At 70.5% G+C, this 57,671-nt stretch carries 43 protein-coding genes and 1 tRNA gene (2 of these 44 running past the window's edge); 22 read left to right on the top strand and 22 right to left on the bottom strand.

Going from position 1 to position 57,671, the window contains the following annotated elements; translation table 11 throughout:
- Positions 1-425 carry the beginning of an ADP-ribosylglycohydrolase family protein gene (locus BCL76_RS39815; protein WP_109780331.1) on the bottom strand. Its footprint begins 682 nt before the window's first position, so 425 of the gene's 1,107 nt are visible here — the first part of the coding sequence; it begins with the start codon at positions 423-425; its stop codon lies off the left edge, out of view.
- Between the two features lie 1,032 nt (positions 426-1,457).
- Between BCL76_RS39815 and BCL76_RS16300 the strand changes: the two genes are divergently transcribed.
- Positions 1,458-2,522: a tyrosine-protein phosphatase gene (locus BCL76_RS16300; protein ID WP_109780195.1), complete on the top strand. Its 1,065-nt coding sequence runs from the start codon at positions 1,458-1,460 to the stop codon at positions 2,520-2,522.
- Positions 2,523-2,590: 68 nt separating this feature from the next.
- On the opposite strand, the gene BCL76_RS16305 is transcribed toward BCL76_RS16300, so the two are convergent.
- The 5 genes from BCL76_RS16305 to BCL76_RS16325 form a co-directional block, all read right to left on the bottom strand.
- Positions 2,591-5,167, bottom strand: a complete 2,577-nt coding sequence (locus tag BCL76_RS16305) for a bifunctional FO biosynthesis protein CofGH (RefSeq protein WP_109780196.1) — start codon at positions 5,165-5,167, stop codon at positions 2,591-2,593.
- A 40-nt stretch (positions 5,168-5,207) separates the two neighbouring features.
- The gene (locus BCL76_RS16310) at positions 5,208-5,990 is read right to left on the bottom strand and encodes an SDR family oxidoreductase (RefSeq protein ID WP_109780197.1); all 783 of its coding nucleotides are present in this window, start codon (positions 5,988-5,990) and stop codon (positions 5,208-5,210) included.
- Between the two features lie 435 nt (positions 5,991-6,425).
- Entirely contained in the window at positions 6,426-6,737 is a 312-nt protein-coding gene (locus tag BCL76_RS16315; protein ID WP_109780198.1) for a hypothetical protein, read from the bottom strand.
- Positions 6,734-7,018: a hypothetical protein gene (locus BCL76_RS16320; protein WP_146228383.1), complete on the bottom strand. Its 285-nt coding sequence runs from the start codon at positions 7,016-7,018 to the stop codon at positions 6,734-6,736. The genes BCL76_RS16315 and BCL76_RS16320 overlap by 4 nt, the downstream gene beginning before the upstream one ends.
- Before the next feature lie 73 nt (positions 7,019-7,091).
- Entirely contained in the window at positions 7,092-7,517 is a 426-nt protein-coding gene (locus BCL76_RS16325; RefSeq protein WP_109780200.1) for a hypothetical protein, read from the bottom strand.
- A 178-nt stretch (positions 7,518-7,695) separates the two neighbouring features.
- Here BCL76_RS16325 and BCL76_RS16330 point away from each other — a divergent pair, with 178 nt between their 5' ends.
- The 3 genes from BCL76_RS16330 to BCL76_RS16340 all read left to right on the top strand — a co-directional run bounded on the left by BCL76_RS16330 (position 7,696) and on the right by BCL76_RS16340 (position 9,929).
- The gene (locus BCL76_RS16330) at positions 7,696-9,033 is read left to right on the top strand and encodes a diacylglycerol/lipid kinase family protein (RefSeq protein WP_109780201.1); all 1,338 of its coding nucleotides are present in this window, start codon (positions 7,696-7,698) and stop codon (positions 9,031-9,033) included.
- A 114-nt stretch (positions 9,034-9,147) separates the two neighbouring features.
- Positions 9,148-9,390, top strand: a complete 243-nt coding sequence (locus BCL76_RS16335; protein ID WP_109780202.1) for an amphi-Trp domain-containing protein — start codon at positions 9,148-9,150, stop codon at positions 9,388-9,390.
- Complete coding sequence (locus BCL76_RS16340) at positions 9,387-9,929, top strand: hypothetical protein (RefSeq protein WP_375137924.1); 543 nt, start codon at positions 9,387-9,389, stop codon at positions 9,927-9,929. The genes BCL76_RS16335 and BCL76_RS16340 overlap by 4 nt, the downstream gene beginning before the upstream one ends.
- A gap of 14 nt (positions 9,930-9,943) precedes the next feature.
- Here the strand turns inward: BCL76_RS16340 and BCL76_RS16345 are convergent, their stop codons facing one another.
- The gene (locus tag BCL76_RS16345) at positions 9,944-11,239 is read right to left on the bottom strand and encodes an aminotransferase-like domain-containing protein (RefSeq protein ID WP_375137925.1); all 1,296 of its coding nucleotides are present in this window, start codon (positions 11,237-11,239) and stop codon (positions 9,944-9,946) included.
- A 139-nt stretch (positions 11,240-11,378) separates the two neighbouring features.
- Between BCL76_RS16345 and BCL76_RS16350 the strand changes: the two genes are divergently transcribed.
- Positions 11,379-12,236, top strand: coding sequence for a hypothetical protein (locus tag BCL76_RS16350; RefSeq protein WP_109780204.1), 858 nt, complete (start codon positions 11,379-11,381; stop codon positions 12,234-12,236).
- A 223-nt stretch (positions 12,237-12,459) separates the two neighbouring features.
- Here the strand turns inward: BCL76_RS16350 and BCL76_RS16355 are convergent, their stop codons facing one another.
- From BCL76_RS16355 to BCL76_RS16365, 3 genes are all read right to left on the bottom strand, one after another.
- Entirely contained in the window at positions 12,460-12,669 is a 210-nt protein-coding gene (locus BCL76_RS16355; protein ID WP_030761589.1) for a DUF397 domain-containing protein, read from the bottom strand.
- Between the two features lie 219 nt (positions 12,670-12,888).
- A complete protein-coding gene (locus BCL76_RS16360) occupies positions 12,889-13,773 on the bottom strand; it encodes a helix-turn-helix domain-containing protein (RefSeq protein ID WP_030761592.1) in 885 nt (294 codons plus the stop codon).
- Positions 13,774-14,067: 294 nt separating this feature from the next.
- Positions 14,068-14,802, bottom strand: coding sequence for a GOLPH3/VPS74 family protein (locus BCL76_RS16365; RefSeq protein ID WP_030390041.1), 735 nt, complete (start codon positions 14,800-14,802; stop codon positions 14,068-14,070).
- 186 nt (positions 14,803-14,988) lie between these two features.
- Here BCL76_RS16365 and BCL76_RS16370 point away from each other — a divergent pair, with 186 nt between their 5' ends.
- From BCL76_RS16370 to BCL76_RS16385, 4 genes are all read left to right on the top strand, one after another.
- Positions 14,989-17,541, top strand: coding sequence for a D-alanyl-D-alanine carboxypeptidase family protein (locus BCL76_RS16370; RefSeq protein WP_258309729.1), 2,553 nt, complete (start codon positions 14,989-14,991; stop codon positions 17,539-17,541).
- Between the two features lie 103 nt (positions 17,542-17,644).
- The gene (locus BCL76_RS16375) at positions 17,645-19,675 is read left to right on the top strand and encodes an MFS transporter (RefSeq protein WP_375137926.1); all 2,031 of its coding nucleotides are present in this window, start codon (positions 17,645-17,647) and stop codon (positions 19,673-19,675) included.
- A gap of 144 nt (positions 19,676-19,819) precedes the next feature.
- Positions 19,820-20,023 carry a hypothetical protein gene (locus tag BCL76_RS16380; RefSeq protein ID WP_258309730.1) on the top strand — a complete coding sequence of 68 codons (204 nt, stop codon included), beginning with the start codon at positions 19,820-19,822 and terminating at the stop codon, positions 20,021-20,023.
- Positions 20,024-20,202: 179 nt separating this feature from the next.
- On the top strand, positions 20,203-21,549 hold the full coding sequence (locus tag BCL76_RS16385; protein WP_109780207.1) for an ATP-binding protein: 1,347 nt from the start codon (positions 20,203-20,205) through the stop codon (positions 21,547-21,549).
- Here BCL76_RS16385 and BCL76_RS16390 read toward each other — a convergent pair.
- The 3 genes from BCL76_RS16390 to BCL76_RS16405 all read right to left on the bottom strand — a co-directional run bounded on the left by BCL76_RS16390 (position 21,452) and on the right by BCL76_RS16405 (position 27,102).
- A complete protein-coding gene (locus tag BCL76_RS16390) occupies positions 21,452-22,294 on the bottom strand; it encodes a nitroreductase/quinone reductase family protein (protein WP_181382577.1) in 843 nt (280 codons plus the stop codon). The two genes, BCL76_RS16385 and BCL76_RS16390, sit on opposite strands and share 98 nt — an antisense overlap.
- Positions 22,295-22,524: 230 nt before the next feature.
- Positions 22,525-22,597: transfer RNA gene (locus BCL76_RS16395), tRNA-Arg, on the bottom strand.
- A 518-nt stretch (positions 22,598-23,115) separates the two neighbouring features.
- Positions 23,116-27,102 (bottom strand): ricin-type beta-trefoil lectin domain protein, encoded by a 3,987-nt coding sequence (locus tag BCL76_RS16405; protein WP_146228385.1) that lies wholly within the window; start codon positions 27,100-27,102, stop codon positions 23,116-23,118.
- Positions 27,103-28,078: 976 nt separating this feature from the next.
- Here BCL76_RS16405 and BCL76_RS16410 point away from each other — a divergent pair.
- A complete protein-coding gene (locus tag BCL76_RS16410) occupies positions 28,079-33,997 on the top strand; it encodes an RHS repeat domain-containing protein (RefSeq protein ID WP_109780211.1) in 5,919 nt (1,972 codons plus the stop codon).
- Between the two features lie 944 nt (positions 33,998-34,941).
- Here BCL76_RS16410 and BCL76_RS16415 read toward each other — a convergent pair.
- From BCL76_RS16415 to BCL76_RS16425, 3 genes are read right to left on the bottom strand one after another with little or no spacing between them, the layout of a single operon-like run.
- Positions 34,942-35,433, bottom strand: a complete 492-nt coding sequence (locus BCL76_RS16415; protein WP_146228386.1) for a hypothetical protein — start codon at positions 35,431-35,433, stop codon at positions 34,942-34,944.
- Positions 35,434-35,471: 38 nt separating this feature from the next.
- On the bottom strand, positions 35,472-36,911 hold the full coding sequence (locus BCL76_RS16420; RefSeq protein ID WP_109780213.1) for a hypothetical protein: 1,440 nt from the start codon (positions 36,909-36,911) through the stop codon (positions 35,472-35,474).
- A gap of 10 nt (positions 36,912-36,921) precedes the next feature.
- Positions 36,922-37,392 carry a hypothetical protein gene (locus tag BCL76_RS16425; protein ID WP_030761660.1) on the bottom strand — a complete coding sequence of 157 codons (471 nt, stop codon included), beginning with the start codon at positions 37,390-37,392 and terminating at the stop codon, positions 36,922-36,924.
- Between the two features lie 60 nt (positions 37,393-37,452).
- On the opposite strand from BCL76_RS16425, the gene BCL76_RS38985 reads away from it, so the two are divergent.
- The gene (locus tag BCL76_RS38985) at positions 37,453-37,629 is read left to right on the top strand and encodes a hypothetical protein (RefSeq protein WP_181382578.1); all 177 of its coding nucleotides are present in this window, start codon (positions 37,453-37,455) and stop codon (positions 37,627-37,629) included.
- Between the two features lie 436 nt (positions 37,630-38,065).
- On the opposite strand, the gene BCL76_RS16430 is transcribed toward BCL76_RS38985, so the two are convergent.
- Positions 38,066-38,290, bottom strand: coding sequence for a hypothetical protein (locus BCL76_RS16430; RefSeq protein ID WP_109780214.1), 225 nt, complete (start codon positions 38,288-38,290; stop codon positions 38,066-38,068).
- 404 nt (positions 38,291-38,694) lie between these two features.
- Between BCL76_RS16430 and BCL76_RS16435 the strand changes: the two genes are divergently transcribed.
- The 9 genes from BCL76_RS16435 (at position 38,695) to BCL76_RS16470 (ending at position 48,904) form a co-directional block, all read left to right on the top strand.
- A complete protein-coding gene (locus tag BCL76_RS16435) occupies positions 38,695-39,060 on the top strand; it encodes a hypothetical protein (protein WP_258309731.1) in 366 nt (121 codons plus the stop codon).
- A complete protein-coding gene (locus BCL76_RS16440) occupies positions 39,057-40,319 on the top strand; it encodes an RNase A-like domain-containing protein (protein ID WP_109780216.1) in 1,263 nt (420 codons plus the stop codon). The genes BCL76_RS16435 and BCL76_RS16440 overlap by 4 nt, the downstream gene beginning before the upstream one ends.
- Positions 40,320-40,341: 22 nt before the next feature.
- Complete coding sequence (locus tag BCL76_RS16445) at positions 40,342-40,998, top strand: contact-dependent growth inhibition system immunity protein (protein ID WP_109780217.1); 657 nt, start codon at positions 40,342-40,344, stop codon at positions 40,996-40,998.
- A gap of 317 nt (positions 40,999-41,315) precedes the next feature.
- Positions 41,316-41,444 carry a hypothetical protein gene (locus BCL76_RS39820; protein ID WP_258309732.1) on the top strand — a complete coding sequence of 43 codons (129 nt, stop codon included), beginning with the start codon at positions 41,316-41,318 and terminating at the stop codon, positions 41,442-41,444.
- Positions 41,445-41,536: 92 nt separating this feature from the next.
- Positions 41,537-44,917: a HelD family protein gene (locus tag BCL76_RS16450; protein ID WP_109780218.1), complete on the top strand. Its 3,381-nt coding sequence runs from the start codon at positions 41,537-41,539 to the stop codon at positions 44,915-44,917.
- Between the two features lie 106 nt (positions 44,918-45,023).
- The gene (locus tag BCL76_RS16455; protein WP_109780219.1) at positions 45,024-46,145 is read left to right on the top strand and encodes an EcsC family protein; all 1,122 of its coding nucleotides are present in this window, start codon (positions 45,024-45,026) and stop codon (positions 46,143-46,145) included.
- Positions 46,146-46,273: 128 nt separating this feature from the next.
- Positions 46,274-47,134: a hypothetical protein gene (locus BCL76_RS16460; RefSeq protein WP_109780220.1), complete on the top strand. Its 861-nt coding sequence runs from the start codon at positions 46,274-46,276 to the stop codon at positions 47,132-47,134.
- Positions 47,135-47,208: 74 nt separating this feature from the next.
- Positions 47,209-47,937, top strand: a complete 729-nt coding sequence (locus BCL76_RS16465; RefSeq protein WP_109780221.1) for a 4'-phosphopantetheinyl transferase family protein — start codon at positions 47,209-47,211, stop codon at positions 47,935-47,937.
- A gap of 85 nt (positions 47,938-48,022) precedes the next feature.
- The gene (locus BCL76_RS16470; protein ID WP_258309733.1) at positions 48,023-48,904 is read left to right on the top strand and encodes a hypothetical protein; all 882 of its coding nucleotides are present in this window, start codon (positions 48,023-48,025) and stop codon (positions 48,902-48,904) included.
- Positions 48,905-48,927: 23 nt separating this feature from the next.
- On the opposite strand, the gene BCL76_RS16475 is transcribed toward BCL76_RS16470, so the two are convergent.
- From BCL76_RS16475 to cseB, 4 genes are all read right to left on the bottom strand, one after another.
- Positions 48,928-51,546, bottom strand: coding sequence for an ABC transporter permease (locus BCL76_RS16475; protein WP_109780222.1), 2,619 nt, complete (start codon positions 51,544-51,546; stop codon positions 48,928-48,930).
- Between the two features lie 59 nt (positions 51,547-51,605).
- Positions 51,606-52,379: an ABC transporter ATP-binding protein gene (locus tag BCL76_RS16480; protein WP_181382579.1), complete on the bottom strand. Its 774-nt coding sequence runs from the start codon at positions 52,377-52,379 to the stop codon at positions 51,606-51,608.
- Positions 52,380-52,441: 62 nt separating this feature from the next.
- Positions 52,442-53,734, bottom strand: coding sequence for a sensor histidine kinase (locus BCL76_RS16485; RefSeq protein WP_109780223.1), 1,293 nt, complete (start codon positions 53,732-53,734; stop codon positions 52,442-52,444).
- Positions 53,735-53,775: 41 nt separating this feature from the next.
- Complete coding sequence (gene cseB / locus BCL76_RS16490; RefSeq protein WP_375137931.1) at positions 53,776-54,459, bottom strand: two-component system response regulator CseB; 684 nt, start codon at positions 54,457-54,459, stop codon at positions 53,776-53,778.
- Between the two features lie 398 nt (positions 54,460-54,857).
- On the opposite strand from cseB, the gene BCL76_RS16495 reads away from it, so the two are divergent.
- Both BCL76_RS16495 and BCL76_RS16500 read left to right on the top strand, forming a co-directional pair.
- Positions 54,858-55,796, top strand: a complete 939-nt coding sequence (locus BCL76_RS16495) for a beta-ketoacyl-ACP synthase III (RefSeq protein WP_109780225.1) — start codon at positions 54,858-54,860, stop codon at positions 55,794-55,796.
- Positions 55,793-56,569, top strand: a complete 777-nt coding sequence (locus BCL76_RS16500) for a thioesterase II family protein (protein WP_181382580.1) — start codon at positions 55,793-55,795, stop codon at positions 56,567-56,569. The genes BCL76_RS16495 and BCL76_RS16500 overlap by 4 nt, the downstream gene beginning before the upstream one ends.
- A 133-nt stretch (positions 56,570-56,702) precedes the next feature.
- On the opposite strand, the gene BCL76_RS16505 is transcribed toward BCL76_RS16500, so the two are convergent.
- Positions 56,703-57,671, bottom strand: the 3' portion of a protein-coding gene (locus BCL76_RS16505; protein WP_109780336.1) for a M6 family metalloprotease domain-containing protein. It continues 309 nt past the right edge of the window; only the last 969 of its 1,278 coding nucleotides appear in the window; its start codon lies off the right edge, out of view — the gene reads right to left on this strand; the stop codon is at positions 56,703-56,705.

Genomic DNA, 57,671 nt, shown 5'->3' on the forward strand with positions numbered 1-57,671 from the left:
TCGTCGGCGAAGCCGGTCAGGCAGGCGCGGTGCGGGGCGCGGCGGGCGTAGAGCCATTCCTCCCGCGCGAGCCAACCGTTGTCCTTGCGGCGCTCGTCGGGGCCCCAGTCGTGCTGGGTGGCGGCCCAGCGCAGGTACGCGCGGTGCAGGTCGGTGGGCGGGTGCCAGGCGCCGGTGTCGCGGCGCACGTGGGCCCGTATCAGCCCGTCCACGGTGAACAGGGTGAGCTGGGTGGCGGCGGTGACCCGGCCGCGGCGGCCGAGGGCGGGGGCCGGACCGGTCAGGCCGTCCGGGCCGTGGGCCTCGCGCAGGGCGGCGAGGGAGAGGCCGGCGGCGGGTGCGCCGAGGGCGTCGCCGAGGGCCGAGCCTAGGAGGGTGCCGCGGACCCGGCTACGGAAGTCCTGCTGCTCGACGCGGCCCCACAGACCGGTGGCGACGCCGCGGCCGAGCGTGCGGTTCGCCCCGGCGGGGGCGGGGGTCCGGCTGCCGGTGCCGGTGCCGTCCCCGGCGGCGGCCGCCCGCCCCGGCCCACCGGCCACCGGGCCGTGCCCGACCGCGCCGGTCGCCTGCCCGTGGCCACCCGTGGGTCCGGTGGCACCCGCAGGGCCTTGGCCGCCTGCAGGGCTGCGGCCGACCGCGCCGGTGGCCCCGGCAGGTCCGAGGCCGCCTGCGGGAGTGGGGGTGCCTGCGAGGCCAAGGCCGCCTGCGGGAGTGGGGGTGCCTGCGAGGCCAAGGCCGCCTGCGGGGCCGTGGCCGACCGCGGCGCTGGCCAACGGGCTGTGGCCGAGCGGGCCGGTCGCCTGACCGTGGCCACCCGAGGGGCCGGTGGCACCCGCAGGGCCTTGGCCGCCTGCAGGGCTGCGGCCGACCGCGCCGGTGGCCCCGGCAGGGCCTAGGCCGGCCAACGGGCCCTGGCCGAGCGGGCCGGTCGGGTGGCCGTGGCCACCCGTGGGGCCCGTGGCAGGCGCAGGGCCTTGGCCGCCTGCTGGGGCTTGGTTGCCTGGCGGGTCCGTGGGGGCGGGGAAGTGGAGGGAGAGGGCCGGGTTCTCGCCCGGGCCGGGGGTGGTCGACGCATCGGCAGCGCCGGCGGAGGTCGCGGGGCCGTGCCCGACCGGGGTGCCCGCCGGGCCGGGGCCCGCGCCGCCGCCGCTCGTGTCGTTCGTCGCGTTCATTGCGTCCATCCCCGGCACCGCGCCCCCCGCTGACCAGTCCACTCGATGCCCGGCGTCCCTACCCGTACCCGCCGCGCACGCGAACCCGCACTGTAGTGGACAGGATCGGTCGAAACCGGAAGTGGTCGGCCACGGGACGCATAAGTGAGCGTAGATCGGCCAGAATCCGAACACTTCCAGCCGTGACCTGGAGCATGGCACGTTTTGCCAGTCGCCTTCGAGCCGGTCGTTTTCGGTCACGCCTCGTTCATCGGACGTTCTCCGTGGCCGCCCAGCCTCGGAGCCATGAAGAAGGCTCTCCTCGCCGCGACCGTCGTCGCCTCCGCAGTCGCCGCCTCCGTGGTCGCGGCCCCGCTCGCCTCCGCCACCGGCTGGGACCGGCACGACCGGTCCGCCGTCCCGTTCACCGAAGCCACCGTCACCGCCGGAGCCGACGGCTCCTTCACCCTCCGGTGGAAGGCCCGCGGCACCGACCGGGTCGAGATCAAGGCGAACGGCAAGGTCGTCGCGAAGGGCGGCTCCCACGGCAGCGCCGTGGTCAAGGGCCTGCCCGCCGCCGACCGCCAGTGGTTCGACTTCAAGCCCGGGCGCGGCCAGGGCCTGCGCCTCGCCGACCGCCTGATCGAGCTGGACGGCACCGCCAACTTCCGCGACGCCGGCGGCTACCGCACCAGCACCGGCCAGTGGGTCAAGATGGGCGAGATCTACCGCTCGGACGCCCTGAACAAGCTGACCGAGAACGACCTCGCCAAGCTCCAGCGCCTGCGCGTCAGGACGGTCTTCGACCTCCGCATGGAGGACGAGCGCACCAAGGACGCCGACAAGGTCCCCGCCGGCACCACCTACGTCGTCGCCGACGTCTTCGCCGGCTCCGGCTCCTTCCAGACCATGCCCCGCACCCCCGACGAGGCCGTCAAGGCCATGGTCGACGCAGAGCGGGCGATGGTCTCCGGCGCCGGCGGCAAGAAGGCGTACACCCAGGTCTTCGAAGGCATCGAGCAGGACCGTGCCCGCTCCGTCCTCTTCCACTGCACCGCGGGCAAGGACCGCACCGGCTGGGCGGGCGCCGCGCTGCTGACGGCCCTGGGCGTGCCCCGCGGGACCGTCGAGGCCGACTACCTGGCCAGCAACGACTACCGCAAGGCCGCCAACGACGCGATCCTCTCCCACCTGCCCGCCCAGCAGGCAGCCGTCTACAAGCCGCTGCTCGACGTGCGCCCCGAGTACCTGAACGCGGGCTACGACGAGGTCGAGGTGAAGTACGGCTCCTTCGACCGCTACCTCAAGGACGGGCTCGGCATCGACGCCCGCGAGCTGAAGGAGCTGAAGAAGGACCTCCTGGTCGGCTGACCCGGGGTCCGCGGTAGCGACGGAAGGGGAGCCCGGCCGGGTGGCGGGGCTCCCCCTTCCGTGCGCGTTCAGTCCAGTACGGGCAACAGCTCCGGCAGGTGCCCGTCCGAGGCGCGGGCCGCCTCCTGCCGCTCCCGCGGCACCTCCCCGTACAGCGTCGTACGGGCCTTCGCGGGGCGCCCGGCCGCCTCGGCCACGGCGATGAGGTCCTGGACCGACTTGTACGAGCCGTAACTCGACCCGGCCATCCGCGAGATGGTCTCCTCCATCAGCGTCCCGCCCAGGTCGTTCGCCCCCGACCGGAGCATCTCGGCCGCGCCCTCCGCCCCCAGCTTCACCCAACTCGTCTGGATGTTGGGGATGTGCGGGTGCAGCAGGATCCGGGCCATCGCCGTCACCGCGCGGTTGTCGCGGACCGTCGGGCCCGGCCGCGCGATGCCCGCCAGGTACACGGGCGCGTTGGTGTGGATGAAGGGGAGCGTGACGAACTCCGTGAAGCCGCCCGTCTGCTGCTGGATCCGGGACAGCGTGCGGAAGTGGCCGAGCCAGTGCCGCGGCTGGTCCACGTGGCCGTACATCATCGTGGACGAGGAGCGGATCCCGAGCTCGTGCGCGGTGGTGACGACGTCGATCCAGTCCGCCGTCGGCAGCTTGCCCTTGGTCAGCACCCAGCGGACCTCGTCGTCCAGGATCTCCGCCGCCGTGCCCGGGATCGAGTCCAGGCCGGCCTCCTTGGCCGCCGTCAGCCAGTCCCGTACGGACATCCCCGTGCGCGTCGCCCCGTTGACCACCTCCATCGGGGAGAAGGCGTGCACGTGCATGCCGGGGACCCGCTGCTTCACCGCGCGCGCGATGTCGAAGTAGGCCGTCCCGGGCAGGTCCGGGTGGATGCCGCCCTGCATGCACACCTCGACCGCGCCCACGTCCCAGGCCTGCGCGGCCCGGTCGGCGACCTGGTCGAGGGAGAGGGTGTAGGCGTCGGCGTCCGTGCGGCGCTGCGCGAAGGCGCAGAAGCGGCAGCCGGTGTAACAGACGTTGGTGAAGTTGATGTTCCGCGTGACGATGTAGGTGACCTCGTCGCCGACCATGGACCTGCGCAGGTCGTCGGCGATGCGGCACAGGGCGTCGAGCGCCGGCCCGTCCGCGTGCAACAGGGCCAGCGCCTGCGCGTCCGTCAGCTTCGTCGGATCGTCGGCGGCCTGCGCGAGGGCGCCCCGCACGTCGGTGTCGATGCGCTCGGCGACCATCCCGGGCGCGGCCGCCTCCCGTAGCGCCTCCCAGTCGCCGTACACCTCGTCGAAGTCGTCGCGGCGGTCGCCGGTGCGGCCCTCGGTGTCGATGGTGGTGTGCAGGTCCGTCCGACCGTACGCGGTGAAGCCCTCGTCCGGCTCCTGCCACGGCCTGCCCTCGACCACGGCGCTCTCGTCGGCCAGCCCGGTCCCGGCGTCGGCCAGCGCCCGTACGTGCGGCAGCAGTCGCGGGTCCAGCCAGGGCTCGCCGCGCTGCAGGAACTCCGGGTAGATGGTCAGCCGTTCGCGCAGCTCGAAGCCGGCGGCGGCGGTCCGCTCGGCCAGCTCCTCGATGTGCGGCCAGGGCCGCTCCGGATTGACGTGGTCCGGGGTCAGCGGGGAGACGCCGCCCCAGTCGTCGATGCCCGCGCCGATGAGGAGCGCGTACTCGGCGTCCACCAGGTTCGGCGGGGCCTGGATGCGGGCGCTCGGGCCCAGGATGTGCCGGGCGACGGCGATGGCGGCGGCCAGCTCCTCCAGCTCCGCGTCCGGCATGCCGCGCATGGCGGTGTCCGGCTTGGCGCGGAAGTTCTGGACGATGACCTCCTGGATGCCGTGGTAGCTGCGCTGGATCCGGCGGAGCTCGAAGAAGGCGTCGGCGCGCTCCTCGTAGGACTCGCCGATGCCGATGAGGACGCCGGTGGTGAAGGGGACGTTGGAGCGCCCCGCGTCCTCCAGCACCCGCAGGCGCACGGCCGGATCCTTGTCGGGGGAGCCGTGGTGGGGGCCGCCCGGCTCGGACCACAGACGGGTGGCGGTGGTCTCCAGCATCATGCCCATGGACGGTGCGACGGGCTTGAGGCGCTGGAGGTCGGACCAGGACAGGACGCCGGGGTTGAGGTGCGGCAGCAGGCCGGTCTCCTCCAGGACCCGGATCGCCATGGCGCGCACGTAGGCGAGGGTGTCGTCGTAGCCGTGCGCGTCGAGCCACTCGCGGGCCTCGGGCCAGCGGTCCTCGGGGCGGTCGCCCAGGGTGAACAGGGCTTCCTTGCAGCCCATCGCCGCACCCTGGCGGGCGATGTCGAGGACCTCGTCGGGGGAGAGGTACATCCCGTGCCCGCTCTTGCGGAGCTTTCCGGGGACGGTGACGAAGGTGCAGTAGTGGCACCGGTCGCGGCAGAGCCGGGTGAGGGGGATGAAGACCTTGCGGGAGTACGTGATGACACCGGGGCGCCCGGCGGCGGCGAGCCCGGCGTCCCTTACCCGTGCGGCGGAAGCGGCGAGGTCCGTCAGGGCCTCGCCGCGCGCCTGGAGGAGTACGGCCGCCTCGGTCGCGTCGAGCGCGACGCCGTCGCGGGCCCGCCGGAGCGCGCGGCGCATCGCGTTGTCGGTCGGTGCGTCACTCGGAGTGGTCATGGGCCGAGCATACGATCCGGTGATCCGGGGGTGGAGTGGGTCACCGCATCAGCTCACCGGCGTTGACCAGCAGAGACTGGCCGGTTACCGCCCGGGCCCGGTCGGAGGCGAGGAAGGCGACGGAGTCGGCGACGTCCCCGTCGGTGGCCAGATCGGGCAGTGCCATCCGCTGGGTGAGGCGGGCGTGCACCTCGGCCTCGGGGACACCCTCGGTGTGGGCGGTGAAGGTGACGAAGGCCTGCACGGGCGGGCCCCACATCCAGCCGGGCAGCACGGTGTTGACGCGGATCCGGTGCGGGCCGAGCTCGCGGGCCATGGAGTACATGGCCGAGGTCAGGGCCCCCTTGGAGGCGGCGTAGGCGGCCTGCTGCACCTCGTTGGGCGCGGCGACCGCCGACTGCGTTCCGATGATCACCACGGAGCCGCCGCGCTCCTTGAGCGCGGGCACGCAGGCGCGGGTCATCTTCAGCGTGCCGAGCAGGTTGACGTCGATGATCTGTTGCCAGGTCCCGAAGTCGGCGTCCTCCAGGCCCCCGAAGTAGGAGTCCCAGGCGGCGACGTGCACGACGGCGTCGATCCGGCCGAAACGCGTGAGCGCGAGCTCGGCGAGGGCCGCGCACTGCGCCTCGTCGGTGATGTCGGTGGCCCGGTAGGCGGTGTGGATCCCGTCGGGGTCGATCTCGGCGGCGGATTTGGCGAGATTCGCCTCGGTCCGCGCCCCGAGCACGGCGTTACCGCCGTCGCGCACGACGGTGGCGGCCACCTGATGCCCGAGCCCGGCCCCGACCCCGGAGACGATGACGGTCTTCCCTTGCAGCAGCATGACGGACCTCCGGGCGCACGGGGTATCTGACGGTGCGTCAGGCTACGGCGCGGGCGCGCCGGTGTGAAGGGGTGCGGATCCGAAGAGTGGCGGGGGCGGAGGCCGCCGAAGGTCCCCGGCCGCGCCGATCCGTGCGAGCGTCCGGTCGACGACGTCGAGGAGTTCCGGCTGCCGGCCGGTTCCCGAACCGGCGGGGACCTCCGCGGCGGTCCTCCACCGCCTCCGGCGTACGGGCGGCCGGGCATCGGGGTCTCCGCCCCTGTACGAGGCCGCGCAGGGAATCGAGGAGCAGGACGATGGAGAGATGGATCATCGTCCCCTGATCGGGCACGTGCCCCACCGAGGACGCCGCCCCCAACTGTCCGCTCCAGAGCATGTCTCCGAGATCGAAACCGTAGGGATCCTCCTGGTCGGGCCGGAGGGTGAACTTCACGATCATGACTCGCGGTTCGCCTCCCGAGAGGGGGCGGTCGGGGAGGTGTGGTCGCGCAGTACGCGGGCGCGCAGTACGCGGGCGATGTCGGCGTCCGTCGTGAGTGCGCTCAACCGGGGCGGGGTCCGCGAGTCGTCCAGCACGACGACGTGGAGGCGGTCTCCGACCTGCGGAGGGGGCACGTCCGACGACCACCAGGACGGATGCTTGGCCTGGTCGACGAACCCGGTGATGCCCTCGGCATCGACCTGCGATCCGTACGGGGCGACGGCGGTGACGACGACGTCGATCTCCTGGTGATTCACCAGCGTCATTCGGAGCTCCTCCACGGTGGACCCACCCGCACTCTCAACTGCCGATCGCGATCGACGCGGTCCGCGACGACCCCTGTGACGAGCTCACCGACCCCCGGAAGCCCGCCACCCGCCGAGGTGCCGCCCGGGTTGTACGAGAGGAGGTCGACGAAGACCCGCGCCTCGGGATCTCCGTCGACTTCCAGGAAGACGCCGTGCTGGAACGCCACTTTCACCCTCCCGGTGACGCGGGCTCCCACGGGATACCGGCTCTTGAGTCGTTCCCAGTGCCCCTCGTTCACGCGGCAACCTCCCCCTGTGCGCACTCGAATCGAACCTACCTCGTGCGAATCGCGGACCTCGGCGGGCGGGAGCTCAGCCTGGGAGGTCGTCGTTGAACGGCACCATGCCGGGGCCCCAGTCGAAGCGGAACTGCCGGTGCGACCGGTCGAAGCTGACCGAGATGCCGCAGGGAGGCGTGTTCAGGCTTTGGTGCACCCACCCGTCGATCGCCAGGGCCGCCACCTCCGACCGGTAGTCGGCACCGGGGTAGGTGAAGGAATCGACGACGACGAGGAGATGTCCTTCGTCAACGGGTGAAAGCTCTGTGGCGTGGAGTGAAAGTCCGTACGACAGCCATGCGGCGTCCTTCCAGTAGATGTGGCCTGTGGGAAGGCGCACGTGCAGGCGCTGGTAGATCTGGACGGCCGTCGACGGCGTGGATTCGGATTCTTCCGTGTGTGCCGAAAGATCGGCGGCGAGGCCGACTCCGCCCTTCATGAACCTGTACTTGTACTGCACCGCACTCCTCGTCCCACTCCTCGGAACCCGCCGAACCGTCCTCGGCGCCCTGCACCGTACGGAATTCATGATCCGGCCAACCGTCCGGCGCGGACCCGTTCGCGTTCGCGTCGACGGTCGATCCGCTTCGGGAGATGATCGGAGGTGACCCCGCGGCACGAGGCGAGGACGTGAGGGCATGGCACTCCCGCATACTTCCGACCCGCCCCGGCGGGCTCGGCCGTGGGCCCTGCTGGCCGTGGTCTGTGCGGTGCTCGCGGCGCTGACCCTGTTGGCGGACGGGGTCGTCGGAGGGCTGTTCGTCCTCGTCGTCGGGATCGCCGGCGCGGCGCTCACTGCCATGGGGACCTGGTGGGTGGTGTCCCATCGTGGGGCCGTCCGGCTGGTCGGCGCCCTGCTGATGCTGGGCGCGCCCGTGGCCATACTGCTCATCTTCGCCCGGGCGGACCTGTGGCCCACCGCGCTGCTCGCCATCGCGCTGTGGGCGGCCGCCGTGGCCTGCGCGCGGACCGCGCTGCGCGCCGCGCGCCGGCCCGACGGGATGCGCGCCGCCGTACGGGCCGACGCCCCGCGGAGCCCGGTGCTGATCATGAATCCGAAGTCCGGCGGCGGGAAGGTCGGCCGCTTCGGCCTCGTCGAGAAGAGCGAGGCGCTCGGCGCCCGGGTGCTGCTGCTGGACCCGGAAGTCGTCACGGACGTCGCCGCCCTCGCCCGGCAGGCGGTGGCCGACGGAGCGGATCTGCTCGGGGTGGCCGGCGGCGACGGCACCCAGGCCCGGGTGGCCGAGGTGGCCGCCGAGTACGACCTGCCGTTCCTCGTGATCTCGGCCGGCACCCGGAACCACTTCGCCATGGACCTCGGGCTGGACCGCGAGGACCCGGCCCGCTGCCTGGACGCGCTGGTCGACGGGGAGGAGCTCAGGGTCGACCTGGGAGTCGTGGGCGGCCAGTGCTTCGTCAACACGGCCTCGTTCGGCGTCTACGCGGAGATCGTGCAGCGACCGGAGTACCGGGACGCCAAGGCCGACTCGGCCCTCGCCGCACTGCCCGACCTCCTCATGGGTTACGCCGGCACCACCCTCGACGCGGCCACCGACGAGAACCGGCTGGAGGCCCAGCAGGCGCTGCTGGTCAGCAACAATCCGTACTCGTCCCCCGAACCGATGGGCGCCCGCAGGTCCCGGCTCGACCTCGGGGTGCTCGGCGTCGTCGGGATCCGGGTGAACAACGCCGCCCAGGCGGCCGACGTCGCGCTGCGCGGGGCGAAGGCGGCCGGCCTGCACCTGCTCACCTCCCGCCAGGTCGTCGTCGGATCGGCCGCGGAACGCGTCGCCGTCGCCGTGGACGGCGAGGCGCTGACCATGCCCACCCCCGTGACCTGCTCCATCCGCCCCGGCGCACTGCGCGTACTGGTGCCCAGGGGGCGCCCCGGAGCCCCACCGGCCGCCCCGCCCATGCAGTGGAGCGAGGTCCTCGCCCTCGCCTTCGACCGGCCGACGCGCCGGAACACCCCCTAGCACCCGAGAACCCCGGAATGCCCGGGATGCCCGACCTCCGGGGCGGCCTCACAATGGGCCTTACCCGGTGCCCGGTGCTCGGTGCCCGGTGCTCGTAGCGGATTGGAGACATCCGTGAAGGACCTCAAGTTCGAGCAGAAGAGTTCCCTTTCCCGCCTCGAGGCCGCCGATCAGCTCGCCGCCCTCGCCGAGGCTCTGCGCCACGGCGGCAACGCCGAACTGGAACTCGGCCCCGGGAAGATGAGCCTGCGCGTTCCCGACGAGCTCCGCACCGAGATCGAGGTCGAGGTCGGCGACGGCGAGATCGAGATGGAGATCGAGCTCAAGTGGCCCACCAGGCAGGCCGGGGCCGCGTGACAGCGCCCCCCGACGGCCCGGAGCCGGCCCCGGAAGGCCCGGCGGCGGTCCCCGGGCGTCCCGAGCGGGAGGTCGGGCGCGGCGACTACAGCGGCGCCGTCTACGGCTCGCTGCTCGCCGCCTCCGTGGTGGTGGGCGCCGGGACGCTCGGCAACTTCCCGCGGCTCGAACTCGTCGCGCTGCTGCTGGGGACCGGTGTGGTGTTCTGGGCGGCGCACGTCTTCGCCCGCCTCTTCGGGGTGCGGATGGTGCACCACCTGAGCTGGAGCGCGGTGCGCAGCACGGCCAGGGAGGAGCGCCCGATCATCAAGGCGGCCGTCCCACCGGCCGTCGCCGCGGCCATCGCCCCCCTGTTCGGGCTCGGGCACCAGGGCATCGTGTGGCTGGCGCTCGTGGTCGCCCTGGTCGGTCAGGTCGGCTGGGCCACCTTGGCCGCCGCCCGCGCCGGGGCCTCGCGCCGGATGATGATGCTGGCCGGCGCGATCAACCTCTTCCTCGGGGTACTCATCGTGCTGCTCAAGGTCGCCCTCCAGCACTGAAGGGCGACCGCGAGCTACTTCCCTCCGTGCCCTCCGTGCCCTCCGTGCCCTCCGTACTCCGCCAGCGCCGCGCGCAGCCGGCCGACACCCTCGGTGATCTCGGCGGGCGTGTGCGTCGTGAAGGAGAGGCGCAGGGTGCGGGGATCCGGGGCGGTGGCGTAGAAGGGGGCGCCCGGGACGAAGGCGACGCCGTGCGTGACGGCCGTCCTGAGCAGGTCCGTCGCGTCGTGGTCCGCCGGCAGACGGGCCCACAGGAACATGCCGCCCGCGGGCAGGTTCCACGCGCAGTCGGCCGGCAGGCTCCGCCCCAGGGCGGCGTGCAGGGCGTCGCGGCGCTCCCGGTAGGCCGTCCGGACCGCGGCTATGTGGGCATCGAGGTCCACGGCCGCGAGGTAGTGCGCCGCGGCCAGCTGGTCGACGGTGGAGGTGTGCAGGTCCGCCGCCTGCTTCGCGACCACCGCGGCCCGCCGCAGCGCCGCCGGGGCCCGGAGCCAGCCCAGGCGCAGCCCGGGGGCCATGACCTTGGAGAAGCTGCCGAGCAGGGCCGTACGGTCCTCCGCCCCCGGGTGCGCGGCCAGCCACGGGACGTCGGGGCCCTCGTAGCGGAGTTCGCCGTACGGGTCGTCCTCCACCAGCCACAGCCCGAGCCGGGCCGCGGTCCGCGCGACCGCCGCGCGGCGGTCGGCCGGGAGGGTGCGTCCGGTCGGGTTCTGGAAGGTGGGGACGGTGTAGAGCAGCTTCGGCCGCTCGCGCGCGACGACGTCCGCCAGCGCGTCCGGGAGGATGCCCTCCGCGTCGCAGGGCACGGCCACGACCCGAGCCCCCGCCAGGCGGAAGCACTGGAGGGCGGCGAGGTAGGTGGGGTTCTCGACCAGCACCACGTCGCCGGGTTCGACGAGGGTGGCGGTGATGAGGGTCAGGGCCTGCTGGGAGCCCGAGGTGATGAGTACGTCGTCCGGGCCGGTCGGCAGCCCGCGCGCGGTCGCCCGGGCGGCGACGGCCTCGCGGAGCTCGGGGGCGCCCTCGGTGGTCGAGTACTGGAGCGCGCGCCGCGCGGACACCGCGAAGGCGGCGTCGTACGCGGCCCGCAGGCCCTCGGTGTCGAAGAGTTCGGGTGCGGGGAGGCCGCCGGCGAGGGAGATGATCCCGGGGCGTTCGGTGAGCGCGAGGATCTCGCGTACGGGGGACCCCTCGACGGAGCCGGCGCGGGCGGCGAACGCGGGCGGCGGCGCGGTGGTGGGCGCGGTGGTGGGGGCGGGGGCGGGGGCGGACAGGGTGGCGGCGGCGGTGGCGGGCACGGCGGCGGGCACGGGCAGCTCCTTCAGGAGGCGGGTGCGCGCATCGTAACGAGGGAAAGTTGTAGATGGCACGTATGTATCAGGGGGTGGACCGGTCACCCGGCAGCCCCGACCCCTCCCCATCTGACGTCGCATCAGCTAGACCGTTTCCATGACGACAGGAGAGCAGGACCCGCAGCAGGACACCCGAGTCGAGGACTACGCCGAGCTCGCGGCCGTCGGCCCCTACGGCGTCCACCCCGGCCATGCGCTGATCACCATGGTGGAACCGCACCCGGGCCACGAGTACGCGTACAACCGCTGGTACGAGGACGACCACTACTACGCCGGCGCCATGGCCATGCCCTGGATGTACGCGGGCCGCCGCTGGGTGGCCACCCGCGAGCTGCAGGAGCTGCGCTACCCCGAGAAGTCCGCCGTCGCCCAGCCCGTCACCGCGGGCTGCTACATATCGACGTACTGGGTCACCCAGGGCCGCTACGACGAGCACATGAAGTGGACCGTCGGCATCAACAAGCGCCTCAACCGCGACGGGCGGGTCTACCAGGACCGCACCCACGTCTTCACGTCCTTCCAGGACCACGCCGCCACCGTCTACCGCGACGGCGCCGCCGGCCCTCGGGACTTCCACGCCCTGGACCACCCGTACGAGGGTCTCGTCGTCCAGGTCGTCGACGCCGACGGCCCCGAGCAGCGGGCCGAGTTGCTGGAGTGGCTGCGCTCGCGCGCCCTGCCGAAGCGGCTGCACGGCGGTCCGGCCGCGATGGTGACGGTCTTCCGTCCCACTCCGCTGCCGGGTGACCGGATGACGTACGTCAAGCAGGTGGAGGGCGTCGACACCCGCCTCACACTGCTGTGGTTCCTCCAGCAGGACCCCCGTACCTGCTGGGACCGCTTCCAGGGGCTGGACACGGAGGTCGCGGAGGCCGGGCTGGGGCGGGTGGAACTGGTGGCGCCGTTCATCCCGACGGTGCCGGGAACCGACCGTTACGTCGACCGACTGCGCTGAGGGAGCCGTCGGCGCCCCGGGCATGGCCGAGCCCCCTCGGCCAAGACGGCGGGTCGGTCGAGAGGGCTCCAGTCAGTGACGCGGGTGCTGCGGGTGGTGCGAGTACTGCGGGTGGTGCAGGTGCTGCGAGTGGTGCAGGTGGTGCGACAGCCGGGCCCGCTGGTGCCGACCGCGGGGACCGAACGGTAGCGACGGCGAGGGCGGTTGGGACGCGCCGTGATGTTCAGGCGAGGCGTCCCAGCCGGCCCTCGGTGACGCCGGCGACGAACGAGGTCCAGGAGTCGGGCGCGAAGGTGAGGGACGGGCCGTCCTGCGCCTTCGAGTCGCGGACGGCGATGGCCTCCATGACAGGGGACTTGACCTCGACGCAGGCGCCGTTGGCGGAGTAGGAGGACTTGATCCAGTTGGCCGTGGCGCCCTGGCGAATAGCCATGTTTCTCTCCGGTGAGCAGTAGTTCCGGTAGTTCCGGTGTCCTGTCGGCCACTTTTCCGGCTGACCTGATCGACGCTACCGGCAGCTCCTGACGGGTGAAGGGACCATTCACCCGACCGGGTGGCATATTCCATTCAAGCCTTCTGTGGCTGGGGAGTGACGGTGTACGGTACCGACCCGCTTGCCACATGCACGGTGGATCTCGGTCGTAACCGTCCCCTATTCGCCCTTGTCGGCATATTGGTTGATGATCCCCGAGATGAAGTCCCGGGTCTGGTCGACATTGAGCGCCTGTGCGCGCAGGTGCTCGTACATCACGCTGTACTTCTGGACGTCGTTGGCCTTCTCCAGGTACAGGTCGCTGGTCACGCCCTCGATGTAGACGACGGTCGAGTCGGACGCGTCCGGGAACTCCAAGATCGCGTACTGGCCGTTCACGCCGGGGTGCGCGCCCAGCTCGAAGGGCATCACCTGCACCGTGACGTGCGGCTGCTCCGATTGCTCTATCAAGTATTCGAGCTGCCGGATCATCAACTGGGCGTCGCCCACGCGCCGGCGCAGCGCCGCCTCGTCGATCACCGCCCACAGCCGCAGCGGGCCGAGGTCCGGGTTGTTGTTCTCCGTCTCGGAGAGCCGCTTCTGGCGGTGCATCCGGACCTGGACGCGCTTGTCGACGTCGGCCGGGGCGGTCTCGGGCCACGCGCCGCGGACGAGCGACTGGGCGTACTCCGTCGTCTGGAGCAGCCCCGGGATCACCAGGGGCTCGTACGTGCGCAGGCTGGCGGCGTCCGTCTCCAGGCCGATGTAGACGCTGTACGGGATGTCACCGAAGGCGTGCCACCAGCCCTGCTGACGGGAGTCCTTGGCCATCTGCATGAGCGAGTCGATGAGGCGGCGGTCCTCGACCTCGTAGACGTCGCACAGGTCGCGGACATCGCGCTGGCTGATGGAACGGCGACCGTTCTCCAGTCGGCTGATCTTCGACTGGGAGACGAGGAGGCGCTCGGCGACCTGTTCGGCCGTCATGCCCTTGTCCTCGCGGAGCTTGCGCAACTCCATGCCCAGTCGGCGGCGTCGGACGGTGGGATTGACATTGGACGCCACGTGAACGGCACCTCCGCCTTCTTCTGTCGTTTGCAGCTGTCTCTCTGCGTATCTGCTGTTGAGCAGACTGCCACCGAAGCGGGCGGCGGCGCTGGGGAACGCCGGGAAACACAGACGCGCGGGGTGGCGGGGTCGGCGAACCGGCCCCGCCACCCCGCGCGCTGGCGGCTCCCGAACCGACCGGGTCCTCGCGGACGTCGGCCTGGGCGGTGGCGTTGCGATGGTGACGATGGTGATGCGATCAAGCGGGTGGAACGAGGTGGAACGAGGTCGTACGAGGCGGAACGGGGTGGATCAGTGCGCGGCCGCGCGGGCCATCGCGCCCGTCCGGCGCGGCTGCAGCGGAACGCTGCTCGCCGTGGCCCGGGCCGGCGGTGCGGGTGCGCGGTCGCGGCGTGGCTGTGCGGCCACACCGTTCTGGACGTCCATCACGGCATGCGCCACGAGTCCGCCCATCGGGTCGTGCCGGATCAGGTCCCGCAGTCGGGATCTGGACGACCGCCCCTCGTTGCCGGGGTACAGGTGCTTGCCGAGTCCGACCGCGTGGGCCAGTGCGGCGAGCGCCGCGGTCCGCGGGTCCGGCGGTACGCCGGTGCGGATCGCACTGTCGAGCCGGGCTCGGATCTCCCGGCTGATCTCCGTGTCCGTCGCCTGGTAGCGAGTCGTCGGAAGCACTCCGCACATCTGTCCCGCGACGGCATGCACCATGCCGCAACGCTCCAGATGAGCGAGGTAAATCTGGCGGAGCCCCAGTCGGGGTCCGCCGATCCAGTGGACGGCCCGTACCGGGCTGCCGCGCCTGCGCAGCAGTTCCAGTGCGGAGTCCAGAGTCGGATCTCCTGTCGGCCGTGGCATCACCACGGCGATACGATCCCCATCAGGGGCTATCCGTCCTGCCAGAGCCAGCTCCACTAGCTGTGCCCCGGCCAGGCCGAGGTCGAGCGACTGCGGCTGCGCCGTGGTACCCGTGGCCGGGTCCAAGGCGAGCAGCAGAAGCTCCTCCGGAATTGTTCTGCGGCTCCTGCCCATCCATGCCTCCCCGCGTGGATGAGTGACAGGGTGACGCCTCTCACATTCATCTGTCGAGAGCGCGTGGCCGCTTTGTGGGGGAACCCGCAGCTATGTCGTTCTCGTCTCGCACGGGGGCGATGCCCCCGAGACGGGACACTGTTAGACATTCGGACAGCCGGACGTGGCGGCGATGGAGGAGGAACGGTGGCGGGCGAGTCCCCCGACAAGTCGGTAGATGCAGGAGCGCCGGGGGCGGCGGAGTCGTCCGCGGAGCGTGATCCGAGGCTGTCGGTGTTCCGGCCGCGGGATCCCGAGAGCGGCGCGGCCGCGGCTGCCGGTGCCGGTGCCGGTGCCGGTGTCGGCGTCGACGTTGACGTCGATGCCGATGTGAAGGCCGAAGCCGAAGTCGAAGCCGAAGGCGCAGCGGAGTCCGAGGTCGAAACGGAAGCCGCAGCGGAGTCCGAGGCCGGAGCCGGCGAGCGGGACCCGCTGCGGGACGCGGTGGCGGCGTGGGTCGCCTCCGCGGACGCCGACGACGCTGCGGACGCCGACGCCGACGCCGACGCCGACGACAACGCCGCGGCGGGCGAAGTCGAGGATTCCGATTCGGTGGTCGACGAGGCGGACGCGGTCGAACCCGAGGTCGACGGGTCCGGCGCGCCGGCTGCCCGTACCGAAGCGGCAGACGCCGACGCCGACTCCGACTCGGATTCCGCTTCGAGTTCCTCCGACGCTCCGACTCCTGCCGTCGAGGCGAAGCCGGCGGCCGATGAGCCGAAGGTCGAGGGGCCCGCGGACAGCGAGCGCACCGCCGTGTTCAGGGCGTTCACGCCCGCCAAGGCGAAGCCCGCGACCGAGGAACCGAAGGCCGAGGAGCCTGCGGACAGTGAGCGCACCGCCGTGTTCCGTGCCGTGAAGTCTGATTCCGCTTCGGCTCCCGCCGTGAAGCGACCCGAGCCCGCGGTCGAGAAGCCGAAGGTGGACGAGTCCCCGGACAGTGAGCGCACCGCGGTCTTCCGCGCCGTGAAGCCCGCTGCCGCTTCGGCCTCCGACGCAGAGGCGAAGCCGGCCGCCGCGGCCGACAAGCCCGTGGACAGCGAGCGCACCGCGGTCTTCCGCGTCCCCAAGGCGGACGCCGCCGAGGCGGACGCCCCGAAGCAGGCTCCGGCCAAGCCGCTGACCCTGGCCAAGCCGAACGAGGCCCGGATCGCCGCCAAGCCGGCCGAGCCGAAGCCCGCCGACCCGAAGCCCGCCGAGCCGAAGCCCGCCGAGTCGAAGCCCGCCGGGGCTGCGCCCGCGGCCAAGCCGACCGCCGCCGAGCCGCCCAAGGGCAGCACCTTCGTCCCGCTGCGCCCGGAGGGCACCGCGCCCGCGCCCACGGCCGGGCAGCGGCCGAAGGCTGCGGTTCCGGCTCCGCCCGCCACCGCGCGGTTCGACCACTCCGAGCGGACCACGCAGCAGCCGCTGCCGCCCAAGCCGCCGCTCGACATGCTGGCGGACCTCACGAACAACCCGCCCCCGCCGCCGAGCCCGATGCGCACCGCCGTCCGGCGGATCAAGATCTACGCGCCGCTCGTCGTGCTCCTGGCGGTCATCCTGGCCGTGGTGCAGCTCGTGCGTCCGCTGCCCGAGCCGACGCTCGTCATGACCGCGAAGTCCTCGTACACCTTCGAGGGCGCCCAGCCCCAGCTGCCGTGGCCCACCGAGGGTCAGGCGTACATGGCGGCCGCCGGCCTCGGCACGCTCGGCCAGTCCGGCGAGCAGAAGCCCGTGCCGATCGCGAGCGTCACCAAGTCGATGACGGCGTACATCATCCTGCGCGACCACCCCGTCAAGAAGGGTGAGCAGGGCGCGATGATCGACGTCGACAAGACGGCCGAGACCGAGGGCAAGAAGAACAACTCGACCGACAACGAGTCCACCCTCGACACGGTCAAGGAGGGCGACAAGATCTCGGAGTACGACGCGATCGCCGCCCTCATGATCCCGTCGGCCAACAACATCGCGCGGCTGCTCGCGCGCTGGGATTCCGGTTCCCAGGAGGCGTTCGTCAAGAAGATGAACGACACCGCCAAGGAACTGGGCATGAAGAACACCACGTACACGGACCCCTCGGGGCTGGACGCGACGACGGTGAGCACCGCCGAGGACCAGGTGAAGCTGGGGCTGAAGCTCGTCGAGATCGAGACGCTGCTCGACATCACGAAGAAGCCCAGCTGGATCGACCCGTCCGGCAAGAAGTGGGACAACTGGAACCGGCTGGTTCCGTACAACGACTCGCTCGGCATCAAGACCGGTACGACGACCAAGGCCGGCGGAAACCTCCTCTTCGCCGCGCAGAAGAAGATCGGCAACACCAACCAGCTGATCGTCGGAGCGGTCCTCGGCCAGCACAAGCCGGCGATCATCGACACCGTCATCGCCGCCAGCAAGCAGCTCATGCTCGCCACCCAGAAGTCCCTCGACGGCGCGACCGTCGTCAAGAAGGGCGATGTCGTGGGCTACGTCGACGACGGGCTCGGCGGCCGCACGCCGGTCGTCGCCACCGCCGACGTGCAGGCGATCGGCTGGGGCTCGCTGACCGTGTCCATCAAGCTCGCGGACGGCGGCGGCAAGCTGCCGCAGACCGCGACGGCCGGTACCGAGGTCGGCCTGCTGACCGTCGGCGAGGGTGCCAGCCAGGTCAAGGTGCCGGTGGCGCTGAAGACCGACCTGGCCGCGCCGGGTATCGGCAGCAAGCTGACGCGCGTCGGCTGACATCCGGTGAGAGCGTGGATCCGGCGCCCCGGGCAACCCCGGGGCGCCGGGTCGCGTCTTGGCCCCCGGGAAGTTCGTGACTCATGGGTTGGGGAGTGCGGCAGTGACCACCGCTGAGCAGCAGGGCCGGCGCCCGGAGGCCATCCCGACGGCCGACGCGCCCGGGGCGCCCGCCGCGGGCGCCGGGTCGGCGGCCGGCGCAGGGTCCGCCGTGGTCGCCCGGTCGGCAGGGTCCGCCGTACGCTCCGCGCCCGCGGAGGCATCGGCGCCCGCTCCCGCCCCCGCTCCCGCGCCCTCTGCCGGACCCGGACCCGGACGTGGACCCGGGCCCGAAGGCATACGGCCGCCCCGCGGCCCGCTCGGGGCCGTCCTCGACCCGGCCCGGCGCCACCCGGTGGTCGTCGCCACCGTCCTGGCCGGGCTGCTGCACGTCGTCTGGTTCTTCTGCTTCGCCAACAGCGGCGGCGACCTGGCCGCGCAGGACGCCTGGGCCGAGTTCGTCGGCCGCCATCCCGACTCGGCGTACAACCTCGCCTGGTACGGCGGCATGCACCCCGTCTCGTACAGCGTGATCTCGCCGTACCTCATGCACATGCTCGGCGTCCGGACCACGATGATGATCGCCGGCACCGTCTCGGCCGGGCTGCTCGCGCTGATCCTCACCCGCTGCCGCGGGGCCGTGCGCGAGCCCCTGTGGCCCGCGCTCGCCGGCGTCTACGGGCTGTTCTGCAACGCCCTCTCGGGCCGCGTCACCTTCGGCCTCGGCGTGGTGTTCGCGCTCGGCGCCGTCGCCGCCGTCTTCTGCTGGCCCCGCAAATGGGCGGAGCGGCGCTGGGCCAAGGCCGCGGTGGCGGCTCCGCTGGCCGGCCTCGCGACGGCCGCCAGCCCCGTCGCCGGGCTCTTCCTCGGGGTGATCGCGGCCGCGCTGTTCCTGAGCGGGCGGCGCCCGGGCGCGTACGCGCTGGGGCTGGCCCCGGTCGCCGTGGTGGGGCTGTCGGCGTGGCTGTTCCCGTTCTCCGGGACACAGCCGATGAAGATCGGCTCGGCCGGGCTGCCGTTCGTGTTCGGGCTGCTGATCGTGTTCCTCGTACCGCGGCGGTGGAAGACCGTCCGGATCGCCGCGGCCGTCTACGCCCTCGGGGTCTTCCTCACCTGGGTGATCGACTCGCAGGTCGGCTCGAACGTCACCCGCATGGTGATGCTGTTCGGCGGGGTCGCGCTGCTCGCGGCCCTCCCGTACGAGCTGCCGCGCTCGCGGCGCTGGTACGCGGTGCTGCTGGCCTTCGTCGGGCTCAACGCCTGGATCACCACCAACAGCGTCACCGACATCGTCCGCACCACCCCGCTGGCCTCCTGGAGCCGGGAGCTGGCCCCGCTCGTCGACCAGCTGCAGAAGGCGTCGGCCGACCGGGGCCGGGTCGAGGTCGTCCCGGCCAGCAGCCACCGCGAGTCCTCCGCCTTCCCCTCGTACGTGAACCTGGCCCGCGGCTGGAACCGGCAGGCCGACCTGGAGCGCAACCCGCTCTTCTACGACGACACCCTCAGCGCGGAGAGCTACCGGGCCTGGCTGGAGCGCTGGGCCGTGCACTACGTGGTGCTGCCCGCCGACGAACCCGACTCGGGCGGGGAGGACGAGGCGAAGCTGGTGCGCGGCGGGCTGCCGTACCTCCAGCAGGTGTGGGGCGACGCGAACTGGCAGCTCTTCAAGGTCGACGGGCCCACCGACCTGGTGGCCGGTCCGGCGACCGTGGTGCGGGCGAGCGCCGACCAGCTGGTCGTCGACGTGAAGCAGCCCGGACGGGTGCTCGTGCGGATCCCGCACTCGCCGTGGCTGGGGCTGGTGGACGCGGCGGGCAAGCCCGTACCGCCGCCGCAGGAGACCTTCGCCTCCAAGGCGCGGGGCGGGAGCGGGGACGGCGGCGCGCTGAGCAAGCAGTACGCGAACACGGGGGGCTGCCTCTTCAAGGCCGCTCCGGACGACACCGGGGACGTGTGGACGGAGCTGCTGGCGCCGGCGCCGGGGGAGTACCGGGTGGCGGCGAAGTACCAGCTGCCGCGGGGGACGCCCTGCCCGGAGGACCTGGTGCACCAGACGCTGGGCCGACCGAAGAGTCCGGCCCCGCCGCGTCCTTGATCGACTCGATCGACTCGATCGACTCGATCGGTTTGATCTGCTTGATCGGAATTCTTTGCACATCGGTCCGGGTGCGTTGGTCCGTATATGTGCATACGATCCCAGTAGTCCGATTGGGTGCTTCCCGAAGGAGTTGACGACGGGATGAACAAAGAGCAGAAGCGGGATGTCCGGGCGGCCATCGCGAAGGCGCAGGAATCGGCGCAACCGCCGCGCGTTCCGGGACACGGCTTCAGCGGTCCGGTACGGAGCAAGGTCAAGGGCGGCCCGCACACGAAGGCCGCGCTCAAGCGAGCCGGCACTCCGCAGGGCGACCGTATCGGCGAACGCAGCAGTGGCCTGAGCTGACCGTGATGGCACAGCCCTTCCGGCCCGCGCCGGAAGGGCTTCGTGCGCTCCGTGCGCTCTGTGCCCTTCATGCCCTCCGTGCCCTTCGCGGACTCCGTCGATATCCGGCCTGAGCCGCCGCGATCCGGCCGGATCCCGCCGCTCACCCGCCGGGGCTCGCGCATTACCGTGACGTGACCATGAACGACACGCAGCGCGACGAGCGGCTGCGGCCGCGCCCGCGGCTGCCTGCCTGGACCTCCACCCTGACCTGGAAGGCCACGGTCTTCATCACCCTCATGTGCTGCGGCCTCGCGGCACTGCTGGGCTGCCTCGTGCACGGCGCCATGACCCACCAGACCGTGGGCGCGGCCCGGGAGAAGGCGCTGACCCGGCTGGAACGGACCATCGAGGCCTACGAGACCGGCGCGCGCATGCCGCGTGGCGAGGGCATCGACCCGGCCGGTCTGCCCCCTGAACTGCGCGCCCTGGCCGTCGGCGGCCGGCGCGGCACGGCCGTCGGCACGTACCGCAGCCGGCCCGTGATGTGGGCGGCCGCGCCCGCCGCCCAGGGCAGCGCGATCGCCGTCTTCGTGGACTTCCGGGCGAGCGAGCGGACCATCGTCGAACTGGACCGGGCCATCCTCGGCTCCTCCGGGCTCGCCATCGGCGGCACCCTCCTCATCGGCGCGTTCGTCGTCACCCGGATCACCCGGCGGCTGCACCTGACCGCACAGGTAGCCCGCCGGATCAGCGCCGGCGACCTGGACGCGCGCGTCGACGACAGCACGCGCAGCAAGGACGAGGTGGCGGCGGTCTCCCGGGCCCTGGACACCATGGCCTCGTCGCTGCAGGGCAAGCTCGAAGCGGAACAGCGGTTCACGGCCGACGTCGCCCATGAGCTCCGTACCCCGCTGACCGGCCTGAACGCGGCCGCCGAGCTCCTGCCGCCGGGCCGCCCGGCCGAACTCGTACGGGACCGGGTGCGGGCGATGCGCTCGCTGACCGAGGACCTGCTGGAGATCTCCCGGCTGGAGACGCGCAGCGAACGTCTGGAACTGGACTCGCACGACCTGGTCGACCTGGCGGCGCGCACCATCCGCGCCTCGGGCACCGACACGGCCCTGGAGGTGCGGGGCGCGCACGGGTTCCTACGGGTCGACACCGACCGGCGGCGCCTGGAGCGGATCCTGGGCAACCTCGTGGCCAACGCGCACCGCCACGGAGCGGCCCCGGTCACGCTCACGGTCGACGGCCGGAGCCTGACCGTCACGGACTCGGGTCCGGGCTATCCGGAGTACCTGCTCACCACCGGCCCGCAGCGGTTCCGTACGGAGGGCACGAACAAGGGCCACGGGCTGGGTCTGACCATCGCCGCCGGTCAGGCCCGGGTCCTCGGCGCCACCCTCACCTTCCGCAACCGGGAGGCGGGCGGCGCCGAGGCCCGCGTCACGCTTCCAGGGCCCGCAGGACCGGGAGCAACTGCGCCTCTTCGACGTCGAGATGAGCTTCCAGTTCCCGGCTCATCCGCTCCACCCGCTCGCTGAACCCGGCGCCGGGCGCGTCCAGGGCGCGTACCAACTCCTCTTGGATCTCGGCGATGACACGGTGCTCGTCGCCCACGCGGCGGAAGAACTCCACCATGTGCGGATGCTGTTGCTCCAGATACGGGAAGAGGCCGGCGTCCTCGCTCCGGTGATGGAACTCCAGCGCGTGGCAGAACGCGAGGCAGTGCTGTCGCAGTTGCAGCCCGAGCGAGGCCGCCCCGGCGCCGCGGGGCTCCTCGCGCGCGAGTTCCCGTACGAGAGCCAGCTGCCTCCGCAGCCAAGCGTGCACGTCGAGCAGCTTCCCGGCGATCCCGCCCTCCTGGGCCGGGGCCTCGTGCGTGCGCTGGAGCGCGACGACGGGGAGCACCCGCCGGGTGCGCGCCTGGTACTCCCCGTACCCGGGCTCCGCGCGGACGATCCACGCGAACAACTCGTCGCGCCGCGCCCCTTGGGCGGGTACGGCAACGGCCTCGTACCGCTCGGACCCGGTCTCGACCTCCACGAGGGGCCGCGCGAGCAGATTGTGATACCAGGCGGGATGCCGGTCGGCCCCGGCGGCGGACGCGACGACGAACAGCTCCCCGGCGCCGCCCTCACGGGCGAGGCCGAGCGGAACGGTGTGCGGCTTTCCGGACCTGGCGCCGGTGGTGGTGAGCAGGATCAGCTCGGAACCTTCGAAGGGCCCGCCGACCTGGCCGGCGTTCGCCCTGAACTCTTCGATGACGGTGTGATTGAACGATGACACGGAGTGTTGATTCCTCACGGTGTGTGTGCGTGCGAGAGCAGCGGAGCACCCGAGGGAGATCACCCGTAGCCGGTGGCGTACACGCCCATGGGCCCGGTCCTTCACGAACAGGTGCCTGCCCGACCACCGCCCGGCCCACATCTCAGTAGGCGGCGTCACGCGACACGTGCGCCATGTAACCACAACGCGAAGAGGCCCCGCGATCGATATCGACCGCGGGACCTCGTCCGTGCCCTCGGCAGGATTCGAACCTGCGACACCGGCTTTAGGAGAGCCGTGCTCTATCCCCTGAGCTACGAAGGCGGGGATCTGTGGGAAAACGTGTAGGAAATCGGGGTGAACCCTGCGATGCCAGACACGTCGTCCCAGGATCTTGCGCGGTGCACAGCCAGGGCTGTGCACCGGCGCCAGTGTAGCGGGTGGGGGCTGTAGGTTGCTGTCGGATTGGGGGCATGTGATCTTGCGGTGGGGCCTGGGGCCCGCAGCGAGCTCCGCTGGCGGGACCGCGTCGGCCGCAGCGCGGTCAGGCGGATGGGCCCGCAGCCGTGGCGAGGGAGATGGAGTTGATCATCCAGGCGAAGCCGAGGTAGACGAGGAGGGCTGCCTGTGCTCCGTACGCGGGGACACGCAGGCTAGGGGCTCGGCCAAGGATGTGTCGGGCGAGTTTGACGAAGGCGGTGCCTTCGTCGTCGCGGTGGGGGTCGCGCTTGGCCGACCTGTGGCGGACGGTGTTTCTCGGCGCATGGTCGCGGGTTTGCGAAACCACCGGCCCGCCTCCTCCGCGGTTGCGGTAAGGCGGGCCGGCAGGTTGGGCTCGGCGGTCAGGCGGCTAGGGGTGTTTCAAGGCCGGGTGCGTACCAGCGTTGGTTGTTGCCACTGTTGCAGTCCCAGATGTGGAGTTGTGTTCCGTTGTCGAGTCGTCCGTATGGCAGGTCGAGGCAGCGGTTGGAGGCCGGGTTGGAAAAACTGCCGGTTGCCGTTGGGAGCCACTGCTGGTTGTAGGCGCCAGTGGCGCACGTCCACAGCAGGACCGGGGTGCCGTTGTCGGTGGCACCTCCTGAGATGTCCACGCACTTTTCGCCGACACGGAGTTCACCGGCCGCAGTGACCTCAAACTTCTGCGCGGTGTCGTCGTCGGTGTCGCTGCAGTCCCAAATCTGGATGCGATTGCCATCGGCGTTGCTGCCGGCGTTGTTGTCCGCGCACTTGGCAGAGTTCAACCCCGAGACGAGTTTGGTACCGGTGCCTGCGGTGGTGGGCACGGTGGAGTGAGGGTAGACCGCGACGTTGCTGATCTTGCCTTCGAAGTATGAGCTGGGCAGTCCCTGGTACTTGTAGCGGCCCAGGACAAGGGGGCCGGTGGTGTTCCAGGTATTGGCCTTGGGGTGATGTCCGGTGCCGGCCAGAGTGCTGTTCACGTAGAGGGCGATCAAGCCGGTGGTGGCGTCGTAGGTCGCGGTCAGCTGGGTCCATACGCCGACCTGCACCTTGGCCGCGTCGTTCATGGTGGCGGTCTGGTCGTAGGCCCAGTTGTCGTCGTCCTTGACCGACATTGCGAAGCGCCAGGTGCCGTCGCCGTCGTGCCAGACCATGAAGCCGCTGGAGCGCTGGCCGTCCTGGCTGAGGAGGACCGACGGCTTGTCCGACTTGGCCCAGGCCGACACCGTGAAGCTGCGGGTGGTGTCGACGCCGGGGCCAGCAGCGGTGACGCTGCCCGACTTGCCGTCAAGGGTGACCACCTTGGTGGCGGTGCCGGCGACGGTGTCGTCGGCCCGGGTGGCGCCGGTGGCACTGAGCGTGGCGGTGTTGCGGCCCCGTAGGTCGATGGCGGTGGTGCCGACTTCGTCGTTCAGCTTCCACTGGGAGGTGGAGATGCGGGCGTCGCCCATGGTGTGAGCGGCGCGGAAGCCGGTGACCTTCCCGGCAGTGGCGGTGCCGTCCCAGGTGCTGAGCCGGTGGAGGCTGTCGAGGGCCCATAGGTCGGGAACACCGTCGGCGCTGGTGTCCCCGGAGGAACCGACGACTGGGTGGGTGGCCGCCGTGACGCCTGATCCGATCTTGGTGCGTTTGGTGTGGTCTCCAAGGGCCGCGGGGTTCCCGGCGGCATTGGCGTACTGGTAGAGGTCACCGGTGGTGTTGTCCCGGGCCCACAGGTCTGGGAGGCCGTCTCCGGTTGCATCACCGGGTGCGATGAGGGTGAGGTTGTCCCAGCCCGTGGGGCTGAGCACGAGCACGAGCGGATCACGCAGCTCACCGGTCGCGCCGGTGCCTTGGAACAGCACCAGTGAGCTGTTCGTGCCGTCGTTCTCCACGGTGAGGAGGTCGTTGCGCGGCGTGGCACCTGCTTCCGGCAGAGCGTCGCCGACGGCGAGGATCTGTTTGACGCGGGTCCAGTTCTCGACGTACTCGATGCCACACTGCTGACCGGTGGCGGCCACCTTGCAGTCCTCCGCGTAGGGCCGCTGCACGGACACGGCCTTGGCCGCGTGGTAATAGAGGCCGCCGTTGGCGGCGAGTCCGCCCTGGGTGAGGGAATTCCGGTAGAGCTTGAGTTGTCCGTCGCGATGGACCCATAGGTCGTCGATGCGGATGCCGTTGCCCCCGCGGTGGGTGGTCAGAGTGCCGGGGCCCCAGCCCTTGCCTCCGGGGCTGTTGGCCACGTTCGAGGCGATGATGCCACCGGCGGCCGGGTCGACGGCCGTCGGGTAGACGATGAGATCGCCGTTGGCCGCGGGTGCGATGAAGTCGACGCGCTCGTCGCCGGTGATGTCGCCGAGAGTGGTCTTGGCGTTCGGGTTGTCGGGGACGTAGAAGGTGTAGGTCTGCTGCTGGGAGCGGTTTCCGGCACGGTCCACCGCCTGGACGCGCAGGACGTTGGTGCCCCACGTCGTCGGAGTCAGCGGGATGGCGGCGCTGCCGTCGGCGGCCGCGTCGACGCGGTTGGCGCCGCCCACAGGGATGGCCGAGTTGAAGGCCCACTCGTAGTACAGGACACCGCTGGTGGCGTCGGTGGACTTCACGGTGAAGGTGCCGGGCTGGCCGATGTGCTTGGTGGAGCCGGGCAGGGTGCCGGACGGCGGGTACTCGGCCGAGGTGACGACTGGGATGGACGGCGGCTGGGTGTCCATGCTGAACATGCAGCCGTTGACCCAGTTGGATGTCATGTCGCCGTCACCGCCCTGGACCTGCCACCAGTAGGTGTGGCCGTCGGAGAGGTTGTTCGGGTAAACGGCGGCCCAGTGGGTGCCGTTGGCCAGGTTCCCCCACCCGCTGTCGTAGGCCACGGCGCCGTTGACGTCGTGGACCAGGAAGCGGGCATCGTTGGGCTGTCCGTCCGGATCACCGATCCACGCGTCGATGCGCAGCCCGGCATAGCCCGTAGCGCCGATCCAGCCGCAGCCGTTGCCGTTCGGGTTCTGTGGTGCGGGGAAGGTGCCGAGCGCCCACGGGTCGTAGGGCGGCCGGTTGTACTCGACGTACAGGAACGGCAGGTCGTTCTTGTTGCGGGTGAACCGCTTGAAGGAGTTGTTGCTGCCGCTCTTGGACTCGTTGGAGGCGAAGAGTCCGTAGGTGAGGTTGCCGCGCCAGTAGTTGGCGGCGAGGTGGTCGCGCACGTCCCACTCGCCGCGTGTCGTGGAGTCGGGGCAGCCGGGGCCGCCCGCGCTGTTGATCGCGGTGGTACGCAGGACCTCCCAGTCGCGGGGCTGGGTGTTCCAGGTGATGTTGGAGAGCAGCTCGGTGGTGGAGTGCAGGTCCACGTCGTAGGTCCGGCTGCACGTCGCGTCCGCCGCGTACGACTGGGTCGCGAAGAAGGAAGCCTTCTTGATGCTCTTGTCGCCCAGGTCGCTGGTGTCGACCTGTACGTAGTAGCGCTCGAGCCCGGTTCTGGCCCGCCAGCGCTGGTATCCGACGCCCGGGTCGTAGGTGTTGCCGGAGTCGTCGTAGTTGACGGCGCCGGGGTAGGCCTCCTGGACCCAGGCCCAGTGCTGCGTGCCGCGGCTGGTGGGCTGCCATGCCGGATCGATGTACACCGGGTAGGCGGTCGCGGGGTCGGTGAGGAAGGTCTGGTCGGGTGTCAGGACGAGGGAGTCCTTGCCCAGGTCGGTCCGGAGCGGGGCGACCTTGGCGAAGTCGCCCGGGCCGTCGGTGTCGGAGACGGGCCGGGCAGGTTCTTCGCCCGCGCTGGTCGGCGCGGACCCTCGGCCCTTGGCCGCTTGGGAGAACGCGGTGGAGCCGGAGGGTTTGGCGAGCGGAGCCTGGATCGGGGCGGTGGAGTCCCACATCGTCGGGGTCGGGGCGCGGAAGACCGTACGGCCCGAGGCGTCGGCCGCCTTGAGGTTGCCGTGGCTGTCGGCGGAGACAGTCACGCCTTCGCCCTTGAGGCCCGTGGTCAGCCTGGCGAGCTTCGGGTGCTTGGCGGCCTCGGCGGACTTGACGACGAGGGTCTGGGAGATTCCGCCGGCCTTGTCGGCCGTCACCTTCAGGTCGGTGCCCGGCACCACTTCGCGGTAGAGGGCGCTGTCGCCCTCCAGCACGGGTGCGGGAAGTGGCTCCGGCCAGCTGAGCACGAGCTGCTTGCCGTCCTGCTCCAGAGCGGCGAGTGGCACGGTGCCGCCGCCGGACAGGGTCAGGCCGTTGACGGTCGCCTTCGGGCGGAGCGTGCCGTCGGCCGCCTTGACGAGGGTGGCGTCGAGGTCGACCCACGTGCCGTCGCGCCGGGTGCGCAAGGGGGCGACGCTGCGGGTCAGGCTGAGGTAGCCGTTCGGGTTGGCCACCACGGTGTCGGTCTCGGTCGTCGATGCCGCCACGGGCACCGGCTTCCCAGTGCGCTTGGCCTCCGCGAGCGCTGCGTCCTCCGCGGCCTCCCGTTCGGTCGTCGGCCGCTTCGGTGGCGCCTGAGCTGCGGGTGCTCCTGGTGCTCCTGGTGCGGCCGGTTTGCTCACCGCCGGTGCCGCTGAAGCGGCCGGTGCTGCGCCGACGGACGTGATGGGCAGGGCCAGTGTGACCAGCCCCGCAATGGCGATCGACCAGCTGGCTGGTCGCCTCTTTCTCAGTGTGCCCCCCACGGCAAACTCCCCGGTTTTGATTGCTGCCTGTCAACTGGGCGTGAACGCTAACAGCCCCTTTGCCGTATCCCTCGTGGGCGCGAATATGGAATGGTGTATTCCTTGGAATTTATTCCCATAATCGTGATCAATTGACTGATGCAAATGAGTCAACCTCTGGGCTTGCGGGCTCTTTTCGGACATATTGTCGAGGTGGGTGTGTCGGTGGGTCACGCCTTGTCTGAATTGCTCTGAATTTTGCGATTTGCTAACGCGCTAGGCTCCCAGGCCAATTGATCCACTCGGCGACCGTGGGGGGAATGCCGTGTCGGTACCAGCGGCTTGGTTTCGGCCAGTAAGAAGAAACGCGAAGATCGAACAGCGCATCGCAGTCTCCGTATTGTTGGCGCTCTCGCTGGTCGTGGGCTCGGGCACCGCCCAGGCCGCGCAGTGGCAGCCCAAAGAGAAAAGCCGCTGGTCGCCAGGGGTATTAAAGAAAACGGAATCGGTCCCCGGAAAGAGCGCACCGAAATCGGACCCAAAGGCTCCGAAAGGGGACGGGGCGAGGGCCTGGAGCCCGAAGGACGTGTATTGGCCACCCGCCTCGCAGGCCGAGGTGGATCTGGGCGCCGCGCGCCCCGTCCCTCCCCGTGGTTCGCTCCTCAGGGCGCCCGCACCCTCCGACGTTCCGGCGGCTCCCGCTGCTGACCCGAGTCGAGCGGGCGCTGCTCCCGTCTGGGTGAGTCCCGCCCCCGCCAAGGGCGCGCCGCGCTCCGGCAAGGCCGCCGTGCAGCTCACGGACCGGTCGGCCGCGGAGAAGGCCGGCGTCCAGGGCCTGCTGCTCGCGGTCCGGCCGGCCGGGGAAACGGTGCAGGGCGGCCCGGTCAAGGTTTCGGTGGACGTCTCGTTCATCGCTGGGGCCTTCGGCGGCGACTGGCTCTCCCGGGCCCGCCTCGTCGCCCTCCCCGAATGTGCGCTGACCACTCCCGAGCGCGCCGAGTGCCGTACGCAGACGCCCCTGCAGACCGCCAGGGACGGTGACCGTGCTGGGCTGCTCAGCGCGGAGGTGGCCTTCGGCGGAGCCTCCGCACAGGGCGGTGCACGTGCGAGCGGCGCCTCGGGCGGCCCGGGCGGGGCGACCGTGATCGCCGCGTCGGCGGCACCGGGCGGCCCCGCGGGTACGTACGCGGCCACCAGCCTGGCACCTTCGGGCAAGTGGGCCAGCGGTGGGAGCGCGGGAGGGTTCTCCTGGTCGTACCCGATCGCGGTGCCCGACGGACTGGGTGGCGCCAAGCCCACCGTCTCCCTCGCCTACAACTCCCAGTCCGTTGACGGCCGTACCGCTGCCACCAACAACCAGGCCTCGTGGATCGGTGAGGGCTGGGACTACTCGCCCGGCTTCGTCGAACGGGCCTTCAAGCCGTGCGCCAAGGACGGTCAGGCCGAATCGAGCGAGCAGTGCCTGGCGGGCCACAACGCCGTCCTCTCCTTGAACGGCAAGTCCTCGGCCCTGGTACGGAACGACGCGACCGGCGACTGGCGACTTGAGGACGACGACGCGTCGAAGGTCGAACGGCTCACCGGCGCGGCCAACGGTGACAACAACGGCGAGTACTGGAAGGTAATCACTGCGGACGGCACCCAGTACTACTTCGGCGCCGGCCGCAAGCCGGGCAGCACCACCGCCCCGCCGACCAACTCCGCCTGGACTACACCGGTCTACGGCAACAATGCCGGCGAGGAGTGCCACCAGTCCACCTTCGCCGCGTCCTGGTGCCAGCAGGCCTGGCGCTGGAACCTCGACTTCGTTGTTGACCCGCGCGGTGGGGTGATCACCCACTGGTACGACACGGAAACCAATCACTACAAGCGCGGAGCGTCGGAGGCGACGCCCAAGGGCGATCTCACCCCGTACATCCGTGGCGGCAACCTCGCCAAGATCACCTATGGTTCGAAGCTGACCGACGCGGACACCGTCAAGCCGACCGCCCAGGTGGTCTTCGGTACGTCCGAGCGCTGCCTTCCGGAAAAGGACGTCTTCGACTGCGCCCCGGCCAAACTGACCAAGGCCAACGCCACGAAGTGGCCCGATGTCCCCTTCGACCAGAACTGCGCGAGCTCCGGCACCTGTGAGAACTATTCCGCCACGTTCTGGACCACCAAACGCCTCACCAAGATCACGACGCAGGTTCTGAACACCAGCGGCGGTTACGTCGACGTCGACCTCTACGAGCTCAAGCACGAGTTCCCCAACCCGGAAGACCACACGGCGCCCGCCTTGTGGCTCGCCTCGCTGAACCGCACCGGTTTCGACGGCGAGGAAAAGTTCGAGACCAAGCCCGTCACCTTCACCGGCGCATTGAAGAACAACCGCGTCGATTCCAGTTCCGACAACAGGCCCGCGATGAACCGACGCCGCATCGTCGCCATCACGTCCGAAACGGGCCAGGTCATCGACGTCGGATACGCGGACCCGGACTGCGCGCCGGGCGCTGGCCTGCCGTCCTCGAAGGACGCCAACACCACCCGCTGTTACCCGGTCTACTGGAACCCGGACGACAAGAGCCCAAACGATCCGACCCTGGACTGGTTCCACAAGTACGTCGTCACCCGCGTCACCGAACTCGACCCCTTCGGCGGCTCCCGCCCTCAGGAGACGCGGTACGAGTACGTCGGCGGCGCCGCGTGGCACCGGGACGACGAGGAACTGACCGAGGACAAGCGCCGCACCTGGAACCAGTTCCGCGGCTACGAGCAGGTCATCACCCGCGCCGGTACCGCCCCCGACGCCGTCTCCAAGACCGCGACGTTCTACCTGCGCGGCATGGACGGTGACGTCAAGGCCGACGGCACCAAGCGCACCGCCACCTTCACCGGCCTCACGGGGAACGCGGTCAAGGACAGCAACCCGTTCGTCGGCACCGTCCGCGAAACCCAAACCTACGCATCCGACGGCGGCGAACTCGTCACCGTGTCCAAGAAGGAGCCGTGGCTCTCCGCCACTACCGCAACGCACAGCCGCGGTTCGAAACTTCCCGCGCTCACCGCACAGATGCAGCGGGAGGGCTCTTCCCAGGAGAAGAAGCTGCGCGCCGACAAGACATGGCAGACCACCTCGGAGACCGCGAAGTACGACGACACCTACGGCATGGAGCTCTGGAACCTGGACCGGGTGGACGACCTCCCGGACACCTGCACCATGACGTCCTACGCCCGGAACACCGCAGCCTGGATGCTCGATCGCGTGTCCGAAACCGTCGAATGGCGGGGCAGTGACTGCACGGCCACCGCGACCGAGGCGAACACCCTCAGCCGCAAGCGCACGTACTACGACGGCCAGCCCCACGGCACCCTCACCGGCGCCGGCCAGGTCACCAGCACTGAGGAACTGGACCGTTTCGAGGCCGGCCAGCCGAAGTACAGTCTGAAGGGCACCACCGCCTACGACGCCTACGGCCGTGTCACCAGTGCCACGGACGCCGTCGGCGCCAAGACCACGACCGTGTACGAGCCGGCCGCACCGGCACCCGCCACCACGGTCAAGGTCACCAATGCCAAGAACTGGACCACCACGACCACCCTGCACCCGCTGCGCGCGGTGCCGGTCAAGACCGTGGACCAGAACGACCGCACCACGGAGCTGACCTACGACCCGCTCGGCAGGACCACGGCCGTCTGGCTACCCGGCCGCGCACGCGGCGCGAGCGCCAGCAAGACCTTCACGTACGACCTCACCAACACCGCCACCAGTTCTGTCACCACCCAGACGCTGCGCTCGGACGAGTCGTACGCGACGTCCATCGCCATCCTCGACGCGTTCGGACAGCAGGTCCAGGTCCAGTCGACCCCGCGGAACGGAGCGGCAAGAAGCCGCTTGATCACCGATACCTACTACGACAGCCACGGCCGTGCCTTCAAGACCAACGACTCCTACTACAACTCCACCTCCGATCCCGTGAAGACCCGCTTCATTGCCAACGAGAACATGGTTCCGGCCCAGAGTGGGACGTTCTACGACGGGCTAGGCCGTCCGGTCGCCAAGACTTTCTCCTCCAAGGCGATCGAGCAGTGGCGCACCACCACCGCCTACCCCGGCGCCGACCGCATCGACACCACCCCGCCGACCGGGGAAACGGCCAGCAGCGTCCTCACCGATGCCCTCGGGCACACGGTCGAACGGCGCAAGTACAAGGGAACCAAGCCCGAGGGTGACTTCGACGCCACCCGGTACGCGTACAACACCGACGGGAAGCTGACTCGGATCACAGACCCGGCTGGCAATGTCTGGATCTACGAATACGATCTCCGAGGTCGCCAGATCCGCTCGGTGGACCCCGACAAGGGTGCGTCGACCCTCACGTACGACGACGCCGACCGTCCCGTGTCCACCGAGGACGCCCGGGGCACCAGGATCTTCACCAGCTACGACATCCTCGGCCGCCCCACCTCCCGCAACCTGAACACCGCCGACGGCACCAAACTGGCCACCTACGAATACGACACCCTGCTACCCGGCCAGCCCACGGCCTCCACCAGTTGGGTGGACGGCAAGCCCTGGCGGCAGGAGACCACCGCCTATGACATCAGCTACCGGCCCACAGGCGCCAAACTGACGGTCCCTGCTGGCGAAGGCGAACTCACCGGCACTTACACCTCTGCCACCACCTACGACCCCATCACGGGGCTGGAGCGCCGTACCACCCTCCCCGCCATGGGCGGTCTGCCCCAGGAGCGCCTCTACACCGGCCGCAATGCCAACGGTCTGCCCACCTCCTACGGATCGGACAACGTCAACTACGTCAACTTCACCGACTATGACGAGTTCGGATCGGTGCAGCGCACTACCTTTGGTGACGACCCACGTCAGGTCAGCTTCACGCAGACCCGTGACCCCGCCACCGGACGTCTCCTGAACACCCAGCTCAAGAAGCAGGACTCGGGGACCCCTGTCGACATCACCGACTACACCTACAACCCGGTCGGCGACGTCACCTCGGTCACCAGCACGCAGGGCGCCGGACGCGAGACCCAGTGCTTCACGCACGACTACCTGCGCCGCCTGACCCAGGCCTGGACCGACACCGGCACGACCACGACCCAGCCTGGGCCGTCCGTCCCCGGAATCGGCGGCTGCACCAACGCTGCACCCCAGCCGGGCAAGATCGGCGGCTTTGCGCCGTACCACCAGTCCTTCACCTACGACGTGACCGGCAACCGCACCTCGTCCACCGACCACGACCCCGCCGGCAACACGGCCAAGACCGTCACCACCACCCACACCTACCCGGCGCCCGGCTCCCCGCGCCCGCACGCCCCGACCTCCACCACCAGGACCACGGGCGCGGGCCCGTCCGTCACCAAGCCCACCACCTACGACGCGGCGGGCAACACGCTCACGCGTCCCGACGCCACGGACACCGGTCAGAAGCTGACCTGGACGCCCGAGGGCAAACTCGCTTCGGCCACCACTGCTGCCGGCGCGTCCACCTACCTCTACGACGCTGATGGCAACAGGCTGCTGCGCAAGGACCCGGGGAAGACCACTCTTTACCTCGGCTCGAACGAACTCACCCTCAACACCGCCACGAACACAGTTTCCGGCACGCGCTACTACGCCGCCCCAGGCGGCACCACCATCGTCCGCACGTCCGACGGCAAGATCTCCTATGTTGCCGCCGACCACCACAACACCGGCACCACCGCCATCGACGCCGGGACCCTGCAGGTCCAGCGCCGCGCGACCAAGCCGTTCGGCGAGGACCGTGGCGAGGGATCGGCGGCATGGCCCGGAGAACGCGGCTTCGTCGGAGGCACGCAAGATAAGAGCACCGGGCTTATCCATCTGAAGGCCCGCGAATACGACCCAGTTCTGGGGCGGTTCCTCTCCGTGGACCCGCTGATGCTCGCGGACGACCCGCGCCAGCACAACGCCTACCAGTACGGCAACAACAGTCCGTTCACCGAATGGGACCCGACGGGCGAAGCCCTTCCGGAGTGCCAGAGCGCCATGTACAAGTGCACGAATGGTAGTAACCCGTATGACTACGGCTACAGCTACGAGAAAGAAGTCGCCATCGCCGGCGGCACGCTCGATGCCAAGTACGTAGCCCGCAAGCAGAGCTATCAGAGGGCATGTCGCTACGAATCCAGCTGTAAGTCGGCATTCGGCTACAACGCCCCCACTGCTAAGAGGGTGGTGAAGGCTCCGCCGAAGCAGAGCTGGTGGGACAAGAACAAGGGCCGCATTGTCCATCGAGCCATCAGTATCGGCGTTGGTTTCGGCGCAGGCATCGCTGCTGTTGCGATCTGTGCGGGAACGGCCGGTATAGGCTGCGCCATTATCGCAGGGGCGGCAGTGGCAATGTTGGTTGGGACTCCTGCTCACTTGATTGCCGACAAGGCAATGGGTCATGAGACAACTGGTGGCGAAGCAGCCAAGTACCTTGTTGGGTCAGCCGCAGGCGGAGGCTTCCAGGGAGGATTTCGTCATCAGATGGGAGCGGGACCGCTCGGGGTCGGAGTCCAGGGTGTCCGGCAGGCGGCGCCAGTTGTGGGACGAGGGCTGGTCCAAGGAGGGAGAGCTGTGGGCCACGCCGTGTACAAGGCTCTGGAGGCAACCGGTCGAGCACAGACGCGAGGATATGGCACGTGGAACTGAAGAGAGATGTCTCCCTCACTGCCTGGCGGACGCCTGCATGCCGGGAGGCTGTGTATGCGAGCGGTAATACGCCCATGGGGTCTGTCATTCTGACCAGGTGGCCTGGGGACCGCGGGAGCGCCGAATCGGCCGCAGAGGCGTGGGAAGATTGGGCCGTGACCCTTCAGAGTGGGCAGCGCCTGGAAGTCCATGGGCTGGCAGCTCCGGGATTCTTGATCCGCAAGCGGCTTCGGGGGGGTATTGCGGGCAGTTTGGACGGTCAGGCTTGTCGAGTTGTAGTCTCGTCCGCATACTTCTGGCCGAAGCGTTCGGTCTGCCTGCAGGGGGACTCCGTCGAACTGGCATTCACGACGAGGGGCCTCGCCATGAGTCTGATGGAGGATGGTGAAATGCGGGGCGTGAGAAGGGATGGCGGCTGGGAGTTCTCCGCGCCGACGGCTCCTGCAATTCTGGCTGCATGTCTATTCGAATGGGCTGAAATGGCCTACTTCCTTCGCACGCCCGGTCTTCGGCTGCTTTAGTCTAGATTGATCACGGGCCCTCGTCGGGGTGATGCCGACGAGGGCCCACGTGTGCGCAAGGTGTGGAATCCTGATTTTGGGCTGGAAAGTTATGCCCAGTTGATGCCGGGCATGTGGCGAACTTGCCCCCCTTGATCGCTGTTGCTGGATTCGCTGCCTGGAGCCGCTGCGTCAACTCGCCCAAGGCGCTACCGATGAGATCGTGGCGAGAAGCCCGATCTCGGCCTGCGCACCGCCCGCCGCATGATGTCGGAGAGATGGCCCACCTCGGCGCCCGCAGCCGCCTTGAGGTCGGCATCCTGGCGACGAAGGCCGACTGACTCTCCTGCGCCTCTCGGGGCGCGACCGGGTTGACGCGTGCTTGCAACGCTGCTGTCTCCTTGCACGGCTGCGCTTCAGACCACACCGCGGCTTTTGCGGGCGTCAGTCGACCCCTCGCAGGTAGACGCGGCTGCTCCGTACGTCGATCTGTGCCACTGCGATCTTGAGCCAGTTCAGGTCGCCCTTGCAGGGAGCGCACACCTGCCCCTCCCGGACCTTGGGAAGCGAATCCGGTTCCGGCAGCCCCAGGCGTGCGAACGGTGTGGCCGGTGTTGCCTCGGCGGCAAAGGGCTGCGCGCGCAGTCTGAGGGGCTGCTCCGGCTTCAGCTGGGTGAGGAAGGGCTCCACGGCTTCCGCAGGCAGGACGAAGGACAGGATCAATCCGTCGTCCTGCAACCCCTTGCGGTGCGCTGCCGCGGTGTGAGTCGCTGTCGAGGGGACCTCCACGTGCAGGGTCCGGGCGATGGACTCGGCGGTGGCTCCCTCGACCCACTCGGACGTCCCCGGGTCTGGGGAGCGGCCGCCTTCCCTGCCGCTACTGCCGGACGTCCCGGAGCATCCGGCGGCGAGCGCGCCGAGCAGCACTGTTGTCACTGTGAGCGCCACGGCGGGGCCCGGGCGTCGTGCGCGGATCATCGGGCGGCCGAATTGCGGCCGATGTCCGTGCGGGTGCCGCTCCGCCCGGTGTCCTCGGGCGCGGGCCAGGACCCTCCTGCCGACAGGTCGTGTCGCTGTACCGAGCTGCTTCCTCGCATGTCGAACTCCCTGGCCAGTCCTGTCGTGTGCATGCGGGCCATGTCGGCATCGGTGACGGTGGTCGGTCCGATCGGCGTGGCCTTGATTCCGTCCCAGTTGTAGCGGTCCCACACATTGACCTGGTAGTCGATGCTGACCTGCGGCTTCCCATCGGGTCCGGGGGCGGCGGTGACCACCCCGGTCGTGTTGGTCATGCCGCTGCCTACGGCCAGGTACCAGTTGTTCGTACCGTCCGGGCCCTTTTCGTGTTCGTATCCGCTACTGCCGGATTCCACGGGGATGGCGACAGGCTTGCCGCCTGACTTCTCGAAGGCATCCAGTGCCTGCTGCCGCCACTCGTCCTGCTCTGTGGCCCGGATCCGTGCCACCTCGTCGCGGAGCGCCGGGTCGTCGGCCAGCATGCGGTCGACGTCCAGATCGAGCGTCTTGCCGCTGCCGTTCAGGTAGTGGTCCATGTGTCGGGCCGCGTCGGTCTTGCCCATGAAGTCGCCGGAGTTCGAGATGCCATTGGCCTGGATCTCTTTCCAGTAGTCCGATATTCCTGGCGATTCGACGTCGTACGGTCCAGCGCCGTCGTCCGCGGCGACCTGCTTGACCTGAGGCCGGAGCAGGCCGGCAGCAAGAAGGTCGTCCCGGTGCTGGGTCCACAGCTGGGCCCGGGCCTCGGGCCCGAGTGACTGCCAGAGCCGCTGCAGTTCCTTCCGCTGTTTGGTGTCGGCCTCGTCGCCGAGCCCGGCCAGTTTCAGTGCTCGCGGGAGCATCTCCTGATCGAGGGAGGTATACGTCGCATGGCCGGCGTTGTGCGGATCCGCGCCGTGGCTGCCGCGCAAAGCGCGTACGGCAGCGGCATCGACCTCGGCCGCATGGCTCACCGCTCCGCTCAGGGTGTCGGCGTACCAGCGCATGAGGTCCTGCTTGCGCTGGCCGGGACCGTCCACCTCGCAGACCAGGGCATCCTCGATCGTCACCGCTCCGCCTTGCCCCACACGGACGTTGAAGCCTGCCTCCTTGGCATCGGCGGTCACGTTCTTCGCCTGCTGCTGGATGGCCACCAGTTCGGAGTGGGCGTCCTGGAGGACGCTGAAGATGCTCTTGGCCTCGGTGTGGAGGTCCTCTATCTCCTTGACCGTCTTGCCGACGAAGGCGCGGGTCACATCGGCGTTCACGCCTTCCCAGCGGGCCTTCTCGGCCTTGGCCTTTGCCCCGTCGCGCGCCTGTCCCCCCAGGCTCTGCAGAGCGTCGGCCGTACGCTTCCAGTCCTGAATGGCGGATCCCAGCTTCGTGAGGTCCAGTTCCATGAGGTCCGAGTAGTCCATGCCGTGCTCCCTACTTGAGGTACTCGTCGATGCGGGAGACGGACACGGCCGAGCCGTCGCGGTTGCGGAGCGAGGCCGCGATGGCCTCGTCGTCCGCGGCGTGCGCCTTCTTGGAGTAGTCCAGGTGGTTCGAGATGTGGGCGCACGCCTGCAGGACTGTCTTTACCTGTGAGGTCCACACGGACACCGTGGTCTCCAGCTCGCCGCCGAGTGAGAAGCCGGCCGTCTTCAAGGATGCTGCGGCCTGCATCGTGGAGCCGCTTCCTGAGCCGTCGGCACCGGCGCCGGCGATGTCGGCCTGCTTCTGCAGTTGGCCATGCAGCAGGAAGGCCTCATGACCCACTTCGCCCAGGTCATCCTGGTGTACAACCAGGTCGGCTTGACCGCCACCAGGTCCGCTGGTCAGCTGGTTGAGGCGCATCGACACCTGGCGCTCGCCAGCCACATCCACCTTTGCCTTTTCCCATTCGTCCCACACCATGGCGTCATTTGATCATGTTTGGACAGGCGAGGCAGGAGCAATGCGAGCCAGCTTTCACACATGAACAAGATGCTCTTCGGCCTGACCATGACCATGGTTGACGGCGACGGCGACGGCCAGCGGCCCGCATCGGAACCTCGACGCGCTCTGTCCCTGGTGCCCCTGAATGGCGGATGCTCGGGCCGTCTCGGCCATGCGGTGAGCTGGGTGTCGACCGTGTCGGCGGTGGGGCTCTGAGCTGCAGCGATGGGCTGAGCGTTCCGAGAAGGGGAGCGGAGCGTTTTCGGCAGCTTCCGCGGTAAGCCTCTGACCTGGTCTTCTAGGGTTTCCGTCAAGCCCCACGAAGGCGGGGGCTTGTCGGAAACGTTGCCGGAAACCCCAGAGGGATCGCCCGAGCCGCTTCGGCAAGCGTGCTGGTCAGATGACGTGCGCCCGCCCGGGTGGAGCTGCCCTCGCGGACACTTTCCCCGGCACACGCCTGGTAGTCGTCTGACCGCTGACAGCCTAGCGGATCGTGCTGGGAGTGGTCGCATGGATTGCCGCAGGCGAGGGTCCGGGGCGAGGACATGGTCGTGACCTGGGGGTTCTGAAGGTCGAAGGACCTGGGCGCGGAGGCTGGGTGCGGGGGGACGGCTGCGGCGTCCGTTCTGTCTGCTTGCCCCCTGTGGCGGGCTCAACTGGGCCGACGGTCGCACCCTGGGGTGGGTGCGGCCTCGTCGGGTTGAGGGGTGTGTCGGGAAGCGAGGACCTGTTGGGCGCTGCTGCGGGCCTCGAGGTGGATCCGGTGGCTGGTGGCGTTCTGCGAGACGGCGAAGCCGAGGACGAAGATCTTCTGACGCTCGACGCCGTAGGCGATCATGCGGCGGTTCCAGAGGCTGAGGTCGAACTGGCTGTGCACGGACTCGGAGTCGGCGCGTTAGGGGTAGAGGAGTTGGTGGGTGAGGCCGGCCTGAGGGCTGCTGGAGGTATCCGTCTCGGTGGAAGCCGCGTTCGCTGTCGCTCTTGAGGCGCTGGCCGGTTTCGGTGGAGCGCAGTGATCGGTCGGCGTGTGTGGTGGTGATGCCTAGGGGTACGCGGTAGTCGTGAGTCCCGTGCCGACACGGGATCTTGAGCAGGTGGTGCCAGCGGCTCTTGGTGCCAGCGGCCCGCATCGGAACCGAGCCGCTGGACCGCCTGACGCAGTCCCCCGAACCTCCCTGACAAAAACAACTTGATCTTTGCTTGTTCTTTGAGTTGCCCGCACTTGCGAACGTTCGGCCGCGGTTAGGGTCGTATGGCTCGAGCGCAATGGGAGGGGACGCGGTGGGCGACGAAGGCAAAATCCTTGACATCAAGACGGCGGATCTGAAGGCGACAGCGCCGGTGTTCCACGATCAGAGCGAGGCGCTCGGCACCGCCCTGGGCACGCTTGCCGCCTCGCTGGCGAAAGCCGGAGCGGCTTGGGGAGACGATGAACCGGGCAAGGAGTTTTACGCCAAGTACGGGCCGATCGTCGCCCAGATCGAGAAGTCCGCAGGCATCCTCAAGGATGGCCTGGCCAGCATCCACACGGCGATGACGGACATGGCGGACGGCCACATAGAGAACGACGCCCTGGTCGGGGCCATCTTCCGCAAGGTCACGTCCGGGTCCCAGAGCGAGCCCGACATGGCGGGCCACCAGCAGTGAGTACCGGTGACAAGGTCCGGGAGATCGTCACCGACGTCACCGGAATCGAGTGGCCCGCCGCCGACGTCGGCAAACTCCGTGCCATCGCGAACGGTTGGCGTACATTCGCCGACGACATGGAAGACGTCGCGGCAGCCGCCAACAAGGCGGCTCAGACGCTGATTCACAACAACACGGGCGAAGCCATCTCGGCGTTTGCCGACCCCTTCTGGGCCCGCTACTACCGGGACAAGAAGGGGTGGCTCCAGGACCTCGTCGACGGCCCCCGTTCCCTCGCGGCCGGGATCGACCAGTACGCCGATGCCGTAGCAGATGCGAAGAAGAAACTCGACCGCGAACTGGAGATCGCCGGCGCCGTCATAGTCGCAGGCACGGCTCTCGCGTTCTTCACCCTCGGCGCCACCGAAGTTGCCGCGGCGGCGGCCACCGCCACCATCGTCGAGCTGGCGGCAACTGTGGGCGTGGCACTCACGACCGAAGTGGCCGCGATCGCCGGCACTGTCTTCGCGACCGCTGCCATCGCGGGCATCGAATCCGTCACCGTCGACCTCGCCGTCGCACAACCGCTCAAGATAGCCGCGGGGCTGCAGACCGGCTTCAACCTTGACGAGGCACAGGACGCCGGAGTCTACGGGGGCCTCACCGGCGGAGCCTTCGGCGGAGCCGGGAGGGCGTTCCAGCTCGCGAGGGAGGGCGGTGGATGGACCGGTCTCCTGGGAGGTGTCCGCCTGCCGGGCTACACCCCGGAGTTCGCGCTGCCCAGCGGGCTCGCGGTCGAGGCGGGCGATCTCGGCATGCTCCTCCGCGACGGAGAGCCGAACGCATGGCCTCGCAGCAAGCGTAAGGGGCCCGTCAATCCCAAGTACCGTGCGGATATCGCGGGGGACGAAGGAATCAACGGCTCGCATACCATCGAGCGGCACGTGGCGATGACGACACGCGACCTGCGTGCGCGTCTGCGGAGCAACCCCAAAATGCCTGCGGCATCCAGATACATAGACGAGGCTTCGGCTCAGAGATTCACTGATGCAGCGATGCTGAAAAACCAGAAAAAAATCGGCGAATGGCTTGCCAGCCCCAAGGGGCAGAAGATGGACTTCACTGAGGAATTCGATGAGGCAACCGGCCTGAGTTTGACCCGGGAGAACTTCAAACGCGGAACTGCCGCGCAATGGGTGAACGGAGTGCAAGTGGTTCTTAAGCGCGACCCGTCCGCTGCGAACGGCTACCGAATCCTCACTTCATATCCCATTCCATAGCTCGAGAGTAAGGCGCGAACAGGTGACACCGTCGAACGATCGTTTTCGTGAGCTGCGCGACCTCCTGCGCTCTTATACAGTGACTGGCTACGCCTTCGATGACACAGAGGACCGTCGCGGAGTTGCGCTCAGTGCCTACCTCAGGCAAGCGGCGATCGAGCCCGCGCGCGCAGCCGAGGCGGCAGCCGAAATCGACGATCTCCTCGAGACCGGCCTGTTCAATGATGAGATCGCGGATGATGTCGACCTCTTGCCTCACATCCACCCTCCCCACGGGAAGACGGTGGAAAGCTGTCTTGCCGTCATCGGCGGGCACCTCCGGCAGTTCCTCGCAGAGCCGGAAACTCCCTCCCAGTCGCCCCCTCAAACCTCATGGGAATGGAGAGAGCGTTTTCCGGGACTCCGACACCTGTTGGCGGCATACTTCCATCAAGATTTCTCGCTGGAGTACTCCTCGCACAGGGAGGCTCTGGACGACTACCTTTCAGATGCTTCGGAGAGTGACCTCCGACAGTTGGCGGGCGAGATCCGTGAATTCATGATCCTCAACGAATCGGATAAAATGCTCGAGGAGTCGGCGGCGACGTTGGGGCTTGGTGTTTTCCCGCCCAAGGGTGTGCGGCTGCGTCAATGGTTGGCGGATGTGCGGGAGATCGTGCTCCATCGAACGGCGGGATGAACAGTTGGTAGTCGGCACGGCTTGGCATTCGGTATCCCGGCCCAGCCCTGCCTTGCGGTAACGCCCGCGGTCCGGTGTGTGAGGATTTCGCGTACCGGGTCTGCCTTTGACTGCGGAGACGCGAATCAGGGATCGGCCGCAGCAGCCACCCTCCGGCTGGAGAGGCTGGATCGAGGCCGGTCGCACGGATTGCCGGAGGATCGCGGCCGAGCCGAAGGCGTGGCCGTGACCTGTGGATTCCGGGCGTCCGGGGCGGTAGGGGCGAAGGACTCGGCGGGCGAGGCCGCCCTCGGGATCTGCCGAAGGTGGCCGGCTCGATGGAACCCACGCTCTCCCACCCGTCGCCGGCCCGATCGCGCAGGCCATCGGAGACGGGCCGCATGTTCGACCAGATGTGGGCCCGGTGGGCCGAGATCGGCGGCCTCGTCCTGGAACTGATCAACTGACCGTTCGTCACGGGCGGTTTCTGATAGTTGTTTCAGCGGGGTACGGGCGCATGCCCGTAGCGGTGTTCCCCGACACCGCGGGGAGGACGCACATGAGCACCACCACTCGGGACGAGATCCTCGCCGGTGAGCAGCGGGCGGTGGACCACGCGTACGACTGCTACACCACGAAACTGGCCGAGCTGAGCGGCCCCTCGGCGGCCACCGCCTCCGCGAGCGGCAAGGACGGGATCGCCAACCGGGCCGAGGCGGAGGCTCGTGCGGAGGCCTACGGAGGGCTCGGGGACGAAGCCCTGGTCTTCTCCCGTGTCGACGCGCCGGAGGACCCGGGTGGGGAGCCCCGGCCGTGGTACATCGGGCGACGCGTCGTCCACGACGCCTCGCGCGAGCCGGTGGTCCTGCTGTGGACCAGCCCCCTGGCGAAGAGGTGGATCGAGACCCGGCCCGAGAACCCGGGCGAGGTGGTCCTGCGTCGACAGCTCCGTTGCGTACGGCGGATCGTCAACAGCTACTTCGACGAGATCTCACCGCCGACGCCCGCTCCCGTGCCCGTGCCCGCCGCCGTGCCCGAGCCCCGTCCCACCGCCGACGACGGCGCGGCGGACGCGAAGGACGCGTCCCCCGCCCCGGAGCGGGTGCCGGCCCCCACCCCCGGCGATGTCGTACGACACCAGCGGCGGAAGTCGCTCCAGCCGGACGACTTCCTGCTACGGGAGCTCCAGCGGTCCCGCGGCGGTCGGATGCGGGACATCGTCGAGACCATCCGCCGCGACCAGATGGAGCTCGTCACCGGCTCGCCCTCGGACATCCTCGTCGTGCAGGGCGGCCCCGGTACCGGCAAGTCCGCGGTCGGTCTGCACCGGGTGACCTGGCTCGTCAACAACGAGCACTTCAAGGCTCAGGACATCCTCGTCATCGGCCCCCACCAGCGGTTCCTCGACTACGTCGGACAGGTCCTCCCCACCCTCGGTACTCGGGACGTCAACGCCGTCCAACTGGACCGGGTGTGGGAGGGCGAGATCCTCGGCACCGACTCCCCGAAGACGCGCCTCGTGAAGTCGGACGAACGCATGGCGGCCGTGCTGCGGCGCCGCGTCGAGAGCGACTACCGCCCCGAGGCTCTCGACGCCCTCACCGTCGACCCCTCCTTCGAGGGCGACGAGCCCGCGATCGTCGTCACCGCGGGCAGTACGACCCTTCGCGTGCCGAAGTCCGAGGTTCTCGCCCTCCTCGACCGGGCGCACACCGGCGACGGGCCCTTCCGGGAGCGGCGCGACCGTTTCCGCGGCCTGTTCGTGGACCGGCTTCTCCAGGAGCTCGCCGATGTCGCCCCGCGCCGCGGGCAGGCCGGCACGATCCGCCGCGACCTGGAACGCAACCGCCGGGTCGAGCGCCTCGTCGACCGCGTCTGGCCGTCCCCCGGCCCCCGGGAGGCTTTGCGTAGCCTCTACGACTCGGCCGACCTCCTAAGGGACTGCGCCGACGGCATCGTCGGAGAGGACGAGCAGGCGGCCCTGCTGCGGGCTCGGGCCGCCAGCGCCGACGCCGACCCGTGGACCCTCGACGACCACGTCTGCCTCGAAGAGCTCGGAGTGCTGATCAGCGGCGACACCCCACCGCGATACGGCCACATCGTCGTCGACGAGGCCCAGGACCTCACGCCCATGCAGGCCCGCTCCCTGCGGCGGCGCTGCGCCGTAGGCGGCTCCATGACCGTCCTGGGCGATCTTGCGCAGGCGACGGGCGTCCACACTCCGACGAGCTGGGACGTGCTCGGCGCGCTCCTGTCCGACCACGGCGACTGGAGCGTGGCTCAGCTCACCACCAGCTACCGTGTCCCCGCCGAGATCATGGAGTTCGTCGCCCCTCTCGCGCGGACGATCGCACCGGACCTGCCCTACCCGCAGGCCGTCAGGGAAGCGGGACCGCACGCGGTACGGACCGTGGCGACAGAGCCGTGGAAGCTGCTCGACGACACGGTCGCCCACGCGGCCCGGCTCATGGACACCAACGATGGCAGTACGCCTCGCTCCGTGGCCGTCGTCGTTCCCGACGACTCGGACTGGCTGGACGCCATCAGCGGCAGGATCGCCGAGGACGGTGACATCGGCGCACCCGACCGTGAGGCGATCTCCGTGCTGGCCGCAGCGCAGGTCAAGGGGATGGAGTACGACCACGTCCTGGTCGTCGAGCCCGCCACGATCGCCGATCGAGGCCCCGCCGGGCTGCGTCAGTTGTACGTGGCGCTCACCCGCAGCACCCAGAGCCTGACCGTCCTGCACACCGCCCCGCTGCCGGAGGCGCTCACCGGCACCGGGGACGGCGACGCACCGGCGATGTCCGACGCGGGGCAGGCGGACGGCGCGGCGCCCGGGCTCCCCCGGATCGGCACCGACATCAGGGTCGAGGTCGTGGAACGGGCGCCGGGCGGCCGTTACAAGGTGCGGGCCCTGGCCCCGGTGATCGACCGGCCGCTCGTCCTCGGCGTCCGCCACGGCTCGGTCTCGCCGCGGCGCGGCGAGGAACTGGACTGCTGGGTGTTCGCCAACGAGACGAGCCAGACCGTGCTCACCGCCGACCGGCGTGGCCGGTCGCCCGTCTCGGAGCGGATGGCCGCCCGCTACGTTGCGGCACTCGACGTGCTCGGAGAACTGGCCGAGGGCGACGGCGATGTTCCTGATGCCCGCAGCCGTCTCTCCGAACTGCAGGGCATGGCCAATCGCATCCTGCGACGGGACCAGGCCGACTGGGTCGACGTCCTGCACCTGTTCGGAGACCCGGACCGGGACAGCCTGGCCGTTCTGCGCGACCTCGCCGCCTCGGCCAATCGAGCGCTCAAGGACGGCACCCTGGACACGGGCCGGCTCGTGGAGGAGCTGGCCGCCTCCGGCTGGGGCGAACCCCTCGCCGCGGCCCGCCGTGCGCTCGCGGCGCGCTTCACCGCCGAGACGGAGCCGGACTCCGACGTACACCTCGTCGCGCAGCGCCCCGACGAGAAGGGAGAAACACAGATGACCATCGCGGAGACCGCACCGGCACCGAGTAGTACGAGGGAGGGCTTCCTCCACGCCTTGGAAGCGGCTGCCGTGGCCGACCGTACGTGCAGGAAGCACGAGGCGGTCCGCCACGCGTTGAAGTCCTCGCTCCTCTGGGCGGACCTTCAGCCGACCGACTCGCCGGTCGTCGACGTCAGTTGCGTCACCGAACACGGCCTCTTCCTCTACGAGGCCCTGGGCGCAGGCCGCTCCACCTACGCGGACCTCCGGTCGGGCGCGACCCGGTTGCTCGAGATCAACCACACGCTGCCCACCGCGGCCGACGGCCTCTACCTCGTTCTCTCCGAACCGCCCGCCGAGGACTGGTCCGCAGGCACGATTCGCGACGTCTTCCGTGTCAATGTCATCTGGCGCAGCCCGACCGGCTGGGGCGGTGAGAACACGGACGTCGCTCTCGGCTCCTCCGACGGTCCGTGATCGGCGACAGCTGTAGCTCGGTTCACCGCCGCATCCCCGTTGTGCGGGTGAACCGGTGTGCGGCATTACGCCACTGCGCGGCGGCCGCGGCTACTACGCTCGCGATATGACAGCTCCCTCGGACTACGAACTCGCGGCATGGCGTGACATCCAACGGTTCAAGGGCCGTCCTCTGTCACGGGTGATGAGGAACGCCGGCGAGCAAGTGGCCACCGGCGCCGCGGAACTCGGCAAGCGCGCCACGAAGTACTTGGAGAACCATCCGCGGGCCCAATCGGCGGTTTCGCGTGGGCAGGACATCGCTGCCAAGGGCGCTCGCAAGGTCAGCGCCGGGGCTCGCGGAGCCACCGATGCCCTCCCCGACTGGAGCGGCACCGCCTTCCAGTCGGTGCGGCAGACGGTGGGGCGGGTGTCGAGAGCGGGACTCTCCTCCAAACGCGTGGTGACGCTTCACAAGAAGCGCGGGCACGACGTCGCATCCCTGTCCGATCTGCGCCGCCTCGACCTCGAGCAGGTCGACGCCGTACGTGGACGAGCCGCGAGTTGGTTCTACCCGGCCGCCGCAGCGCTCTCCGGAGCCGGTGCAGGCCTGGTGATCTCCGGAGGACAGCTCGCCGTCGCCGCCTCCGCCGGCGCCGCGGCCGCGCCTTCGGGAGGCGCGATCGTCGGCGCGTTCACGGCTGATGCCGCGGTCGTCCTCGGGCTCGCGTCCCGCTCCGTCGGCCAGATATCGCTGCTCTACGGCTACGACCCCGAAGAGCCCTCCGAGAAGCTCTTCGTGATGTCTGTCGTCAACGCCGGGACGGCGACGTCGGCCACCGCCAAGAACGCTGCGATGGCCGACATCTCACGACTCACCCAAGCCCTCGTCCGAGGCAAGGCGTGGGACGTTCTGAACGAGGCGGTCGTGGCCAAGGTCTCCGCGCAGTTCGCGAAGGCATTCGGTTTCCGCCTCACCAAGAAGGGACTCGGCAAGGCCGTACCCGCGTTCGGGATCATCGTCGGCGGGACCCTCAACTGGACCACCTTGGAGTCGATCGTCGACGCTGCCGACATGGCGTACAGGCGGCGATTCCTCCTCGAGAAGTACCCGCATCTCGGTGAGGGGGAGGACTCCGGATCGTTCCCCGATGTCGGTCCGGACGCCCCGGACACCCCGGACGACGCCGACGAGGAGATCAGCCTGCTCGGCGAGCTTGCGGAGGCGGGCGGGCCCGACCTCCGCTGAAGCGAGGACCGACGGGCGCCGTTCGATCCTGCGCCGCGGGCGGGTGGCGGTGAACCATTCTTGCCTCGAAGGTCTCTTACCGTCCGGGCGAGGCGGATGGGCCGTCGGCGGGCAGGGAACGGGGACGCATGGCCGGGGCGGGGATGAGGGTCGGTGGCGCCACCGTGACGGCGCTGCTGCTGATGATGATGACGGCCACGAGTGCCTTCGCCGCGCAGGCCGCGGATCCGCCTGCCGAGCTGTTCGACGGGGCCGAGGTGTCGGCGCGTCCCGGTGAGCGCCTCACGCTCAGGTCACCCTCGTACCTGCCCGGGTGGATCGGGGACCGGGTGGTCTCCAAGGTCTTCGTCCGGCCCGGGACGCTGCGGATGCGCGATCCGGCCGTCACCGCAGAGGCCGTCGTGGCGTGTGACACCCGGCCAGGCGTGTATCAGGTCGGGAGGACAAGGCCGGAGCCCGACGGCGGGCCCGACGACGACGCTGCTCCTTGGGTGACCGTCAAGGTCGTGGACATCGACGACGCCGAGCGGGCGGCCTGCCCCGCGAAGGTCGCGGCCTATCCTCCCGAACGGGTGGAGGAGCAGTGGCCCGCCAGTGCGTCCTGGCCGCAATCGCCTTGGGATGTAAGGACGTTCCGGCCCGGCGAGAAGGTGACGCCGACGGAGATCGTGCGCGGCTACGACGAGGCCCTGACCTCGCGGGGCTTCACCGGCCGGCCCGTCATGCGGGGGACCAAGGCGGTCGTGACGGCGACGGCGACCATTCGCTGCGACGCCGAGCCGGGTCTGTACGAGGTCCGCTGGGTCGGCGCGGACGAGGTCTGGGCCCGCTATCGGGTGGCCCCGGTCGACGACGCGACCCGCGCCTCCTGTCAGGACGGGACGGGAGGCTGGTCCAGCTGGCCGATCGGCGGCGCGGCCGCCGCCTTGGGCGCTGTGGGCGCGGGGGCCTACCTCCTGGCCCGGCGCCGTCGCACCCCGGGCCGCTGATCGCGCCCCGTTGATCCCGCACCGCCCACACCGCACCACATCGAATCGAAGCGGCCGTTGGATAGGATTTCCGGATGACCACACCCGCAGGCCTCAGTTCCGTCGCGTTGCGGCTCGACCGGCCCGTCGGGGCGCAGCGGATGCCCGCCCTCGGTGAGGCGCTGGTGCGGTTCGTGGACGCCGCGACGCAGGCCCCCTTCGCGGAACGCCTCGCGCCCGACGTGCTCGACGAGGCCGAGCGCCGACGCGCCGACCGGTTCGTGCGTCCCCAGGACCGCGGCTCGTACCTGGTCGCGCACGTGACGCTGAGGCTGTTGCTGGGCGCCCTCCTCGACACCGCGCCGCGCGATCTGGTGATGACCCGCGAGGCCTGTCCCGAGTGCGGCGGCCCGGACGGGCGGCCGGCTCTCGTGGGCGGCCGCGCCCAGTTCTCCCTGTCGCACAGCCGCGACGCGGTCTTCGTGGCCTGCGCGTCCACGCCGGTCGGCGTGGACGTGGAGGCCCTGCCGGCGCCGCGGGTGGTGGCGCAGAGCGAGGAGTTCTTCCACCCCGACGAGAGCGCCGAACTGGCCGCGCTCCCCGAGGCCGAGCGCCCGGTGGCCTTCGCCCGTCTCTGGGCGCGTAAGGAGGCCCATCTCAAGGGCACCGGAGCGGGACTGGGGCACGAAGGCCACCGGAACTACCTGGGAACCGGCCCGGCCGGCGATTCCGTCCCCCCGCACTGGTCCCTCACCGACCTGCCGGCCCCCGAGGGTTACGCCGCCGCGCTCGCGCTGCGCGCCCCCTCGGTGACCTGGCGCTGAGGCCCGTACCGGGAATCCCGTACCGGGAGCCTCGTACCGGGTCCTCCCCTCGGACGCCGTCCACCCGCTGGAGATCGACCCCACCGTGAACACCGGCTACCACCTGCTCACCGTCGACGCCCTCGACCCCCAGGTCATGGCCGCCGCACTCGCCCGGTGCTTCGGCGTGGCGGTCGCCGATGTCGGGGTGGCCCACGCCGACGCCGATGCCGAACTGCGGGACTGGACCGCGCCCGTCCTGTGCACCTACGACGTGTGCTTCGGTGACCTGGCCCGGTCGCTCGACGTCTACGCCCAGCACCAGGTCGCCGATCAGCCGGCGGAGTCCGAGGTCGCCGCGCGGTTCGCGAAGGCCGCCGGGACGACCGTCCTGTTCTCCGCCGTGGAGGCGTATCCGAGTGCCTACTGGGCGGCGACGCCCGAGGGCCTCCTCACCCGGGTCCGGCTCGAACCGTCCGACGACGAGCCGCCGCTCCTCACGGTCGACAGCGCCGAGGCGCCGCTCCCGCAGCTGCCCCACGCGGTCGTCGAGCGGTTCGCCGAGATCGTTCGGGAGCAGCGGCCGCCGTCCCCGGTGGCCCAGGCCTTCATGGCGTCGGCGGCACGACGGTGGCCCGATGACGGGCCGCACCAGTCCCTGGAGGGTCCCCTCATCGTGTGGGAGAGGCTGATCCTGCAGATGGAATCCGGCTGGGCGCCCTCGGGCTGGTATCCGGCCGACCTCTACCGGGAACGCCTCGAAGCCCGCGACGAGCTCGCCCGTATCGGTGCCGGGCTGCCGCCGGAGGTCCGCCGGCTGCTCGACGACGCGGTGGCCGGGCTGGACCTACGGTTCGTCCGGGCGACGGAGGAGGACCCGTCGGGGAGGCTCGTCGAGGAGCTGACGGGCGGCCGGCCCCCGGGACGGGCCGGCCTCGGCCGGTGGTGGTACCGGCGACCGGATCCCGCCCCCTGGGAACAGGCCTGAACGGGCCTGAACAGGCCTGACCCCTACAGCTCGGCGACGGCCTCCAACGGGCTCAGGGCCGACGCGTGGCGGGCCGGCAAGGCGGCCGCGACCACGCCCGTGGCCAAGGAGATCAGGCAGACCAGGAGCAGCGTGCCCCACGGCAGGGCCAGGGAGTAGTCCTTGAGCGCGCCGTTGGTCAGGGCGCCGACCGTCCAGGCCCCGAACAGGCCGGACGCCAGCCCCAGCAGGGTGCCGAAGGCGGCCACGGTCAGGGATTCGAGGCGGATCATCCGGCGGATCCCGGTGCGGTCCATCCCGATGGCGCGCAGGACACCGATCTCGCGGGTGCGGTCCGGCACCGACATGGCCAGCGTGTTCATGATGCCGAGCGCGGCGATCACGCCGCCGATGGCGAGCAGGCCGTACGTGAGGGTCAGCAGGGTGCTCAGGGATCCGGCGGCCTGTCGGACGAGTTCCTGCCGGTCCTGGACCTGGAGCAGCGGGTTGTTGCCGGTGGCGGCCCGCAGCCGGTCCTTCACGCCGCCGCCCGAACCGCCCGCCGAACCGCCACCCGTGTCGCCGTCCGTGTCGCCGTCCGCGCGGACGAGGACGCGCTGGACGGAGCCGGGGGTGAGGGCCTTCTCCTGGACCTCGGTGCGGGCGCCCAGGGCGTCCAGGGCCGTGGGGTTGTCCTCGTAGACGCCGACGACCGTGTACGGGGTGAGGTCCTGGCCGGGGCCACCGATCCGGGCGCCGATCCGGTCACCGGCGCGCACGCCGTTCTCGTGGGCGAGCGTGCGGGAGAGGGCGATACGACCCGGTCCGAGGTCCTTGAGGGAACCGCTGACGAAGTCGAGCTTCATGACGGACGGGGCGGCGACCGGATCGATGCCGGAGATCTGGCGGACGCCACCGCCGATGAAGAGGGTGGAGTCGCAGACGGCGGTCGCCGTCCGTACGCCCGGGGTGGCCGACACCCGCTGCACGGCGGCCGGGTCGATGCCGACCGACGAGGTGTGGGTGCTGATCACGTAGTCGGCGCTGAGCCCGGCGGCGGCCTGGCGGTCGAGGGCCTGCCCGGTGGAGTGGCCGATGACGGAGAGACCGGCGACCAGGGCGGTACTGACCATCAGCGCGGAGGCGGTGGCGGCGGTGCGCCGCGGGTCGCGCAGCGCGTTGCGGTGGGCGAGGTGGCCGGTGATCCCGAGGCGGCCGGTCAGCCGGCCGCTCGACCGGAGTACGGGGACGGCGAGCAGCGGCGCCAGCACGATCACGGCGACGACGAGCAGGGCGCAGCCGAACATCGCGCTCCGCAGGTTCTCCTCGGAGGCGTCCTTCGCGCCCGCGAGGGACAGCAGCAGCCCGACGCCGGAGGCGAGCAGGAGGGCACCGGCCGCGCCGCGGACCCGGGACGCGGCGGCGGTGGGCGGCTGTTCGGCCGTGCGCATCGCCTCGACCGGCGCGATCCGGGCGGCCTTGCGGGACGGCAGCCACGCGGCGAGCACGGTGACCCCCACGCCGACGGCGAGCGCGGCCACCACCGGGAGCGGGCCGATCACCAGGGGGCCGCGCGGCAGCGGCTCGCCGGTGGTGCTGAGGATCCGCGGCAGTACGGAGGCGATCCCGAGGCCCAGCAGGAAACCGAGGGCCGACGCGGCCAGGCCGAGGAGGACGGCTTCCCAGAGGAGGGAGCGGACGACCTGACGGCGCGTGGCACCGATCGCGCGCAGCAGGGCGATCTCCCGGGTGCGCCGGGCGACGAGCATGGTGAAGGTGTTGACGATGAGGAACGACCCGATGAAGAGCGCGACTCCGGCGAAGACCAGTGACAGCTTCTCGTCGCCGCGGGTGAGCGTGTCGACGAGGACGGACTGCTGGGCGGCCTGGGCGGTGCCGGTGGTGGCCTCGGCCCGGCCGGCGGGGAGCAGGGCGGCGACCCGGCGGGAGAGTTCGGCCGCGTCGGCGCCGGGTGCGGCGGACAGGTCGATCGAGGTGTAGCGGCCCGGGGAGGCGAACAGCTGCTGTGCGGTGGCCTTGTCGAAGAGGGCGAGGGTGCCGCCGGCCGTCACCCGGGTGTCCCGGGTGGTGACGATGCCGACGAGCCGCTTCGTCATGACCGGGCCGTCCGTGGCCAGGGTGATCTCGTCGCCGATACGGAACCGGCCGGCGGCGGCGGTGCCGCTGTCCACGGCGATCTCCCCGCCGTCGCGGGGGGCCCGGCCCTCGGTCAGCGGATGGCGGCCGTCCTTGCCGTCGGCGCCGGGGACGTAGGCGCCCGCCCGGTGCGCCCAGATCCTGCCGGTGCGCAGCGGGGCGCCGTCCGCGGCGTTCAGGGTGGCCAGGCCGTCCGCGGACGGCCGTACGGCGGCGACCCCGGGCAACCCGGCCAGCTTGCGGGCGAGTTCGTCGTCGAGCACGGTGGCGTGCTCGACCCCGGCGGATCCGTCCGCGGGTGCCGTGCCGGGTGGCGGGTCCTTCGGGGTCACGGTGACCGCGATGTCGGCGTAGTCCTTGGACACGGCGGCCCGGTGGGCGGCGGTGGAGGAGTCCGCGAAGACGAGGGTGCCGGAGACGAAGGCGACGCCGAGGGTGACGGCGAGCACCGTCAACAGCAGTCGGGCCTTGTGCGCCAGGACGTTGCGCAGGGCTGTTTTCAACATGGGTGAGTGGCTTCCGGAGGCGGGGCAGGGGGCGGGACGAGGGGAGGAGCAGGGGAGGGTCAGCTCGTGCGCGCGCGGGTGTCGAGCTGCTTCATCCGGTCCAGCACCCGGTCCGGGGTGGGGTGCACCATCTCGTCGACCAGCCGGCCGTCGGCGAGGAAGACGACGCGGTCCGCGTAGGAGGCGGCGACCGGGTCGTGGGTCACCATCACCACGGTCCGACCCAGTTCGCGTACGGAGTCCCGCAGGAAGCCGAGGACCTCGGCCCCGGCGCGGGAGTCGAGGTTGCCGGTGGGCTCGTCGCCGAAGACGATCCCGGGCCGAGTGACCAGCGCCCGGGCCACCGCGACGCGCTGCTGCTGTCCGCCCGAGAGCTGTCCGGGCCGGTGGTCGAGGCGCCCGCCGAGGCCGACCATGGACACCACGCGGTCCAGCCACTCCCGGTCCGGTCGGCGTCCGGCGATGGACAGCGGCAGGGTGATGTTCTCCAGCGCCGTCAGGGTGGGCAGCAGGTTGAACGCCTGGAAGATGAAGCCGACCCGGTCCCGGCGCAGCTCGGTGAGCTGCCGGTCGCCCAACGTGCCGAGCTCGGTGGTGCCGATGCGGACCGAGCCCGAGCTGACGGAGTCCAGGCCCGCGGCGCAGTGCATGAGGGTGGACTTGCCGCAGCCGGAGGGGCCCATGATCGCGGTGAACTCGGCCTCCCGGAAGGAGACGCTGACCCGGTCGAGGGCCACCACACGGGTGTCGCCGCTGCCGTAGACCTTCGACAACTCGGTGGTGGAGGCCGCGATACCGGGCGTCGGGCGGGGGGAGAACGGGTCGGCGGTCACAGGGACTCCACTTCGGGCGCGGTGGGAAAGGGGTGCACGCCGAAGGGTGTCGGGGGGACGTATCAGGGTCGGGGCGGCCGTGTATCGGCTTCCGCGCCGTTGCGCGGCGGCCCGGCAGCGGCCGGTGGGGGCGGGAGCCGCAGGGTGGCGACCGCGCCGCCGTCCGGGGCGTTGTCCAGGCGCAGTTCGGCGCCGAGCACCCGGGCCTGGCCCAGCGCGATGGTCAGGCCGAGGCCGTGCCCCGCGCCCCGTTCCGCTGCGCCGGTACGGAAGCGGCGCGGGCCGTCGAGCAGCAGGTCGGTGGGGAAGCCGGGGCCGTGGTCGCGGACGACGACGGTCAGGCCCTCGACGGTGACCCGCACCGGGGTACGCCCGTGCCGGTGCGCGTTGCTGACGAGGTTCCCGACGATCCGCTCCAGACGGCGCGGGTCGGTCTCCACGTACTCCACGCTCTCCGCGCTCTCGGCGACCTCCGTGTCGAGGCCGGTACGGGCCACCGCCTCGGCGACCACCGCGGCCAGCGGGACCCGGGCGCGTACCGGCGCCTCCGCACCCGCGTCCAACCGGGAGATCTCCAGCAGGTCCTCGACCAGGCCGCGCAGGTCCCGTACGCGGGCCCGGAGCAGGTCCTCCGTCTCGCCCGGCGGCAACAGGTCGGTGGCGGCCAGCAGACCGCCGACGGGGGTGCGCAGCTCATGGGCCACGTCCGCCGTGAACTGCCGCTCGATGCGCAGCCGTCGGCCGAGGCTGTCGGCCATGAGGTCGACGGTGGCGGCGATGTCGGTCACCTCGTCGCGGCCTCTGGCGCGGCCCAGGGCGGGGCCGGTGCGGGCGTCGAGGTCCCCGGTGGAGATCCGGGCCGCGGTCTCGGCGACCCGGCGCAGTCGGCGGGCGACCAGAGCGGCCCCGTACACGGCCAGCGGCAGCGCGGCGGCGAGCGAGACGAGCGAGGCCACCGCCATGCTGGCGTCGAGGCGGCGCAGGTCGTGCAGTTGCGGGCTCATGTTGATCCGGACGGCCAGCACCGGGCTGCCCGGACCGCCGACCCGCTGGGCGCCCCAGACGCTCGGCCCGAGGTTCCCCTCGACGCGCCCGTCGTAGGCCACCCGCCGCTCGTCGCCGGTCGGGTGGCGCAGCGCGGTGGGCAGTTCGGCCGGATCCAGCTCGGCGCCGCCGGCCAGGGTTCCGGTGCGGCGGTAGACGTCCATGGCCGAGTACACCGTGTTGGTGGCGTCCATCTCGGCCCGGCCGCGGATGTCCATCGCGGTCCACACGTGGACGAGGACGCCCACCGCCAGGGCGACCAGGCAGGCCGTGGCGGCCGCCAGCGCGGCGATCTTCCAGCGCAGGGGCACACGGGCCGGCCACCCCGGCCGGCGCGGGGGACGCACCGGCCTCAGCGCCTGAGCTTGTAGCCGAAGCCGCGGACCGTCTCGATCCGCTCCCGGCCCAGTTTCTTGCGCAGCCGCTGGACGGCCAGGTCCACGACCCGACTGTCGCCGTCCCAGCCGTACTCCCAGACGTTGCGCAGCAGCGTGTGGCGTTCCAGCACGATGCCCGGGTGGGCCGCGAACTCCAGCAGCAGCTTCAGCTCGGTGGGGGTGAGCGCCACCGGGGTTCCGGAGACGAACACCTCCATCCCGCCGGTGTCGACGCTCAGGTCGCCGAAGACCAGGACGTCCTCCTCCCGGCCGGTGGCGGGCTCGCCGCCCGCGGGGGGCGCGTAGGAGGCCCGCCGCAGCAGCGAGCGGATGCGGGCCACGAGTACGTTCGTCTCCACCGGCTTGACCACGTAGTCGTCGGCCCCGGCCTCCAGACCGGCGACGACATCGAGGCCGTCGCCGCGCGCGGACATCATCAGTACCGGCACCAGGCTGGTCTCGCGGACCCGGCGGCACAGCCCGATCCCGTCGAGGCCGGGCAGCATCACGTCCAGGATCAGCAGGTCGAAGTCTTCGTCGTCGCGGAAGGACTCCAGCCCGGTCAGTCCGTCGGCCGCGGCCGTGACCCGGTAGCCGTAGCGTTCGAGGGCGACGGCGAAGGACCGGCGCATCAGCTCGTCGTCCTCGACCAGCAGCACGCGGACCGGAGGCACAGATTCCGGCGCCGGGGCGGGTGCGGGCACGGGCGGGACTCCTGTTCGTACGGGTCGGGCGCAGCGCCGCTCCGGCCTGAACTCCTCCGTGGCGCGGCGACCCGGAAGGAACGATACGGGAGGCATCGGACGCGGTGGCCGAGGTGGCGGCCGGGTGCGCGATTCGATCGGCGGCCGAGCGCCCATCGATACACGGCGGATACAAAGGGCCGTGCCCAGGACGCGTACGACCTCGCGCGCCGTTCGGGATCGGCGTGATCCACCGGTGGTGCCGGCGGAAAAACGGTCTGCCGAAGGGATGAGTCCGGCCGTACCGCTGCATAGTCTGATCATCGGTCGATCGGGATCCGTATCGGGGGTCCACGGAGCGAGGAGAAACACTGATGGTCGGGTCGCGTGTCCTTGCCCTCGGGCACTATCAGCCGCCAAAAATCTTGACCAATGCCGATCTCGAGCAGATGGTCGACACCACCGACGAGTGGATCCGCAGCCGGGTCGGCATCAAGACGCGCCATGTGGCGGCCGAGGACGAGTCGGTGTCGGACATGGCCACGAAGGCCGCCGAGCACGCCCTGGCCAACGCCGGACTGACCGGCGCGGACATCGACTTCGTCATCGTCGCCACGTGCACGGCGCTCGACCGCTCGCCCAACATGGCGTCCCGGGTGGCCGCCGCGGTCGGGGCGAGGACTCCCGCCGCCATCGACGTGAACACGGCCTGCTCCGGTTTCCCGCACGCCATGGCCTTGGCCGACCAGAGCATACGGACGGGCTCCGCCACGAAGGCCCTGGTCATCGGAGTGGAGAAGCTCACCGACTTCGCCGACTGGACCGACCGCACCACCTGTGTGCTCGTCGGCGACGGTGCGGGCGCGGCCGTCGTCGTCGCTTCCGAGGAGCCGGAGATCAGCCCGGTCGTGTGGGGGTCCGTACCCGAGATGGGCCGGGCCGTGCGCATCGAGGCGCCGTCCAACACCTTCGCCCAGGAAGGGCAGTCGGTCTACCGGTGGGCCACCACGACGCTCCCCGAGGTCGCCCTCCAGGTGTGCGAGCGGGCGGGCGTGAAGCCCGAGGAGCTGGGCGCCGTCGTCCTCCACCAGGCCAACCTGCGGATCATCGAACCCCTGGCGCGCAAGATCGGCGCGGTGAACGCCGTCATAGCCAAGGACGTCGTCGACTCGGGCAACACCTCGGCCGCGAGCATCCCGCTGGCGCTGTCCAAGCTCGTCGAGCGGGGTGAGATCGAGAAGGGATCGCCCGTGCTGCTCTTCGCGTTCGGCGGGGGTCTGTCCTACGCCGGCCAGATCATCAACTGCCCGTGACCGGCGCCGACGGATCGACGGCGACGAAGTCCGCGCGCGTGCCGTGGTGGCCGCTGCTGCGGCTGCGGGAGGCGGCGACCGCACCCCGGGCACGGCTGTTGGTGTTCCCGCATTCCGGGTCCGGCCCCAACACCCTGTTCCCCCTGGTCGACCCGCTGCCCGACCACGTGGAAGTGCTCGGGCTCTCGCTGCCCGGGCGGGAGCGCCGGTTCGGCGAGCCGCCGGGCTGCCGGCTCGACCAGGTACTGGACTCCGTGGCCGACGAGGTGCTCGGCCGGGACCCGCTGCCCACGGTGGTCTTCGGGCACAGCCTCGGCGCGCTCCTCGCCACCCGCGCCGCGCGCCTGCTCGGCCCGCACTGCCGGGCGGCCGTGGTCAGCGGGCAGGCCCCGGGGCGGACCCCGCGCAGGGCGCACGGGACCACCACCGAGGCGGACGCCGTCCGGCTGCTGCGGGACGGCGGCGGCACCCCGGAGTGGGTGCTGCGCGATCCGGACATGCTGGCGCATGTGACGCGCGTCCTGCGGGCGGACATCGACCTCAGCCGGGAGGCCGCGGTGGGGTTCGAGGACGTACGGCTCGACGTGCCCCTGCACGTACTGGGCGGCACGGCGGACCCCCTGGTCCCGCACGAACCGCTCGACGGCTGGGCCGACCACACGACCGGGGCGTGCCAGGTGCTCCGGTTCGACGGCGACCATTTCTTCCTGCTGGCCGACGCGTACCGTCCCACGGTCGTGGACGTACTGCGCCGAGCGCTCGCGGAGGGCTGATCGAAGGGCCGGCGGCCGAAGGGCCGGAGTCACGTGGCGCGTGACTCCGGCCCGGGGCCGATCCCCGCCCGGCAGGCTCGGCAGGTCCGGCAGGCCGGGCAGATCCCGCAGGCTCGGCGGGCCCGGCGCGCGATCACGGTCGGATGATGCGGACCTGGTAGCTGCCGTTGCGCATCTCACCCACCACGGACACGCTGATGCCCGCCTTCTCGTCGGTGAAGGTCTCGCCCGGCCGGAACGGCGCGTCCGAGAGCTCCGCGTGCACATTGGGCCGCCGGGTGCAGCCGCCGCTCGTGCTCGCGCTGTCCGACACGGTGATCGGGCCGTGCCCGGTGTCCACGTCGGAGTCCACCTTGTAGATGAGGACGCCCGGTTTGCAGACGGCCTCGTCGTTCCCGGCCCGGGTCCGCACCTCCACCGCGTACCCGGAGCTCTCCGACAGCGGGATGAAAGCCAGCTTGGTGCCGCCCGGTATCCCCAGCGGGGACAGGGTGTGGTCGCTGGTGCCCGACTTGGCCGCGCAGCTGATCTGCGTACTGTCCAGCCAGCCCAACTTCCACTTGTGCCAGCCCATCAGGTCGTTGTTGGCACCCCAGTCCTCGCTCATGATGTCCCAGTGCCCGACCGTGCTGCCGCCGTCGGCGGTGTAGAGGTCGGGCAGCCCGAAGACGTGTCCGTTCTCGTGCGGCAGCACCCTGTATCCGGTCTCCTGGTAGGTGCCGGAGCCGTCGTCCTGCCGGCTGTAGACGAAGGACGTGTTGGCCAGCGGCACCCCGTCGGCGACCGGAGCCTCGCCGTTGCCCGAGAAGGTCACCGACAGGACGGTGTCCAGGGCGGACGGCCCGGCGTTCGGCGTGACCAGGACGTTGATCAGGTCGTAGCGGGTGAAGTCCACCTCGGGGTCGGCGGCCTTCGCCATGTGCTCGACGAGCTGCCGGTAGCCCGGCTCGTACGCGGACCCGCGCTCGATCCCGTACGCCGAGAAGGGCATCGGCATCCGCAGCCAGCCCTTTATCGGCGCCTCGGCGCGGTAGGCCAGCCGGCCGTAGGAACTGGTGCGGAACCATTCGGCCGTCTGGGGGAAGAACTCCGCCATCCGGTC

This window comes from Streptomyces sp. CG 926, assembly GCF_003148825.1.
Taxonomy (GTDB): domain Bacteria; phylum Actinomycetota; class Actinomycetes; order Streptomycetales; family Streptomycetaceae; genus Streptomyces.

What these genes read in the sequence shown, in the direction of transcription:
- BCL76_RS16300 (WP_109780195.1), top strand. Translation starts at nt 1,458, where the DNA reads ATGAAGAAGGCTCTCCTCGCCGCGACCGTCGTCGCCTCCGCAGTCGCC.
- BCL76_RS16305 (WP_109780196.1), bottom strand. Translation starts at nt 5,167, where the DNA reads ATGACCACTCCGAGTGACGCACCGACCGACAACGCGATGCGCCGCGCG.
- BCL76_RS16310 (WP_109780197.1), bottom strand. Translation starts at nt 5,990, where the DNA reads ATGCTGCTGCAAGGGAAGACCGTCATCGTCTCCGGGGTCGGGGCCGGG.
- BCL76_RS16315 (WP_109780198.1), bottom strand. Translation starts at nt 6,737, where the DNA reads ATGACGCTGGTGAATCACCAGGAGATCGACGTCGTCGTCACCGCCGTC.
- BCL76_RS16330 (WP_109780201.1), top strand. Translation starts at nt 7,696, where the DNA reads ATGGCACTCCCGCATACTTCCGACCCGCCCCGGCGGGCTCGGCCGTGG.
- BCL76_RS16350 (WP_109780204.1), top strand. Translation starts at nt 11,379, where the DNA reads ATGACGACAGGAGAGCAGGACCCGCAGCAGGACACCCGAGTCGAGGAC.
- BCL76_RS16355 (WP_030761589.1), bottom strand. Translation starts at nt 12,669, where the DNA reads ATGGCTATTCGCCAGGGCGCCACGGCCAACTGGATCAAGTCCTCCTAC.
- BCL76_RS16365 (WP_030390041.1), bottom strand. Translation starts at nt 14,802, where the DNA reads ATGGGCAGGAGCCGCAGAACAATTCCGGAGGAGCTTCTGCTGCTCGCC.
- BCL76_RS16380 (WP_258309730.1), top strand. Translation starts at nt 19,820, where the DNA reads ATGAACAAAGAGCAGAAGCGGGATGTCCGGGCGGCCATCGCGAAGGCG.
- BCL76_RS16385 (WP_109780207.1), top strand. Translation starts at nt 20,203, where the DNA reads ATGAACGACACGCAGCGCGACGAGCGGCTGCGGCCGCGCCCGCGGCTG.
- BCL76_RS16420 (WP_109780213.1), bottom strand. Translation starts at nt 36,911, where the DNA reads ATGGACTACTCGGACCTCATGGAACTGGACCTCACGAAGCTGGGATCC.
- BCL76_RS16425 (WP_030761660.1), bottom strand. Translation starts at nt 37,392, where the DNA reads ATGGTGTGGGACGAATGGGAAAAGGCAAAGGTGGATGTGGCTGGCGAG.
- BCL76_RS38985 (WP_181382578.1), top strand. Translation starts at nt 37,453, where the DNA reads ATGAACAAGATGCTCTTCGGCCTGACCATGACCATGGTTGACGGCGAC.
- BCL76_RS39820 (WP_258309732.1), top strand. Translation starts at nt 41,316, where the DNA reads ATGGAACCCACGCTCTCCCACCCGTCGCCGGCCCGATCGCGCAGGCCA.
- BCL76_RS16450 (WP_109780218.1), top strand. Translation starts at nt 41,537, where the DNA reads ATGAGCACCACCACTCGGGACGAGATCCTCGCCGGTGAGCAGCGGGCG.
- BCL76_RS16455 (WP_109780219.1), top strand. Translation starts at nt 45,024, where the DNA reads ATGACAGCTCCCTCGGACTACGAACTCGCGGCATGGCGTGACATCCAA.
- BCL76_RS16460 (WP_109780220.1), top strand. Translation starts at nt 46,274, where the DNA reads ATGGCCGGGGCGGGGATGAGGGTCGGTGGCGCCACCGTGACGGCGCTG.
- BCL76_RS16465 (WP_109780221.1), top strand. Translation starts at nt 47,209, where the DNA reads ATGACCACACCCGCAGGCCTCAGTTCCGTCGCGTTGCGGCTCGACCGG.
- BCL76_RS16475 (WP_109780222.1), bottom strand. Translation starts at nt 51,546, where the DNA reads ATGTTGAAAACAGCCCTGCGCAACGTCCTGGCGCACAAGGCCCGACTG.
- BCL76_RS16495 (WP_109780225.1), top strand. Translation starts at nt 54,858, where the DNA reads ATGGTCGGGTCGCGTGTCCTTGCCCTCGGGCACTATCAGCCGCCAAAA.